This is a genomic window from Acidobacteriota bacterium, from assembly GCA_040754075.1.
Lineage (GTDB): Bacteria > Acidobacteriota > Blastocatellia > UBA7656 > UBA7656 > JBFMDH01.
Genome location: JBFMDH010000011.1, coordinates 173,014 through 215,184, shown reverse-complemented (window position 1 = coordinate 215,184; position 42,171 = coordinate 173,014). Strand labels below are relative to the sequence as shown.

Here is a 42,171-nt window from a genome sequence, read left to right as displayed (position 1 = left end):
GCAAGCGAATTGGCAAAAGTGTTATGATGCATCGAGACCTTCCTCCGGTTCTGTGTGGTTTTGCAACTAACAGAGTAACCGAGGGAGGTCCTTTTTTTAATTGTCAACCGACTTTGTTACAGCCCTGCTCTCCAAGCATCAATCGAACCATCGTGGAATTGAAACCAGCATCCTGAATTGCTCACGCTTGGCATAGCGTATGCATCAATCGAACCATCGTGGAATTGAAACTTATTTTTCGGCTGGACGGTGTAGATGGAAAAGCATGCATCAATCGAACCATCGTGGAATTGAAACAAATCCTCATCATAATTACCCTCTTCTTCGTCGAGGGGCATCAATCGAACCATCGTGGAATTGAAACGCACTTTGATTTACTGGGTCACGACCGCAATTGCCCGGGCATCAATCGAACCATCGTGGAATTGAAACCGGCGGCAAGCCGATGAAAGGTAATCTGGCAATCCTTGCATCAATCGAACCATCGTGGAATTGAAACGAGTGCGTTCACCACCTGAGTTTTGCGCTATCGCATGCATCAATCGAACCATCGTGGAATTGAAACCACCTTGCACCAGAGTAAGCGCCATCATTACGAAAAGCATCAATCGAACCATCGTGGAATTGAAACAGTTTAAGGCAGGGGTATACGAGAAATCCCTTGCCGGCATCAATCGAACCATCGTGGAATTGAAACTTAAAACACTGCCGTCCGAATCGAAAAAAATAGCCGTGCATCAATCGAACCATCGTGGAATTGAAACTGAAGTTCAGGCAGTTGTCGGGATTTGAGAAGTATAGCATCAATCGAACCATCGTGGAATTGAAACCGGTTTTTGTGTCGCCGTCGCCATTTTTTCTGCTCGCGCATCAATCGAACCATCGTGGAATTGAAACTTGCCCACGTTGCGTCACCGTAACCAGTGACGTTGTGCATCAATCGAACCATCGTGGAATTGAAACTGCGCTTTGGTGATGGAGTAATTGCGCCGAAGCCAAAGCATCAATCGAACCATCGTGGAATTGAAACTATGCCCGGCTCCTGGTCTTCGGAAGGCTGGGCGTCGCATCAATCGAACCATCGTGGAATTGAAACAATGAAGATGCGCGAAAGCGACCTTTCAATTTTGCGTGCATCAATCGAACCATCGTGGAATTGAAACATCACAGACCTCAACTCGCGAGTCATTGGGCAGTTCGCATCAATCGAACCATCGTGGAATTGAAACTTTCTTCGACGAATAAACTATCTTGTTGAAATAAGGCATCAATCGAACCATCGTGGAATTGAAACACACAACGACATGCATTGCTGGCAGAAATTCAAGCTGCATCAATCGAACCATCGTGGAATTGAAACGCTGGATATGTGGATTTTGTGGAATAAAAAAATGAAGCATCAATCGAACCATCGTGGAATTGAAACATTTAAATTCTCACTGATTGACCTGGAATTCTTCTTGCATCAATCGAACCATCGTGGAATTGAAACTAAGAAGAATAGATCGATTCAGCAATCGCAATCGCCGGCATCAATCGAACCATCGTGGAATTGAAACGTTGAAGGTATAGTATACGAATAATTTACTCCATCGGCATCAATCGAACCATCGTGGAATTGAAACTATTATCTTGATAAGGAAGATGAATTTCAAAGACTTGCATCAATCGAACCATCGTGGAATTGAAACATGCAGAGCAAAGGTACAAGCAGTCTTGTAGATTTTCGCATCAATCGAACCATCGTGGAATTGAAACGAGATAGATTTCTGACTCTTCTCCTCTTTTCCCGTTGCATCAATCGAACCATCGTGGAATTGAAACTTGCTCCAAAAGTGCGAGCAAGGTGGCGCTGAGGATGCATCAATCGAACCATCGTGGAATTGAAACTCAACGTCGCATCGCCCGCCAGCGTGGCGATTATCCAGCATCAATCGAACCATCGTGGAATTGAAACTTTACGGCTGCTGCCGGAGCAAAAGAGATTGCTGCGGGCATCAATCGAACCATCGTGGAATTGAAACTCGAAAGTGGTTGAAGAAATGTGCCGGGTTTGTTGTGCATCAATCGAACCATCGTGGAATTGAAACCTGTGGACGCTAATACGCCTTTTTCTTTTCCTAAATCGCATCAATCGAACCATCGTGGAATTGAAACCAGTTTGGTGTTTTGAAATGGTTGACTGGAAAAAGTGCATCAATCGAACCATCGTGGAATTGAAACATTATTCACGACTCGAACACGATTTCAGAGCACCGGGCATCAATCGAACCATCGTGGAATTGAAACGCAGCGATGGCAAGGCAAAGCGAAGCCGCAATCATGTGCATCAATCGAACCATCGTGGAATTGAAACCCCAACCGGCAATCGCTGAACACGCCTGGTGGTTAGCGCATCAATCGAACCATCGTGGAATTGAAACTTTGATATAGCGACAATCAGCGTGGTTAGCAAAACGGCATCAATCGAACCATCGTGGAATTGAAACTTTTTGAGGTCTTCTTTTGTGGGATGACCTTGTAGTGCATCAATCGAACCATCGTGGAATTGAAACCACAGGTTTCTAATTCAGCGATAGATAAATCTCTGGCATCAATCGAACCATCGTGGAATTGAAACTAACTTATTGAGCTTGTCGAGGTTTAAACGGTAGTAGCATCAATCGAACCATCGTGGAATTGAAACTCGGTTGTAGTTGGGTTTTCAGAAATTCCTTGTGTGGCATCAATCGAACCATCGTGGAATTGAAACTCATACAGTCCTCTCATAACTTGGTCATCAGTCCCATGCATCAATCGAACCATCGTGGAATTGAAACACACCTACAGCGAAAATCTGCGGCTCAAAATGAAAGGCATCAATCGAACCATCGTGGAATTGAAACCGTGCCGCATTTGGAGTGGGGTTTTGCAAACGCGAGCATCAATCGAACCATCGTGGAATTGAAACATAAACCTAAAAAAACATCGCTTCTATTATTGCTCTGCATCAATCGAACCATCGTGGAATTGAAACCGTCGGTATCGAGCAACTCATTTAAGGCTCGACTGAGCATCAATCGAACCATCGTGGAATTGAAACAGCGTCGAATCGTTTCCGGTAAAAATAGCGCGCAGGCATCAATCGAACCATCGTGGAATTGAAACTGTCCTAGTCGTATATAGCCTGCATGGGATAAGTGTGCATCAATCGAACCATCGTGGAATTGAAACTAGCCTTGCTATAAGCCTCCCATCGCCCTTTGATTTGCATCAATCGAACCATCGTGGAATTGAAACATTCGTGCGGTTGCAGCATCCGAAAGCGAATATCGAGCATCAATCGAACCATCGTGGAATTGAAACTTTATCTGATAGGAGAACTATGCAATTCTTTATCATGCATCAATCGAACCATCGTGGAATTGAAACCGCCCTAAAGAAGGGCTTCTGGTAAACCCACGGAGGGCATCAATCGAACCATCGTGGAATTGAAACGATTGCAAAGCCTCATCAATCGCGGCTTCGGTGAAGCATCAATCGAACTATCGTGGAATTGAAACCTGGTTTCGATGGCGCACAGGGCGACACTGGCGCGCGCATCAATCGAACCATCGTGGAATTGAAACACATTGAGCTTCGCAATTTCAATTTAACCGTGCTTGGCATCAATCGAACCATCGTGGAATTGAAACACACACCGGGGATGGGCAATTTTTACGGCGGCCCGGGCATCAATCGAACCATCGTGGAATTGAAACTAAAAATATCGAGCGTGGCTATTGCCCTTGTGTCCGCGCATCAATCGAACCATCGTGGAATTGAAACATGTCACTTTCAATCGATGTTGCAAAGTTGCTCCATGCATCAATCGAACCATCGTGGAATTGAAACGATTGCCTGAAAACGAAAGCAAATTGAAAAATAAATGCATCAATCGAACCATCGTGGAATTGAAACCATTCTCAAGGATCGTTCGCAGGCAACAGGGGAATTGCATCAATCGAACCATCGTGGGATTGGAAGGTTGGTCAGAAATTAGATAATCAATAAACCTTCCCACTCAGCTCAATTCACCTGAAGACGGGTTGATGCCGAATAACGACCAGCGCAGCCAGTTTAAATCGGTTCGTGATTTAATCAACGGGAGCAGTTGATGCCAAGTAAAGACTCGCGCCAGCCTGCAAATCAATACAAATCGCCTAAACCGGAAATCAAGACATTGGCACACTCGATGTTGAAAAAATGCCGATAAACCGGGCTTATTCTGAATGTGTCGTGTACCAGGCTGCTGCATTCCGGTTTAGGGAACTTTTGGCGGGCATCATCAGCGCACACACACCCGCGAATTACGCCTACTCTTTGTCGGCGAAGGTGCATCCCCATCACCCAACCCCATCGCCAGTCATAAAACTCGTTATCGAAACCATAAAAACATTTCGTGATACATATCGCTTTTAAGGCTTTATAACCGACTTGCAGAGGGTTACGATAAAAATGCATATGAACGCGGATGTGGGAAGTACCCCGATAACTTTAAGCGAAATTTACAATCAGGCAAACGCTTGTCAGAAAACCATCGCCCTTGCTCAGTCTCGATTTGCAGCGATTGCCTCACTCTTACCTTTAGAACAATACACCGACATTCTCATTACCGGTTGCGGTTCATCGCATCATCTGGCGATTTGCGCTTCGTTTGCCTGGAGTGAAATGCTCGGTCGTCCGGTCACTGCCATTGCCGCATCGGAATTGATGCATTTTCCCGAACATTACCTGCCACCTCATGCCCGACCGCTGGTGCTGGCGATTTCGCGTAGCGGCGGAACCACCGAAGTCAAACTCGCCGTCGAGCGATTGCAACGCCAATACGCGGCGCGCGCCATCGCTATGGTTGGCGAAACCGGCGGCAGCGTGGCAAGCGTCTGCGACGTCGAACTGGCGTTTACCGAATGTTACGAGCACTCAGTGGTGATGACACAGGCATTCACCTGTATGCTCACCGGGTTTTATCTGTTGGCGGATGCCATAGCCGGTGGCGCGCGCCGCGCCGAGATTGCCACCTTGCCCTCGCTGATTTCGGCGGCGCTTGAACTGAGTGAAGCGCGGCTCCGGCAAATTGCCGAAGATGAGCGGTTCACCCGCTTCATCTTTTTAGGGTCGGGCGCCATGAAAGGGCTTGCCGATGAATGCGCTTTGAAGGTCACCGAGATGGCGCTTGAAGCGGCGCTCAGCTATCGCACGCTGGAATTTCGTCACGGCCCGAAAGCGGCTCTAGATGCCGGTTGCCAGGTGATTATCTTTCCGGTCAAAGATGAACTGGCGCATCTCCGTACCTTGCTTGATGAGATTGAGGCGACCGGCGCAAAAGCCCTGGTGGTGACAGATGAACGCGCCTCTTTGGTTGCCACCGACAGAGATGCGGTTCTGGGAATAAAAAACAACTTGTCGGGAATTTTTCTGACAGCGTTGTATGCGCACGTAGGCCAGTTGATGGCTTACTGGCGCGCTAGTCTGCGCGAAGCCAACCCGGATGCGCCGCCGCATCTGGCGCGCACCGTTTTATTGAATGTTTGAATTTTTAAGCCCCTGAATTTCGTGACCCGGTCACGAAGTTTTTATAAGTCGTAAAGGAAGTTTTATGTCGACAGCCGTGACACATCATACGAGCATAAGCCAGCCGGTAGCCCCCCAGCCGCTGCGCGAAAGAGCGACGCGGGAGGTCTATTTTTTAGGCATTGATGGCGGCGGCACGAAAACCGATGCCATCATTACCGATGCCAACCTGCGGGTTATCGGTCAAGGCATCAGTGGCGGCGCCAATCCCCATCGCATAGGCTTTGATGAAGCCGTCAGTCACATCGAAGATGCGGTTGAAGCGGCGCTCAAAAAAGCCGGACTGCAAATCGAAAATATCACCGCCGCTTGTTTTGGCATCGCCGGCGTCTCTCATCCGCTCCACTACCACAAGATGAAAAAGAAACTCGAAAGCAAACTCGGAATTCAAAACCTTGAACTGGTCACTGATGCCAGAGTTGCGCTGACCGGCGCGCTTGATGGCAAACCCGGCGTCATTGTCATTGCCGGAACCGGGTCGATTGCTTTCGGCATCAATGAAGCCAGCGAAGAGGCGCGCTCAGGCGGTTGGGGGCCGACCTTCAGCGATGAAGGGTCAGGCTATGATATTGCCCGCCAGGCGTTGAAAGCGATTGCCGCATCCGAAGACGGACGTTCGGAGGCGACGCTTTTAAAAGACCTGGTTTTCCATAAACTCGGGGTTAAAAATCTCGCCGATTTGCCAAGCGTGATTTATACCGATGAAGCCAAGCCGGCGCGTATTGCCGAACTCGCGGAAGTGGTTGCCGAAGCCGCCGAGCGAGGCGACAGAGTGGCGCAGGAGATTTTAGAAGGCGCAGGTCGCGAGCTTGCGCAAATGGCAATTGCGGTGATTGAGAAACTCGGCATGCAGCAGCAGGCGTTTCGCGTGGCTTGCGTCGGAAGCGTTTTCAAGTCCGGCAAATTTTTGAGCGAACCTTTCCGTCGCGCCATTGTGGAATACGCGCCTCGGGTGGAAATCGGCGAGCCGCTCAATTCGCCGACCATCGGTGCCATCAAACTTGCAGAATCGTCAGTGGTGAAATACTAGATGTGAGATGTTGAGGTCAGATACTTTAATCGTTTGCGGTTGCTTTCCCGCACCTGAACGGTTATAAGGTGGCAGTCATTTGCCTGACATCTTTCATCTGACATCTTCATATGCAACTACATACACTCGACCTTATCGTTCTCATCGTTTATATGCTCGCGGTGACTGGCGTCGGTTGGTATTTCGGGCGCAAACAGGCAGACATCCGCGATTATTTTCTTTCGGATAAAAACGTTCCCTGGTGGGCGCTTGCGGGATCAATCGTTGCAACCGAAACCTCGACGGTAACGTTTATCAGCGTTCCGGCATTCGCCTTTGCCGCCAATGCAGCAGGCGAAGGCGGCAACCTGACCTTTTTACAACTGGTCACCGGCTACATGCTGGGTCGCCTGGTGATCGTGTTTCTTTTTATCCCGCTCTATTTTCGCGGCGAACTGTTTACGGTTTATCAGGTACTCGATAAACGTTTCGGCGGCACCGTCAAGCGCACGGCTGCAACGCTCTTTTTAATCACCCGCTCCTTTGCCGATGGCATACGCCTCTATTCGACGGCAATCGTTCTGGTCGCGCTGACGGGATGGAACTACCCGACATCGATTTTAATCATCGGGCTGGTGACCATCGTTTACACCTATCTTGGCGGGATGTCTGCGGTGATTTGGACAGACGTTGTGCAACTGGTGATTTATGTCGGCGGCGCGTTGGTTGCCGCAGTGATTTTGCTCAACCTTATCCCCGGCGGTTGGGGCGAAATCGTCGCGGTTGGCAATCAGTATCATAAATTTCAGCTCTTTGATTTTACGATGAGCCTCGGACGCAGTTACACCTTTTGGGCGGGAATCATTGGCGGCGCATTTTTAACCACCGCAACCCACGGCACAGACCAGTTGATGGTGCAACGTTACCTGTGCAGCAAAGGCGCCAAACAGGCGACCGTTGCCCTGTTGTCGAGCGGGGTGGTGGTTTTCCTGCAATTCATTCTGTTTTTGTTCATCGGCATTATGCTCTTTGTATTTTACAACCACGCGGGCATTGCCGCGCTGCCTGCGGAGGTCGCCGCGAAAGCCGATAGCGTGTTCCCCTATTTCATTGTCACACAACTGCCGCGCGGCTTGGTCGGACTGGTGATTGCGGCGATTTTTGCGGCAGCGATGAGCACGCTCTCATCATCGCTCAACTCATCCTCGGCAACCGCGGTGACCGATTTTTATCAATCGCTTTTTGCCAGGGGTAAAAGTGACGAGCATTACTTGAAAGTCTCGCGAATCCTCACCGCAGGGTGGGGGATTGTGCAAATCATCGTGGCGATTATTGCCATCACTATGAACCGGCGCGTAGTTGATGCAGTGCTTGCCATCGCGTCGTTTACCAACGGGCCGGTGCTCGGATTGTTCTTTTTAGGCTCGCTGACCAAATCTGTCGGGAAACGCGGCGCATTGGTTGGCGTCATCACCGGCATTCTGTTTATGGCGTTCGTATGGTTGCAGTTGAAGGTTTCATGGCAATGGTATGTGTTGATTGGTTCAACCGTGACCTTTGTGGTCGGTTACCTGGCAAGCCTCGCGCTTGACCGCGAAAAAATTTTAGAGCAAGCGGCGGATTAAGAATTTTCAATGGGAAAAAATAATTCACTACTGAGACAGAAAAGAAGAAGGGGAGAAAGGGAGAAGGGGAGAAAGGGAGAGAGCACATCTTTCACCTCTTCACCTCTTCACCTCTTCACCTCTTCACCTCTTCGTGCGTCTCGGTGTCTCGGTGGTTCAAACATTTTTAAAGCTTTGGCGTTGAATTCAGTTATTGCCTGTCTGGTTATTACGCTTCTGCCTTTGTCTCTATTGGCGCAACGGCGCGCCAATGCCAATCAATCGCTATCGAAACTCGCGGTTGCCGCGCCGGAATCCGTCGGCATGGATAGCAAACGCCTGGCGTTGATTGATGAAGCGGTAAACGATTCCATTAAACGCAAAGAGACGCCGGGCGCGGTCGTGTTGATCGGACGACAAGGCAAAATCGTTTATCGCAAAGCCTTCGGCAATCGCGCCGTTGAACCGCAGACCGAAGCCATGACCCTGGATACGATTTTCGATCTGGCGTCGCTTACGAAAGTCGTGGCGACCGCGACCGCGATGATGATTCTTGTCGAACAAGGCAAGGTAAGACTTGGCGACCCGGTCTGGAAATACATTCCCGAATTCAACAAAGCGGGCAAAGCCAATGTCACGGTTGAACAACTGCTTACGCATCGCGCAGGCTTTGTGCCTGATAATTCGATTCACGATTATGAACACGGCGCAGCGGAAGCGATGCAGCGCATCTACGAACTCAAACCCGATTACGAACCCGGCACCAAGTTCATCTATTCCGATGTCGGTTACATCGTCGCAGCGGAAATCATCAGGCGCGTTAGTGGAAAAACGGTTGGTCAATTTGCTAGAGAAAACGTCTTTGTGCCTCTTGGTATGTTATCTACCGGCTTTATACATCAAAAATATGGGTTGGACCCTTATGCGCTGCATAGGTCAGAGACAACTCCGATAGGGAAAATGACATTTCTTGCAACCTATGCTCCCCTAGCCCAGTTTGCACCAACTGAAAAACGAGTTGGTCGTGAAGGCAATGAGCGAGATTTTATGCGCGGCGAGGTTCACGACCCGCGTTCGTATCTACTTGGCGGCGTAGCCGGACACGCGGGACTGTTTTCAACTGCCGATGATTTGGCGGTCTTTTGCCAGATGATTTTAAATGGCGGCACCTATAACGGCAGGCGCATTCTCAGCCCTTACGGCGTCGAACGCATGACCCAGCCGCGCGGCACGCCGCTTGGTGAAATGCGCGGACTCGGTTGGGACGCGGGCACGACCTTTTCATCCAATCGCGGCGACCTCTTTCCGCTCGGCACCTTCGGGCACACAGGCTTTACCGGAACCAGTCTGTGGATTGACCCGACCAGTCAAACCTTCGTGGTCTTTTTATCGAATCGCGTGCATCCCAACGGCAAAGGCGATGTCACGCGCATTCGTTCATTCGTCGCCTCAATCGTTGCCAGTTCAATTATTGCGCCGCCCTTTGCGCCAATCTTTGAACACGTCGCCGCGAATGATTATTACGCCGAGCCGCGCACACAACCCGCGCGCGCGCCGGTTATCGAACAGGTGCACCCCGTACTGACCGGCATTGATGTTTTAGTGCGCGATAATTTCAAACAACTCGAAGGGCGCAACCTCGGACTCATCACCAATCACACGGGCAAAGACCGCGCCGGTCGCGCCACCATCGATGTATTTGCGGCGCAGAAAAATTTAAAACTCGTGGCGCTCTTTTCACCTGAACACGGGCTGCGCGGACTCGAAGACAATTTCGTCGGCAACACCAAAGACGAAAAGACCGGCTTGCCGGTTTATAGCCTCTACGATTCAAAGACCAAACGCCCGACCGATGAAATGCTCGCAGGCATTGATACGCTGGTCTTTGATATTCAAGACATTGGCTGTCGCTTTTATACCTACATCACGACCTGCGGCTATGCAATGGAAGAAGCGGCGCGCCGCAACATCAAATTCGTGGTTCTTGATCGTCCCAATCCGATTAACGGCAACGACGTCGAAGGCGCAGTAGCCGATGAGGACTTGACTAAAAATTCGTTTATCGCCTATCACCCTTTGCCTGTGCGTCACGGCATGACGGTTGGCGAATTGATGACCATGATTAATGCCGAAAGAAAAATCGGCGCGGATTTGACGGTGATTAAAATGGCTGGCTGGCGACGCGCAGACTTTTTCGATGCGACGACATTAACCTGGATTAATCCATCGCCGAATATGCGAAGCCTCACCGAAGCTTTGCTCTATCCGGGAATCGGCTTGCTTGAAACTACCAATGTATCTGTGGGGCGCGGCACTGATACACCGTTTGAAGTCGTCGGCGCGCCTTACATCGATGGGCAGAAACTCGCCGAACAACTCAATCAGGCGGGACTCGCGGGCGCGCGTTTCGTGCCGGTGCGCTTTACGCCGAAAGCGTCGAAATTTGCCAATGAAGAATGCGGCGGCATCAATATCATCATCACCGACCGGGCAACTTTTCGACCTGTGACAACCGGAATCGAAATCGCTTATTTGCTTTATCGGCTTTATCCAACTGTATGGAAGGTGGATGACTATTTGCGGTTGCTGGTCAATCGCCGGACGCTTGCGGCGCTCAAAGACGGCAGGTTGCCGCATGAGATACGGGGGCTTTGGCGCGAGGGTCTATCGGAGTTTAACAGTGTCAGGCAGAAGTATTTATTGTATTAGTTTGTAAAATCATCGGTGAGAGACCGATGCCGGAAAAGTTTGAGGAAATCCAGGTCACTCGACTTGGCGTCCGCAGCGAAAACAATTTGCTGCACGGCGCGGAGTATGATACTTAAATTCAAGCTTTTTCTAACGAATCGCTTTACTCTCTTTTCAATTCAATAAAAACCTGTGGTGAAAAAATATTATTGAATTGAGGAGTCCGCTCTTTAGGAATTGTCTTAAGACGGCATATTAAATCGCCGTCAGGGTCTTAGAAATTAACATACGGAGGAAATCTTATGCTGATGAGATACCATAAGCTCATATGTCTGGTGCTGGTGCCGATGCTGCTCGGCGTCTGCCTTGTACCGGTGAAAGCGCAAGACATCACGGGCAGCATTTCAGGAATCGTCAGAGATGCCAACGGCGCAGTGATTGCCGGAGCCACAGTTATTGTCAGAGATATTGGCAAAGGTATTGTGGTGCGCACGCTTACTACGGATTCCGATGGGGCATACTCTGCGCCTTTACTGCCCATCGGTCGTTATTCGGTGTCCGTCGAAGCCGCAGGCTTCAAACGCTATACCAAAACCGACATCGAACTCAACGTCAATGACCGGATTACGGTTGATATCAATCTCGAAGTCGGCGGCGCAACCGAAGAGGTGGTGATTCAAGCTGCGCCCACGCAGGTCGAATTGCAATCGGCTTCGGCAGCCGGACTGGTTTCAAATGTCGAAGTCCGCGAGTTGCCGCTCAATAATCGCAACTTCATTCAACTGGTTACTTTGCTTCCGGGCGTGAGCGGCGGCAACGTTGACCAGCCTTATATCGGCACCACCAACCCGTTCGGACAAACCAACGTCTTGCAAATTTCCATCAACGGGGCGCGCTCCAGCCAGAACAGTTGGACAGTCGATGGCGCGGATAACGTTGACCGGGGGTCAAACCTCACCTTGCTCAACTATCCCAGCGTTGATGCGATTGCCGAATTCAAAGTGCATCGCAATCATTACACCGCCGAATTTGGACGCAACGCCGCCGGCGCGGTCAACGTCGTCACCAAATCGGGCGGCAAGGAATTTCACGGCAATTTTTATGAGTTTTTCCGCAATGACAAACTCAATGCCAATACCTATTTCAATAATTTGACCGGTCGCTTCACTTCAAACCCCAACGCCAAAGCCCCGGATGTCATTGTTGCGGTGGGCGACCCGCGCGATGGCAAAGAGCGTACCCCGCGACCACGACTGCGCTATAACAATTTCGGTTACACCATCGGCGGTCCGGTGTTCATTCCGGGACTGTACGACCGCGACCAGAGCAAAACCTTTTTCTTCTTTTCGCAGGAATTTCGTCGGGTGATTAACTATGCCAATTTCAATGCGACGGTTCCGTCAGCCGCAGAACGACAAGGGGTTTTCTCGCAGCCCATCTGCATTGCCACTAATGCAGCGGGAACCACCTGCACGCAATCGGCAACGTCAATAGGCAATATCAATCCGGCGGCGCAAGCCTATATCACGGACATCTACAGTAAACTGCCATTGCCGAACTCCGGAACCAATACGCTCATCAGCAATGCAGGAAGCATTTTTAATCACCGGCAGGAATTGGTGCGCATAGACCATAACTTCAACACCAATCTCACCTTCGCCGTGCGCTATCTGCATGACACCATTCCGACGGAGGAGCCGGGCGGGTTATTCACGGGCAACGCTTTGCCGGGCGTAGCAACCACCAAGACCGATTCGCCGGGCTATAGCTGGGTGTTTCGCAGCGTTCAAACCCTGACGCCGAATCTATTGAATGAATCGGGCTATGCCTTTTCTTATGGCGCGATTATCAGCGACCCCACCGGAGCGGTTTTGAAAGACAATTCGCCGAATGTTGCATCGGCAATCAAACTGCCTTTCGCCGTAACCCTCAACCGCATACCGAGTGTTTCTCCCGGTTTCAGCGGCACCGCCGGGTTCGGTCCTTACGATGACTTCAATCGCAATCACAACATCTACGACAACCTGACCTGGCTTCGCGGTTCGCATACCTTGAAGTTCGGCACCAGCATTCATTTCTACCAGAAGACCGAAAATGCCGGTGGCAATAACGTCGGCAGTTTCACTTTTGCGACCTCGCCGAGACCTGCGGGAAGCACCGCCACTACGACACAACAGGCGTGGGCTAATTTCCTGCTCGGTAAGGTGGCAACCTTTACACAAGCCTCTCAGGATTTAACTCCTGACATTCGTTCACGCCAGTTTGAATTTTACGTACAGGATGATTTTCGCTGGCGTCCGAACCTGACCATCAATTACGGCTTGCGTTATTCATTTTTCCGTCAGCCTTATGACAAAGCCGGATTGCTCACCAACTTCGACCCGGCGGCTTACGACCCGGCGAAAGCCTTTCAGATTAACCCGACGACCGGCAATCGCGTGCCTGGTACGGGCGACCCGCTCAATGGCGTCATCGTTGCCGGTTCGACTTCGCCTTATGGCGACAAAATAACCCCGGAATTTAATAAAGGGTTAGCGCCGGTTTTCGGCTTTGCCTGGGACCCGTTCAAAGATGGCAAGACAGCGATTCGCGGCGGCTATGGCTTGAGCTATGACGTAGTGCTCGTCGGCATCCTTGAACAAAATATCTTTGCCAATCCGCCATATGTGCAGAACGTCACCATTAGCAACACCGTGTTGAATGACCCGGCATCGGTATTGCCGAGCATTTCGGCTGCGCCGCTCGCTTTGCGCGGTGTGCAGAATACCGAAGATGCTCCTTACATTCAGCAATGGAGTTTTGACATCCAGCGAGAAATTGCCAAAAACCTCATTGTTGATGTGGGTTATTATGGTTCAAGAGGTGTACATCTGATTGGTGTGGTTGACATCAATCAAGTCGCGCCGGGGGCTGCGGTTGCTGCCGGTATCATTCCTGCCGGTACGCAGGTCACCTCAGCCTTAACTCCAAGACTCAATGCCGTTCGTCCGTACAAAGGCTACACGGCAATCAACACCATTCAACCGTGGTTTAACTCGAATTATCATTCGATGCAGTTTTCAACCGAAAAACGCTTTGCGGACAGCTCGCTCGTGCGGCTCTCTTACACCTGGTCACATGCGTTGACCGATGCGCAGACCGACCGCAGCAGTTCACCGCAGAGCTTCTATCAACGTTCAGAGGATTACGGGCCGGCGCAGTTTGACCGTCGCCATGTGGTCTCGATTAACTATGTCTACGCCTTGCCGTTTTTCAAAAAACAGGAAGGCATCTTCGGACAAATTCTCGGCGGTTGGCAACTTTCCGGTATCATCAGCGCCGGTACAGGCTTGCCGCAAACCATCACCACCACCGGTACAGACCCCGGAGCGGTGGGCTTTTTGGGACCCAGTGCTTCGTCAGGACGTCCTGACCTGGTTGGCGACCCCAATCTGTTTTCCAAAGTTCGCACCCGCACCAAATGGTTTGAGACCAGCGCCTTCGCGTTGGTGCCGGCAGGCGTAACCCGCATCGGTGGCGCGCCGCGCGGCGCTTTCAGCGGTCCCGGCTATCAGCGTTGGGATATGACCCTGGGCAAGCGCTTCAGAATTACCGAAAACATGAGATTGCAATTCCGCGCGGAAGCCTACAATCTCTTCAACCATACCAACTTCAGCGGTCTCAGCACGGTGTTCGGCAGCACCACCTTCGGACAGGTGACGAGCACCCGCGACCCGCGCTTGATTCAATTCGGATTGAAACTCAATTACTGATTTTCAGTTGTTGAGTTTTGCCGCGAATGAAAAAAACAGCCGCTACAAATCAATGTAGCGGCTGTTTTGATTGATGAGAAAGACGAAGTTGAGCAAGCGGTCTTTGACCGCGTTTTCAATCAATGCCAGGTAAAGGCAATTATAAACCTTATAGTCGTTGCGCCATCTCGCGCGCGAAGTAAGTCAAAATCATATCGGCTCCGGCGCGCTTGATTGAGGTAAGCGATTCGCTAACCACCCGCGCTTCATCAATCCATCCGAGTTTCGCGGCGGCTTTGATCATGGCGTATTCGCCCGACACCTGATAGGCGGCAATCGGCACATCGAAGCGTTCCCGCGCGGCGCGAATAATATCCAGGTAAGGCAGCGCCGGTTTGACCATCAAAATATCTGCGCCTTGCTCGAAATCGAGTTCGGCTTCGCGCAACGCTTCACGGGCATTCGCCGGGTCCATTTGATAACCGCGCCGGTCGCCGAATTGCGGAGCCGATTGCGCCGCTTCTCTGAAAGGTCCGTAAAACCCCGAAGCATATTTCACCGCATAAGACATAATCGGAATTTGTTCAAACCCGTTGGCGTCCAATCCTGCGCGAATCGCTGCAACGAAGCCGTCCATCATATTCGAGGGCGCGATGATGTCTGCGCCGGCTTCGGCTTGCGTGATGGCGGTTTGCGTCAACAGATCAAGCGTCGGGTCGTTCAGCACTTCGCCATCTTTGATGACCCCGCAATGTCCGTGGTCGGTATATTCGCATAAACAATTATCGGCGATGACCAGCACCTCTTTGACTTCGCGTTTGATGGCGCGAATGGCGCGTTGCACGATGCCATCTTCGGCATAAGCATCGCTGCCGACATCGTCTTTTTCATTGGGCACGCCGAATAAAATCACTGAACGAATGCCGTCTGATTTTGCCGCCGCGCACTCTTTAACCAGTTCATCAATCGATAGATTGAAGACGCCGGGCATCGAACCGATTTCGCGTTTGACGCCTTCGCCTTCGCATACGAACAGCGGGTAGATGAAATCATCGGGCGTCAGCCGGGTTTCGCGAACCAGCGCGCGAAGGCTTTCGTTGCGGCGCAATCTTCTTGGACGTTGAATTAAATTCATGAATTAAGACTCCTGAAATGGTGGCGAATCAAAATAATTAGTCACCAGAATTATTTGACGAAACCTCAACGGAATTCAAGTGAGCGAATAAGATTTCGCGCGTTGCGCCACTGGCGGTTTTATTGGGCAGGAAAATTTGGATGCGCTATTAGCTGTCGCGCTTGCCATAAATGACGGCGTTCGTGCGCCGCAATCATGGCGAAGGCTTTGCCGAGGCGGAGCTTAATTAACCGGCTTCTGGGCGATTGAATTTTCAATCGTCGCAAATCCAAGCCGTTGGCTTGATAGAGGCGTTCAATCACCGCTTCCTGAGTTTGCATAAATTCCTCAGTGACCGCAGCAAACGATTTATCGGCAGTGGGGGCGAATGCTTTTGGCGTTTTGACCTTTAATTTCACCGGCGGTTCGAGCGTGCGCACGAACCAGTTGTTGAACCAGCCATAGCGAAAAGGTTCCTGTCCGAAAATTTTATTCGCGCGCCCCTGGTTAATTTTCGCGTCGAGCAAAGGGAAATAAAGTTTCGCTGCAACATTGAGATGTTCGATGCACTCGGCGATTGACCAGACGCCGGCTTGCGGACGCCAGTTGAATTGCTCGTGATTGAGCGAAGCAAATAAACTTTGCGCGTCAGCTTTGATGTCGAGAATCTGCCGGCGCAAATCTTCAATCTCGACAAAGAGTTTTTCTTGTTGTGGTGATGCCTGCATGGTGATCGCTCCAGAAAAGTAAAAAGGCAAAAGTTAAAAGGCAAAAGTTAAAAGTTAAGAGAATGAAAAAGTAAACCACAATAATTAAAGTGAACAGCGCAAGTATGTAACGCGCGCCATTTTTGCCTGTTCACTTTTTACTTTCACCTTTTTACTTTTTACTTCAATTTGCCGCGCCGACCTTCATCTCCTGTTCTTCGACCCTGACGTTGCTGACGGCGTCGGTGTTCGTCTGGCGGTTATGGTATTCATAAGCTGCGTGAATGAAAGAAACGAACAGGGGATGCGGCGCCAGCGGTTTGGATTTGAATTCGGGATGAAATTGACAACCCAGAAACCACGGGTGATTGTCGAGTTCGATGATTTCAATGAATTTGCCATCGGGTGATTTGCCCGAAAACACCAGACCATTTTTGCCGAGGATTTCTTCGTACTTGGGATTGAATTCGTAACGATGGCGATGGCGCTCGCTGATTTGGTTGGTGTTATAAATTTTTTCGGCAAGCGAGCCTTCTTTCAGTTTACAGGTGTAAGCGCCCAATCGCATGGTTCCGCCCATCTCTTCGACGCCAATCAAATCGCGCAACTTGAAAATAATCGGGTCTGGGGTGGTTTCTTCAAATTCGCTTGAATCGGCTGCGCTAATCCCGCAAACATCTCTCGCATATTCAATGCAGGCGCATTGCATGCCGAGGCAGATGCCGAAAAACGGAATTTTATTTTCTCTCGCATAGTGGATGGCTTTGAGTTTCCCTGCGACGCCGCGTTTGCCAAACCCTCCGGGAATGAGTATGGCGTCTAATCCCTGGAGTCGCGCTTGCCAGTTGCCGTCGTCAATTAAATCTTCCGATTCAATCCACTGGATGTTGACGCGCAGACGGTTGGCGACGCCGCCATGCACCAACGCTTCATTCAAACTCTTATAGGAATCTTCAAGACCGACATATTTACCGACCATACCGATAGTGACGCTGTCGTCCGGGTGTTTGATGGTTTGCACCAACTCTTTCCAGGGTTTCAGATTTCTTTCCGGCGCGTCGAGTTTCAATTTTCGCACAATCATGGCATCGAGTTTTTGTTCGGCAAACGTCAGTGGCACTTCGTAAATCGTCGGCACATCCTGAGCGGTAATGACTTCGTTTTGTTCGACGTTACAAAAGAGCGCAATTTTTGATTTCATCTCTTTCGGCAGCGGTCTTTCGCAACGACAGAGGAGAATGTCGGGTTGAATACCGATTTCGCGCAGTTCTTTCACGGAGTGTTGCGTCGGTTTGGTTTTGAGTTCGTGGGCAGCGGCAATGTAAGGCACAAGCGTCAGGTGAATGAACAGGGCATTTTTGCGCCCGACATCATTGCGCATCTGACGAATGGCTTCAAGGAATGGCAGGGATTCGATGTCGCCGACGGTGCCGCCGACTTCGACAATCGCCACGTCGTAATCTTTAGCGGCGGCGCGAATCACCTCTTTGATTTCGTTGGTGATGTGGGGAATGACCTGAATGGTTTTGCCCAGGTAATCGCCGCGTCGCTCTTTGTTGATAACCGAAAGATAAATGCTGCCGGTGGTCTTGCTGTTGGCGCGCGTCAGGTGCGCGTGCGAGAACCGTTCATAATGCCCCAAATCCAGATCGGTTTCCGCGCCATCGTCGGTGACAAATACTTCGCCGTGTTCAAAAGGTGACATTGTGCCGGGATCGACATTGATGTAAGGGTCGAGTTTTTGCAAAGTGACTTTCAAACCCCGGGCTTCAAGCAAAGCGGCAATCGAAGCCGCCGCCAGTCCTTTACCCAAGCCGGAAACCACGCCGCCAGTGACGAAAATATATTTAGCCATTTCAGTTATTCTCCTATCGTTTTAGTGACCATCTATCAACCTGCTGAGTTCGCAAAAGTGCGGGGCACACTTCTGATCTTTCATTTAAGAAGTCTGATTTCCAATTCAACTCTTTCGCGTTCTTGACGCAGTTCGCGTTGCAATGCTCAAAGCCAGGCGTTCATAGAGCAGCGAATTGATTTGTCGTTCAAGTTCGCGGGTGCTCCGATTGTTGTTGATGGATTCAAGCATATAAAAATTGCGCGCCTCCTGGCGTTCGACTTTGAGCAGCAAACGATAATGCGTCCAGGTCAATTCGGCACGCACTGCGTTCCGAATTGGAAAAGTAAGATAAAAGCGACGAATATCAGAGATTTCTTTCATCGAATCCCTTGCCGTGCTCGCCGGTTGCAGACTTGACTTACCAGCGGATGACGTTTGGGTTTTCGTCGCCAGATTACTTTTGCGCGCCATCTCGTTCCCCTTCAAATAACCGTTTCACTCGTTCATAATCCTGCTCGGTGTCAACGCCGACGGAGCGATGGGCGACTCTGACGACGCGGATTTTATAACCATTCTCCAGAGCGCGAAGTTGTTCAAGGCTTTCGAGGCGTTCAAGCCCTGAAGGCTGCATTCGCGCAAACCTTTGTAAAAATTCGTTGCGATAAACGTACAGTCCCGAATGCTTGCGAAAATTTACGAGCCGCGTCGGGTCTTGTTGTAAAAACGCTTCAAGCGTCAGTCCGCCGTCCGGTCGAATGTAGGGAATCGGCGAACGCGAAAAATAGAGCGCAAAGCCCAAGCTATCGGTTACGACTTTGACGACGTTGGGATTGAAAACGTCTGCAATTTCGGTGATGGGTTCCGATGTGGTGCTGATATGAATATGCCCGTCTTCCAGCATTGGCGCAATCGCTGCATCAATGGTTGTGGGGTCAATGAGCGGTTCATCGCCTTGCACATTGACAATGATTTCGGCGTCAAGACGCGCTGCAACTTCAGCGATGCGGTCGGTTCCCGAAGCCGCCTCAGTCGAGGTCATTTGTGCTTCGCCGCCGTGCTCAATTACCGCATTCAAGATGCGTTCGTCATCGGTTGCGACAATGACGCGCGCAATCAAATTCGCCTGTTTGGCGCGATTGACCACGTGAATGATGAGCGGGATGTTCTTCAGAGGAAGGATTGGCTTACCCGGCAATCGAGTTGAAGCGAACCGCGCTGGGATGATTGCAACCGCTTTTCCCATCACGGGTCTTCACACTAAGTCATGCGAAAGCGGTTTGTCAAATGAAGCGGTACGAAGAAAAAAATATATCCGCTCAAGCGCCAGAGCCAACTCAGGAAAAGCCAAAGCAGCAGAAGACCCGACAAGGAGCGAAAAGAGCCTCGCCTTTCTGAATTTCGCCCGGCAGGATTTCTCAAGGCTCGCCTTCGCTCAATCAGGGCGTGATGATTGGTAACTCAACTTCCAATGCGGAAACCGCTGGCTATTTTTCTTTAATTGCCGGGTCGATAAACTTGTAATCGTTATTTCACTTCTTCAAAATTTTCAATCGGCTTTTTCGCAAACAGATGTGGCGCGCCCGCGAGCAATCCGAGCAACGCAATCGCCAGCACGATAAGCGATGCGCTTGAACCCTGCACGGTTCCCAGAGTGAAAACCCGCGCCAGAGAAAAGAGTTGCGAAAGTAAGGTGGCAAGCAACAGGGCAACCCACGCCCATTTTTCGCCGCGACGATACGGGAATAAAACGACAAAGAGCGCCAGCAACGCATAACCGAACGCGAAGGTCGCAGCGGTGGCGCGTCGCGCTTTGAAAGCTTTGACCGCCGCATCGCCGCCGATTTCTCTGATTTGCTCAAGCCCGATGGCTTTTTCTTTGCCGTCAATGGTCACGGTTGCCAGTAGGTCGTTTTGACCGGAATAAGCGACTCTCAAAGAGTTCAGCGAAAGAAAACCGACGCTGGCAAACAACATCAACAGCAGAACCCAGCTTGCTAAGAACAACCATTTTTGACCTTTCATAAATCTCCTTTCAAATAGTCCGTAGTCCGTAGCCTGTAGTCGGACAAAAAACGTTAGGGTAAATGCAAATGCTAAAAACGATTTTAATAACCAAGCGCCTGCTATGGACTACAAACTGCCGGCGAGCGCGACTTCGAGCAGGATGAGCTTTTTAATGCCTTTGTAAAATGGTTCAATAGCGCACCATTCCGCGAGCGAATGATCGCCACCGCAAGGCGCGCAGCCCGTGGAAAATGCCTGCACACCGCCCAGCAAAGCGATGTTGGCGTTATTCGATGCCGTCGGTGTGACCTGCACATTTTCAAAACCGATGGCGCGATGCGCCGCCTCAGCCATGCGCACCGTGAACGATTCGCGATTGCCGGGAATCTGCGCCGCCGGAAGTTTTTCCGTAACCAGTTCGGTTTTTAATTTCATGCCTTCGCGCGCCGCTTCTTCGTTGACGATGACTGCAATCTTCGTTTCGTATTCGTCAATCAATTTCTGATCGGTTGAACGCAGGTCTACGGTAAACCAGGCGTCAGCGGCTTTGGCATTGACGACCTCTGCGCCGCCCAGCATGCCGATGTTTAAATTGACGGTCGGCTCTTTCGGCAGTTCAAGCGCATAGATGCGCGAAATGGCGCGCGCCATCGGCAAGGTCGCCGAATAAGGCGGGGTTTTTGAGCGTGTATGCCCGCCTGCGCCGAGAAAATGGTGTTTGTACCAGTTGATGCCGATGCCTGCGTAGGTCATATTTTCATAGCCGCCATCGAGCGCAACGTAAGAAGCGATGCGCGATTTGTTTTCGTCTACGAAAGCTTTCGCGCCAAGCATACTGGTCTCTTCTTCGACGGAAAAAAGAAAAATCAAATCGAGTTTGGTTTTGATATTGGCATCATTGAGGGCGCGAATGGTTGCAAGCATGGCTTCGACATTGCGCGTGTCATCGCCGACGCCCGGCGCATACAATTTGCCATCTTTGATTTGCGCTTTAATTTTCAAGCCTTCCTGAAAAACCGTGTCGAGATGGGCATCAATGACAACCGCTTTACCGTTTGCGGCGGTGCCTTTGCGAAGGGCGATGAGATTGCCTTTGGCATCATAATAAATTTTGTCGAGTTTGAGGCTTTCAAGAATTTTTTTAACCGCTTCGGCGCGTTCACGTTCTTTGCCCGAAGGCGCATTGATTTCCGTGAGTTGAATCCATTCCTGAAGTATCGGGTCTTGGTGCGCGTCAACGTGCGCAAAAGCCCGTTGCACATCAGCGCGATTCATGATTTGTTTGGCTTCGGCGTTGTAATCCTGCTCGGCAAGGGCAAGGTTGAAGGTGAACAGTGTGGCGCACAACCCTGCGATGAACAATTTTTTCATGCAACTAACTCCCATTGAGATTGATTAAGAAACGGCATTCTAAACACCCACGCAAACATGCGCAACGCACAACCGGAAAAGCCGATGAGCGTTTCTGTGAGCGCAAATAGGGTTTTGTAGCAGCGTGCCAGGGTGGATAGTTTTCCGGTCAGGGTATCAAGTGGCTGATGATTGTTTATGCGTAAGGTTCATCTTCGCGCATGGCGACCAGTTCGATTCGACTGTCTATGCCAAACAGACCGACGCGATAGAGGTTATGGCAGAGGATTTGCGGCGCGGCAACCAGTTTCAATTTTTTGGTGCGGGTTAAAATTTGGCGAATCGCATTAATGGTGGTGACGATAGCAATGCCATCGCTGACATCAAATTCCAACATATCCAGCGCCACGGCGTCGGGATTGATTTCACACTCTGCCAGCCGCTTCTCAAAGGCTGCGGCATTGGCTTGATGCAAATCGCCTTCGATGGCGATGGCATAGTCTTGTTGAAAATTTATTTTTACTTCTGAATACATTGGAACCTAAGATAAGTTGATACTTTTCAGCGTTCAGAGTTACGCCTTCAGTCGTGAGAGAAGAGCGATTCACGCATCAATGCGTAACTCTGAACCTCCAGAAATTTAAGTTCCACTGTACTCAGTCTCATCGCTCAACGATATAGTTGTTCAAGTTTGGTGAGCACTTGAACTGTTGCGGCTTTCTTGGCATCGGTCACTTTTGCAAGCGTGGCGCGCAACGCGGCAAATTCCGGCGCAGCCTCTTTGCGCTCCTCAGCCGTCGGTTTCTCTGTACTATCTTTTGCATATTCAATCAGGCTTTGCGCCTCTTCGCTGATTTGCGTGAGCGCCTCAGCGGCGTGTGCGCCTTGCGGATAGAGTTTCAGATAACGCCCGATTGTTATATTGATTCGCGCAACATGACAGGGCACATAGCCTTCGCATTCGCCGCCCACGGGATTTTGCGCCGCCGCCCAGGCGATGCGTTCGGCAACCGGCAAGGTGGCATATTTTTTGTGCAGATTCCACAGCGCATCGGTATTCAGAAACCACGAACCGGCGGGTTCGCTGTAAATCAAACTCGCTTCATTGGTCTTTAAAAATGTTTTGTAAGGTTCCTGCTCCTGCTGATCGCTTTGAATCGTTAGCGCAGTTTTGTGCAGAGCCAGAAGTTTTGCCAGTTCAATCGTCGCCGCATCCGCAGGCGTTTTCATCTCTTTGACCGCCGATGAGAGAAAGCGGAATAAATCCGTTGCATCGGCATAACTCATCTCTTCAAGTTTCAACCGCTCGTCGGCAATCTGTTTGTAAATCGCGGCGCGTTTGTTTTCATCGAACGGTTGGGTAAAACCGCCAAATACCCAGCCGTCTTTGCCATCGGGAAGCCCCACGCGATACCAGTAATCTTCTTTGCCGGCAATTTTGGCTTTTTCAAGTGAAGGCTCGCCTTCGCTGACAATCGTGCCGATGCCGAGTTTCATCACCTCTTCGCCGTTGACGTTTGGCGCTGAACGCGCCTTGACGTTTGAGGCAATGATGATGCGTGATTTGCCGGTCGGGGTCTGTACTGCATGAATATCCGTGACGTTTGCGAATACGCCAGCCATTAAAAGAACAAGTAAATACAATTTTTTATTCATCATTCCTTTTCCACTATCAAAATTCTTCGCGTTTGACCCCTTTGAATTCGCCGGTTTCGGAAACCTGATAAAACCAGTATTTGAAATTTCTATCATTCGGGTCTTCACTGAGCCAGATGCGATTTTGCATCTCTTCATCACTTAAAATTTTTGCGTCAAGCGCAAGCACGGCGTAATAAGAACCGTCGGAGTTTCCCTGTCGCCAGGTCTTGCCATACATATTTTCAAGCATCGCTTCCTGTTTTTCAGGCGTCACCTTGCCGTCGCTAAGCCAATCTTCAGGCACCGTGTAATAGAGTACGCAATCATAGGTGGCAGGCGAAATAAATCCCGAAGGCAATCCCAATCCGTCTTTAATCTGCAAACGAACCGTTTTGACCATCGAACCTCCAGTGTTTAGTTATAACCTGAGCGCTCACAGCCTTGATAAAATAAACCACCGAGACACTGAGACACCGAGAAGGATGAAGAGGTGAAGGGGAGAAGAGGTGAAGAGGTGAAGGGGAGAAGAGGTGAAACGCGCAAACTTTTCCCCTTCTCCCTTTCTCCCCTTCTCCCTTTCTCCCCTTCTCCCTTTCTTCTTCATCTCTGTGTCCCGGTGTCTCTGTGGTGAAAAATTTTTATGCTGCTTCAATCGCCTCAACGGTGTCAGCGCGCCTGTCCTTAAAGAACAGGAAAAAAGCAATGGCGCAAATCACCGTCACGGCGCAGGGCACTAAAAATATCTTTGTCCAATCGGCACCCTCGGCTGTGGTGAAATAATCTTTGATGAACCCCGTGAGTTTTGAACTGAGCGCCATACCGACGCCGAGCACGATGAAGGTAATCAACGCCTGTGCCGAGGCGCGAATGTCGGGCGGCGCAACCGAATCGACATAGACATAACAGACCACAAAGAAACAGACATAACAGATACCGTGAAGTGATAGCGCCGCAATGACTAAAAATTTCGGTTGCCCGTAAGCGAATATGGCGTAGCGAATGGGCCAGAAAAGAATGCCTACAGCCATAGTTTTTCGCACCCCCCACCTGCCGAGCATCCACGGCAAAGCCAGCATCGTGCCGATTTCGGCAACCTGCGCGATGGTCATCACGCCTGAGACGTTGGCTTTGGCGACGCCGACTGATTCCAGAAAGGGCGCGGTCAGAATGTAATAAAACTGCAATTCAGTAGATACGATGAAGGCGATAACCATAAACAACAGAAATGCTGGGTCGCGCAGCATCTTGAGCGCCGCAAGAAACGCCAGCGGACTATCCCCGCGTTTTTGCGGCGGTGTGTGCGGCAGGGCAAAACAGAAGAGTCCAAGCAGGATAGAAAAGAAACCGCCAATCCATAAACTGTCATCGCCCGCAAGTCCCGGCAATCCCTGATTATCGAAAGCCCGGCGCACGAGTGTGAGCAACAAACCGGCGGCAATCCAGCCAATGGTTCCCCAAACTCTCACCAAGCCGAATTTCTTTTGCGCGTCGGGCAGGTGCTGAAATGCCAGTGAATTGGTAAGCGCCAAGGTCGGACCATAAACCAACGACCATAAGCCCATAAACAACAGATAACTGCTGTAAGAGGTTCGCGTCGCCAGAATACAAAGAAAGACGCCGCCTGCAAGATGCAAAATGCCGAGCAATTTTTCCGAAGCCATCACGCGGTCAGCGAGTTGCCCGGCAAACAGCGGCGCAATCATGCAGCCAATCGGCAACAACGCGAAAATCCACCCCAGTTGATTGCCGTCAAATCCTAAGCCGCCTTCGGCTGTCGAACGTTGCAGATAAGCCGATAAGACCGGAGCCCACATCCCCCAGACGACATATTCCAAAAACATCATTACCGATAAACGCCAGCGCACCCCTTGATTCATAGGTTTCCTTTCAGATTTTTTAGTTGGCAGAGAGACATCATTAACCCGCTGCCGCTTTGGATAATTTCTTCAATAAAGCAGAGGCGATTTTATATGCGAACCGCTGAAAAGTGAAAACCGGATTGCGAAAAGTTCAACGATTTGCCGGAACAACTGTCAGGGCAAGCGATGCGGTTTGCGAATCTCAGGCTGATGAATGATTCAATGAGTTGATGGAAGACCTTGCAGGCTTGCCATTGACCGTTGATGATGGCTCTCGATTCGCCGTATGCGCCGGGAAATTCAACTTGACTTCATCAATAGCGGTTTGCCGTATCAATCTTAAATCCCCGGTTAATCGAATAAGCTTTGTGACCCCGCAACCTATAAGAACCGCGAAAGAGGACTGCCGTGCTTTAGCTGGCGGAGATGTTACTTATGTTGAAACTCCGCCGTGCCCATCAGCAAAGCAATCATCTGCGCGAGACGACGATTCAAAGGCGGCGCATTTTGCAAATTGGCTGGCAGAGGTTGTGGTCGGTTCATATCATTCACGCCCACAGGTCGCGGTGCATTAGGCATGGGAGGTTTTTCTTCAAGCCCTGTGCGCACGGCTTCGCGGCTTTTCGTTGACAGCGGCGTGTGAGTGATGAGCGCGGCGAGTTGATTCATCAAGGTTTCGGTATCGGTTAAGGCTTCAGTCGCGACCAGTCGTGTCGCATCATAGCGCGTGCCGGGAATTTGATTATTGGCAAGCGCCACGCCGAAGTTGATGCGATTTAAAAATACGCCGGTGTTTTGCCATTCGCTGGAATCCTCTTTATAACCGGTCGGCGCTTGCTGTTGATAGAGCGGTTCGCCCATGCGGCGCAGCCAGTCATTTAAAGCCGGAGCGCCGTTGGTGTCTGCGTCAATGGCGCGAATCGCTGAGGCGACGAGTTCCAGCGGCGATTTCAATTTCACCCGAAAGACTGTCGGCGAATAAAATTCCGGCGACGTGAAAATGGCTCTCAGAGCCGATTTGATGTCGCCATCGCTTTTTAAAAAGGCTTCAGCGACACGTTCAACCAGTGGCGCTGAAGGGGTGTCGCTGACGAATCGCTGGCAAAGTTTTTTCGCAATGAAGCGCGCCGTCGAAGGGTGGCGCGCAAGCCTATCGATGACCTGCAAACCGTCGCTCATTCCGCCGCCTGCGGCAATCGGGGTTCCCAAAACGGTTTTGCTGCCGCTGTCGTGCATCCAGTGACGATAGATGAAACCGCCGCCCTGGTACGGGCGGTCAAGCGTCCAGCCGGTAAAGCAACGGGCGATTTCCTGCACATCTTTTTGCGTGTAGCCGCCATCAACCCCCAGGGTGTGCAACTCCATCAACTCGCGCGCATAGTTTTCATTGATACCGGGTTTGCGCGGCGCTTGCGGTGGCGGTGGCGCTGGAGATTGCGGACGCTCTAGTTGCGGAGCAGGCATTAGCCTTTCGCGGATTGCGGACGGTTGGGAATCAGTTGGCTTTGCGGTTTTTGGCTCATCGGCTTTCATCATCTCTTGCGGTTGCGACGTGGAACCGGCTACAGGAGCCGGATTCGCGGCTTGCGGCGGACGTTGTTGCTGGTTGGGGCGCGGCGGGCGCGGTTGTTTGGAATCGGGCGCAGCCGAAAGCCAGTTGTCGAGATAAAACATCATCGCCGGACTCTGGGCAATGGCTCTCAGCAAGTCGCGGAATTTGCCCAGCGCGTTCGGACGAATGGCATCGCGTTCGTAACTGGTGACCATCCATTGCACCGCATCTTTTTGCGCGAAGACATTGAAATGGTTGAACCAGAAATCGGTCATCACTTCCTGCAACTGGCGATTGCTCGAAACGGCGCGCACCAGTTTCTGTTGCACGAGTTCTGCGTAAATCTGTTGCGGACGACCGAATATCGCCGGAGGATTCGCTTGTTTATAACGTTCATCGGCAACCGGCGGCGGCGGATAAAATTGAAAGAGGTCGGCTTGTCCCATCTGTATGGTCGGCAACACCGCGAGCCGCTTTTCCACATCGCTGTCATCAATGGTTTCGGGATGCAGTTGGGTTTCGATAAATTTATCAATGCCGGTTTTTTTGAGAGTTTCAATGTCGCCGGGACGCGCGCCAAAAGTTGCGCGATTCAGGATATGCAGGATTTTTTGCTCTTCGCTGAGGCGTACGCTTTTAGCTGATGTCGCGCCGGTTGCAATCAACGATTCGCCGGTTGCCAGCGCGGCGGTCGAGGTTGATGAACGCAGACGCGGCGCGATGTCGATGAGCACGACCGGCGGCGGCAAGGGAATCGGCAATTGCAGATTGGCGCGTGGCAGTTTGGCTTTTTGCTCTTCGGTTAAAAGCGCCGCCAGTTCTTCGCGAAATTCGCTCTGCTCTTTTTGCGCATCATTAAAGAGTTGCTGCGAATATGGCGTTTTGCGGGCGCGTTGTTGCAATTCCGTAATTTTCGGAAGGTGCTTCATAAACGCTTCGCGCACTTGCAGAGCTTGTTCGCTACTGAGTGATAATCCATCGCCGAGGCGTTTGAGGAAGGGTTCAAATACCGGGTCAATCTGTTGCGCAAACGAATGAATGGGGGAGACCAGAATTGCCAGTATGAGCGTGCAGCTAAACAGCCGAACAGTTGATTTCATAACAACTCCTTAAATCCGCTTCAAGGGGAGAGGTTGTCAAACAGACACGAAAAAATTCATATACACAAATGACCGGATAAGCCTGGTCGTTTGTGTGAAAACTTTCTGTCCGAGAGTAAACGAGACCCGGTCATGTTCGCACGCCTGCTGCAAATTGTCATCTGTTAGTTATGCGTTCAGAGTAATCTTGATCAGAGGGTAGCCGGCGCTCCAGGTTTACTCGAAAAATCAATCGCTCACCGGCGAAAGCTAAAATTTATCCTCGGACTGGGCGAATCAATTCGGATTAGACGGATAAGGATTAAAATAAACATCCGCCCAATCCGCCTGCTCCTGAGATGAATCGTTCCCTTGCAAAAGGGCGCTTGATTTCAACGACAGGGGATAACGGGTGAGGTAATTTTTTATTTTTCAGTTGTGCAACTTTTTTTTTACTCACCGGTTTTCCAGGCGTAGAGAGTTTTATGACACAGGCAAACGATGAGTTCGTTTCGATTTTTAACGAGGTCTATCCAAACCTCTGTCGTTTTCTTGAGTCAATGTTAGGCGGTGACGGCGCGGCTCAGGATATTGCTCAGGAAAGTTTTCTGCGCCTTCATCGGTTGGGACTATCGCGCATTGCGGCGGGCGAAGCGCGTTTCTGGCTCTTTCGCGTGGCGCGAAATCTGGCTTTGAATGAAATGGCAAAAAAGCAGACGCGAATGCGATTCATCGACAAAATCGTTGAACTGTTTCATAAACCGCTGCCAACCCCCGAAGACATCGCCGGACAAGCGGAGCGCCGCGAGAAATTATTTGAACTGCTGGGGGAACTCGCGGAACCGCAACGCGCGGCGCTGTTGTTGCGCGAACAGCAGGAGATGAGTTACAGCGAAATCGCCGTAGTGCTCAACGTGTCGCCAGGTAAAGTTAAATCGGACATCTTTCGCGCCCGCTCGCTGTTGCGCGAGAAATGGAATGATTTGCATAAACCGCTTTCCCCGACCCTGCCTGAGCGCATCGGTTCATGATGAAGATTGTTTTTAAGTGACACGAGTTGAAACGTATGGAGTGCCAATTTATTGAACAGATTTCTCTATTGATTGACGGCGAGTTGAACGAAGCGGACGCCCGTCAAATCCGCGCCCACCTGGCAACCTGCGCAGTTTGTCAGCAGGCGCAGGCAGATTTTCTAAGTTTGCGACAAGCGGTTCAAGCGGCTCCGCACGCGCCTGACGCCATCGCTCAACAACGAACGCTGACGCGCATTCTTACAAATGAGCGGACGCCGTTGTGGCGCAGGAAAATCGCGATGCCTGCTCCGGCTTTCGCGCTGTTGATGCTGGCGTTTGTGGCGCTGAGTTTCTGGATGGTCGCTTCGCGCATAAACCCTGCGCCGCAAACAGGGGTTCAAATTTCACCGCCGAGTCGTCGCGAAGTAACTCAAAATGCCGCCAGCGCTTTTGATTTATCGAAATTTGACCGTGGCGAACGCGCTGTGATTTACACCTCGCCGCGTCCCACGCAGTAACGGAGTCTTTGAGAGATGAATGTCCGTATAAAAATTTCTCTGATGTTTATGGCATTGGTCGTGTTGTTGATGAATGATGCGACTCAACGTCCGGCAAAATCCAGCCCGCTGGCAAATGTTGCAAAACGCATTCGCTTTGCAATTAACACCATTGAAGAAAGTCGCGAGCAACAAAAAATCATCTCATCGGCTTTGATTGAAGGCGCGCCGGGAACCGATTTCGATATTGATTTGAATGGCGAACGCTTCAAAATAAGCGCGAAATTTTTGACCGATGTAGCTGACCATGAGCGTTTGCATATTCGCGCCGATTTGAAAACCCGCAGATTGTATGGGATTTCCGAACGCCACCTGCCGCTTTATGAAGAGGATGAACAACGGCAAACCTTGCAACTGGGGTTTGATGAACAGGTCATCCTGTTGCCCTTCGGGCGAAGTGGCGGCGATGAGCGGTTGCGCATTGAAATCACTCCGATGATGACCGACGAAGCGGTTTATCTGCCAAACGGGAAGATGCGTCCGCTGGAAATTAAACTGCCGATTGTAAGTCCCGGCGGCGTCATCAGCATTCAAGCGCGCAAAATCCCGCACCATTTCGATGTCGAAGTTTCATTGCTCGAAAACGGCGAGGAAATCGCCCGCGCCAATGGACAAGTTTTGCTGAAAGAAAAACAGGAGCTGTTACTGCAACCAGCAGGCGCAAAAAATTTGCGTGAAGCCATCGCTATCAATTTCAGCGTTGAAGATTGCCTACAGGCGCGTCCCGTAGATGATGCGGTCATCAATTTCGATGTTTATCGCCAAGACCCGCAAAATGCGGCGAAGCGCACAACCATCGGCTTGAACTGGTCTGGGGTGATGCAGGTTGGCAAACCGGTCAGTTACCCATTGCCCGATGATTTATCGCCTTCAGGGAAAGGTTACGAACTGAGGTTCAATGTGAAAATCGCTCAAGGTGAAATCGTTGAATAGACCGCAAAATTTCTACCGCGTTCAAATCGAATTGCACAATCTTTTGCGGTGTTGAGCAGCGGTCAAAGCCCGGCTCTCAGCGGAAAATATCCTCAACATTTTAAACACCGGCTATCGCTCAACCTCGGTTGAGCGCACAGGCAGCGTGTGGACGATTGGAGAATTTATGGACAAACGAATTTTCAGCTTTCTATTTTTACTCGGTTTAATATTGCCGCAATCAATCGCTGCGCAAACGCAGGGCATCGACCTTGCGCTTGCCGAACAATATTTTGACGAAGCGCAGGCGATTTGCGCGAAAGATAATGGCGCGCTGTGGGGCATTTCGCTTGCTGGACCTATGATGTTTGTTGACCGCGAGACGCGAATGATTGCGGCAAACCATAGCGACAGCGAAGGGCGGTTGACTAAAAGAGGCAAAATTTTTATCGGCAAATTGCCCGACGAAATCAACATCTCGAACACCGCGCTCAAATGGGCTGGCGTCAAATGGACGATGGTGAGCTATCCGTTGCCGGTCGATAAACAGGTGCGCGCCCAACTCATGCTTCACGAATTGTTTCATCGCGTGCAGGAAGATTTGGGATTTGCGGCGGCTAATCCCGCGAATAATCATCTGGATTCATTTACCGGGCGGTTGTGGTTGCAATATGAGTGGCGAGCTTTGCAAAGGGCGCTCACGGCGCAGGGCAGCGAACGGCAAAAAGCGATTGCCGACGCGCTGATGTTTCGCGCTTATCGCCGCAACCTTTTTCCGCAAGCGGCGCGCAGTGAAAATGAGTTGGAAATCAATGAAGGACTCGCCGAGTACACCGGCGTGAAATTGTGCGGCACAAGCGATGCGGTATCGGCGCGATTTTTTGCCGGGGAGTTGCGACGCTTTGAATCAAGACCAACCTTTGTGCGGTCGTTCGCCTATGCGTCGGGTCCGGCTTACGGTCTGTTGCTTGATGCGATACATCCGCATTGGCGAAAAGCCATAAAACAACTGGGTGATATGGGATTGATATTGGCTAAAGCGCACAGAGTTAAATTGCCCGTCAATTTTAAACAAGCAGCCGAACGCCGCGCTAAACCGTATGATTGCACATCGCTTCTGGCACTTGAGTCGGAGCGCGAGTCGCGCCGCGAAAAGCGGGTGGCGGGGTATCGCGCGCAATTCATCGAAGGCGCGGTTTTATCCATTCCACTCACGAACGAGGTGCAATACAGTTTCAATCCGAATAATGTGGAAGTTCTGGATGATGCCAACACGGTGTTTCCAAATCTGCGCATCAGTGACGCCTGGGGAATTTTGAATGTCACGGGTGGCGCGGTGCTCACGCGCCTTGATGGTCGTGTAGTTAAGGTTACGGTTGCCGCGCCAACGAATTTACCAACCACGTCGTTGCAAGGCGATGGCTGGACACTTGAATTAAAAGACGGTTGGCAGGTGGTACGCGGCGCAAGACCGGGAGATTTCACGCTCAAGCGTCAATAGCAGGCGGTTGTAGAAATAGATGGGCAAGGTTCATTCTTGCCCGGATTTTGCCGGTGTTTTGCATCGCACTTGATGATAACATTCAGAGCTTTATTGACGCGGCAATTGACCATGAGGTTAAATGGGGTTTGCGAAATTACCTGATGAGAGCGCCATTGAGACAGCGAACGAACATCATCCGCGAGACCAACCGGCATTTGCGCCTTGCAGCCTTTCTGTTGCTGGCTCTCATCAGTCATGCGCTTTTTACAAGCTGTACGCATCACCATACCAATCAACCGCATGAGTTTATTTCCTCAACGGCGAGCGTTTCTCAAGACGGGCATACGCCGGAAGAACATCACCCGCAATCCGGTCACGATACGCATTGCGTGACCTGTCAACTGCAACGCGATTTCGCTTCGCAGGTTTCACCGTCGGTAAACGTTGGCGCGCTCAACCCTGAACTTGCCAGTTGGGAAGAATTTCTTTGCGGTTATCATTCAACTGAACCCTTCACCATCCCTGCGGGTCGCGCCCCGCCGCTTGTTTAATTCTCCAATCCATCCCGGTTGTAACGGCAGCGCGTGAGTGGGCGTTCGCTGACTGAACGTGTATTCACCGATTGCGCCGTTGCCATTTCCAATCACTGCAATTGAACGAACAGAAATCATCAAGGAGAATTTTTCATGCGAAGAAGCAAATGGCTAAATGGCTTTTTAATTGCGCTTTTATTTTTAAGCAGCGCGCCGCTGAATTTTGCGCAAAGCGGCGCGAAACTCAGCGGCACCGTCACCATCGGCAATAACACGCCGGTGCACAATGTGACGGTAACTATTCTGCAACTCAAACGCTCGGTAGAAACCGATGAAGATGGTCGGTATGTGTTTAATGACCTGCCGCCCGGAACCTATGACGTAGTGGCGCACCTGCACCGCTTCCCCGATGTGGTGAAAAATGTGCAGGTGGGCGCGGGCGCAACGGCTACGGCTGATTTTCAACTGACCTTGACCGTAAAAGAAGAGGTGACAGTGACGGCAACCGGCAGCGACGAAACCTCATTCAATTCGATTCAATCGGTTGCCTCGCTTGGGGCGCTGGAAATCGCCCAGAAAAATCCTGTGTCGCTTGGCGAAGCGTTGGACAATCAACTCGGCGTTGCCAAACGCAGTTTCGGTCCGGGCAATGCGCGCCCGGTGATTCGCGGCTTTGATGGTGACCGCGTATTGGTTTTGCAGGACGGCGAGCGCATCGGCTCGCTCGGTTCACAATCGGGCGACCACGGCGAACCGATTGATGTGTTATCAGTCGAAAAATTGGAAGTCGTCAAAGGTCCCGCGACTTTGCTTTACGGCAGCAGCGCCATTGGCGGCGTGGTCAATGCGGTGACCGGACACGAAGAGGCGCATCAAGGCGTGCACGGTTATTTGACCGGCATAGCGGGCACCAATCGCTCGCAATTCGGCGGAAGCGGCGGCATTGAATTCGGCACACTGCACTGGCTCTTCTGGGCAAATGGTGGCGGGCAGCGAAGCGATGATTACGAAAGTCCGCGTGGCGTCGTAGCGAATTCCTTCACCCGCTCAACGCACGGGTCGGGTGGCTTCGGCTATTACAAAGACCGAGGCTTTTTCAGTTTGAATTATGACTACAACAAAAGTCGTTATGGCATTCCGTTCGATAGTCGTGAAGAAGACCCTGAAATTGTCGGACTCAACCCGCGCAAACAGAGCGCGCGACTGAATTTCGGGTTGCGCGATTTGCCGTCGCTGGTGACTTCGGCAAAATTCACTTTGCAATACAACGATTATAAACACAGCGAATTCGATATTCCGACAGGCGACATCAACACCACGTTTAAAAACAAAACCTTTGTGTATGATGGACTGTTCGACCAGAAAAAAATCGGCAGATATTCCGGCACCTTCGGATTCTGGGGCTTGCATAGAGATTTCGATACCATCGGCGCAGAAGCCTTAGCGCCGCCCACCACGCAAAATGCTTTTGCGGGATTCGCTTTGCAGAAATTCGATTTCGAGCGGTTCAGCGTACAACTCGGCGGGCGCGTCGAACACAATGGTTATGACCCTGACGGGTTGTCCGCTCGTTCATTTACAGGTTTTTCAGGCGCGGCAGGAGTTCGCGTGCCGACCTGGACAGGGGGCGCTCTGGTGGTCAACTATTCGCACAGCTACCGCGCGCCATCGCTTGAAGAGTTGTATAACAATGGCCCGCATCCGGGTAACGGAGTGTTTGAAATCGGCGATGAAAATTTAAAACGCGAACGTGGCGATGGCATCGAACTCGGCGTCCGCCATTCAACTGGTCGCGTGAAAGGGGAATTCAATTTCTTCTACTACAATTTTAAGGATTTCGTTTTTCTTGCGCCGACCGGAGACGTGGACGAAGAAGAAGCGTTGCCGATTGCCGAATACCGCCAGGCAAACAGCCGGTTTGTCGGCGCGGAGGCGCAGCTATCCGTGGCTTTGCATAACAATATCTGGCTGAACAGTGGGCTTGATTATGTGAATGCCGAACTGACGGATAGCAATACGCCTTTGCCGCGCATTCCGCCGCTTCGCGGACGTGTCGGGTTTGATTTCAATTACAAAGGTTTGACGGTATCGCCGGAAGCGGTGATGGCAAAAGACCAGAATCGTATTTTTCCGTTGGAGACGCGCACCGGCGGCTATACGGTCTTCAATTTGAAGGGCACCTATACTTTAACCAGTCAACACATCGCCCATGTGTTTTCGTTGAGCGGGTTCAATCTGGGCAATCGCTTTTATCTGAATCATCTGTCATTTATTAAAGACATCGCGCCGGAAATCGGGCGCGGCGTCCGACTGACCTACACCATGCGGTTCTTCTAAACTGTTCGGTGCCGTGAGTCTTTGCGTGTCAGTAATTTTGAAATTGCGAGATTCACGGCGCTCGATAAATCTGCGTAAACTTTAGCAACTGGTTGCTTTGTTCAATATTTACGCTTGAACGAGGCGGCGTTTGCTTGTAGTATAAGGCTGCTTTGCTTGTAGCGTTGTATCTCAAATTGCCAGATGCAAGTGGATAATCGTAGCCTCCCCGATTCGTTACAAGTAAAAACCTCGCACAACTCAGGAAATTTTTAGAACAAGATCGCTTCAGCATTAGAAAAATTAGAGGGAACGCCATGCACGACAACAAAGGAAAAACCATCATTCAGGCGCGTAAAGAAAATCTCGTAGTCAAAGAAGTCGCCGATGAAGTGTTGATTTACGATTTGGATGCCAACAAAGCGCACTGTTTAAATAAGACTGCGGCGCTGGTGTGGAATTATTGCGACGGGAAGAACTCGGTGACAGATGTCGCCCGGCGTATGGCGAGCGATTTACAGACGCCTGTGGATGAAACGGTCGTGTGGTTTGCCATCAATCAACTGGAAAAATTCGATTTGATGCAGGAGCAAAAAGCCAAAGAACTGGGCATGGGAATGACGCGCCGCGATTTAATCAAACGCGCCGGCATTGCCGCCGTCCTGACGATTCCTGTAGTGATGACGATTACCGCGCCTAACGCGCTGGCTGCGGTAAGCTGTGTTGATATCGGTGGAGCGTGTACTACGACAGGAGAGTGTTGCCAAACTCCGTTGGCTCTAACCTGTTGCACAGCACCATCGCCTTCGGCTGGCACTTGTCAAGCATCTTGCTGATGGCTCAGGTCTGAGTAGAATCTGAAAAATATAATTTGGTTAAGCCCACACCTCACTGAAAATTTAAAGATGTGTGGGCTTTTCTGCTTTCATCTGTCTTCCATTCTCTAACCACACGAATTGCTCAAACAGTCAGCATTCTGAAAATGCTGAAAAATGCGGTGATTGAATCTGCTGGGCAAAGGCAACCGTTTTTGGAGTGCGGTAACTGGTTACCGCTTTGGCATAAGCTGAAGGGCGAATGAGCTTTGGTTAAAAAATAAATCGTCCGCTTCAACCCGCGCAACCTTGAAATTCTACGGAAATCCGTGGTTCTATTTTGAAATAAAAGCGGTGACCAGTCACCGCACTCCAAAATTGCGCTTCGCCTTCGGGATTTTTCACCTTGCACGTTATGATTCCTCCGTATGCCCGTAACTTTCGGTCGTTCAAATGTTGATTTGCTCAAAGCCATACATTTTCTAGCGTGGCGAAATCCGCCGCCACCGCTTGCCATCACCGCCGAAGAATTAATCGCCATCACCCCGCAACTCCTGCACCTCGGGGCAGGGGCGCTTGCCTGGCGGCGCATTGCTGATAGCGATTTACAAGACCTGCCTGCGGCTTTGGAACTCAAACGCGCTTATCAATTTCACACACTGCAAACCGCTGTTGATGAACTCAATCTCACACGGGTGTTCAGCGATTTTCGCGCCGCAGGTATTGAACCGTTGCTGGTCAAAGGTTGGGCAATCGCCCGTTTGTATCGAGACCCGGCAATTCGTCCGTTTTCCGATATTGATTTAATCGTCCAGCCGCAGCACACCGGCAAAGCCCGCGAGTTTTTACAAAACGCCTGGCGTTACCCCATCAACATTGATTTGCACGAAGAGTTGAAAGATAGCGACGGACAAAATGTTGAAGCAATGTTTGCCCGTTCACAGTTAATTAATCTCAACGGCACGAAAATCCGCGTGCCTTGCGAAGAAGACCATTTGCGTTTTTTATGCCTGCACGCGCTCAGGCACGGCATCTGGCGACCGCTGTGGCTTTGCGATGTGGCGGTCGCTTTGGAAAATCGTCGAGCCGATTTCGATTGGCAAAGCTGTCTCGGCGACAATCAAATCCAAGCCAACTGGATTCTCTCGACCATCAAACTCGCAAACCAATTGCTCGGCGCGGAAATCAACGACACACCGGTTGCCGAAATCAAAAAACCGTTGCCGCGCTGGTTCGTCAATGCCGTTTTGCAAAACTGGCAAGCAGCAAAAGGCATGAAACAAATCAGCCTGAACGCCATTGTACTCAGCAACCAGTTTTCTTTCAGAGAAAAACTTGCCGAACTCAGCTATCGCTGGCATCGCCCCATCGAAGCCTCTTTAGACCTGCAAATCCCCTTTAATCGGTTGCCGCGTTTGCCTATTCAACTTGCCGCTTCGCTGTTACGGGTGCCGGATTTTCTCGACGCCTTAGCGCAACGACTAAAAAATCGGTAGTATCATTCTTTTCAAATTTCAAAATCGTTTTGATTAAATTGCAAAAAGGAAAAAAATACCGTGATGCAAATCAAACTCTATAAACCGCTGGTCATCATTGTAAGCCTGCTGATATTACCCACAGTCGCTTGTCAGAACGAACAAAAAGGTAAAGATAAAAAAGATAAGAAGTCGAAAGAATTATTCGCTTATGCGCGTGACTGGTCGCGCTTCCCGGCGATTATCGAACGCGACACCAAAAATGAAATCGTCGCCATTGGCGATATTCACGGCGGCTTTGACCGGTTGGTTGCTTTGCTTACAAAAGCCGGTCTCATCAAAGCTGACCCGCAAGCGAAAAGCGGTTATGCGTGGACGGGCGGCAATCGGCTGCTGGTCTGCACCGGCGATATGATTAACAAAGGCAACGGGTCAATCGCGGTTTTGGATTTACTCATGGCGCTCGAAGACCAGGCGCGCGCCGCGGGCGGTGAATTGATCGTCACGCTCGGCAATCACGAAGTCACTTTCCTAGCCAACCCCGGCGCGAAAAAAGCCGAAGAGTTTGAAGACGAACTCGAAGCCAAAGGCATAGACCCTGACTCGTTGCCGCGCGGCGAGTCGCCTTACGGCGTGTGGCTCATGAATCGCGCATACGCGGCGCGCGTCAATGATTGGTTCTTTTCGCATAGCGGCAACACCTCAGATAAAACTCTCGACCAACTGTCGCAGGAATTTCGCGCCGCAGTGGAAAAAGGCGATTGGAAATCCCTGCTTGGCGAAACCTCGCTGCTGGAATCCGAAAAGTGGTGGAAAGGGCAGGGCGGCGCAAAGGAATTGCTCGATAAAAATCTCGCCAGTGTCAAAGCCCGCCATTTCGTTTTCGGTCACGACCCCGGCGCGTTTGAAGGCTTCGGCGCGATTCAACAGGATAAAGACGGTCGGTTGGTTTTAATTGATGTCGGCATGTCACCGGCGGTTGATTACAGCAAAGGCGCATTGCTTTTCATCGAAACCAAAGATAACGAAAGCCTCGCCACAAGCGTGGATGCCGACGGCAATAAAAAACAGATTTGGCGCGGCGACCTTGTAAAAGCGAAAGCGCTGAAGCTGCCATAGATTTAGGAGTTACGCCGATGAGTTCAGAGTAACGCCTTTAGGCGTGAGAAAATTATGGACTCATCACGGCTAAAGCCGTAACTCTAAACCTGGGATTCAAATGCGTAACTCCTGAAATTTTAATAACCTTGATTTTGCTTCGTTATGTTGAATACGATTTCCGAAACTATTGAAGAATATCGCGACCGCGCCTGGCGGCGAACGCCGGAACTGCGCATTGAATCGGCGATTGCTGCCGAAGGGTTTATCGAAGAAATCGGTTTTTGCGGGGCGCTTACCGATGCCAAACAAAATTACCCGTCGCTGTATATTGCGGTTTGTGGCAGGCGCGATGCCTTTATGCCGCGCAATGTGCAGAAAGACCCCGAAGCCAGTTTCGCCTGGGTGACCAAAGATGAAGTGATGCGCCGCGGCAAGGTCTACTATGCCAAACTGCTCAAAGGCAAATCGACGTTTGTTGCGCCGCGACTGGTTCCGCATTTCAACGCCTTATTCGGCATTCCACGCAAACAAGAAAAAGAAAAACTGTCCGATGATGCGCGCGCGATTTTAAAAGTGCTGCGCAAAGAATGGGAGATGGCGACCGCAGATTTGCGCGAAGAATCGGGCGTCAAAGACCGCAAACGCTTTACCAAAGCTCTGGATGAATTGCAGCGCGCCATGAAAGTCATACCGGGCGAAGTTCTGTACGAACCGTTTTTTACCTACATCTGGAGCCTCGCGGAAGGGCGTTGGGCAAAAGAGCTGGCAACCAAAGTCAAACGCGACGATGCCTTGAAAGCGGCTGCCAGAGCCTATTTGAAGGGAGCGGGACTGACCGCGCGCGGCGAACTGGCGCGACTCACGGGACTTTCGCGGGTTGATGCGGGCAGAGGCAATCACCTGCTGGTCAACGAAGGTTTTGCCGAGCGTCTGGAAACCGGCGTCTATCGTTTGCGTGATTTTTAATTGCTGCCGTCACTCTGCATTAGTCCCGAACGGGACAACCTGGTTGGCAGCGGCAATGGTGTTTATCAAGGTTTGGCTTCCCAGCGGATGCGGCGGATCGAGCGGATTCACGCGGATTTTTTTTAACCTGATAACCCCGTGTCATCGTTGATAAACCACGGAAGCAATTTATCCGTCCTTATCTGCCGCATCCGCCGCATCCGCTGGGAAATTCACCCTGGAAATCTGCCCGGTCTTTTTCCGTAAGCGGATTGACTGTTCAACCGTTGGCTTTTTTTAGTCATTGAAACGAACCATAAGTCAGCACAAAATCAGAGAGCCTTTAGCCGATTTGAAAAAGTTAAAAATCGAATTCTGACAACCCGGAATGGTTCATTTAAATTTGCCCGAATACTTAATATCAATTTTTCGACATTGACAATTCACGCCGATTCATTCAAAAAAACAGGCGACAACTTTTTGCAATACTCAAAAGGCTTTGCACAAATTCTATAACTTATCGAGGGGATTTATGACCATCCATCGTTTAACTCGTTCATCTTTTCTCAGTCTAGGTGTGGTTTTGCTGACGGTTTGTTTTGGGCTGGCGCAGACCAACACCACGTTGAAACCGGGACGTGACCCGAAACAACCGATTGATGAGGAATACACCAAAAAAATTGCTGAATATACCACCGAAAAATTTTTCAACTCGCCGCTCACCGATTACCTGCCGGCGTCGAAAACTGTGCCGACGCCGAAAGCTGTGCTTGGGGATGTCGCGGGCGCGCCCGGCAAACTCCCGTATTCGGCAGAGGTCTATCGCTATATGCGACTGCTTGAAAAAGCCAGCCCGCGCGTCAAAGTCTATTCCATCGGCACCACCGAAGAAGGGCGCGAGATGATTGCCGTCGCGGTTTCTTCGGAAGCCAACATCGCGCAGATCGAAGCCAACCGCGCGCGACTTGCCAAACTCGCTGACCCGCGCGCCATTCAGATGAACGATGATGAAGCCGAAAAACTCATCACCGCATCGGTTCCGGTTTACTATCTGACCGGCACGATTCATTCGCCGGAAACCGGTTCACCGACGGCGCTCATGGAACTTGTCTATCGTCTGGCAGTCGATGAAAGCCCTTACTATAAAAATATTCGCGACAATGTCATCACCTTGATTACCCCTGTGGTTGAAGTTGACGGGCGCGACCGACAGGTTGATGTCTATAACTGGCATCTGGCGAACCCCGATAAACAGTGGCCGTCGCTCATCTATTGGGGACATTATGTGGCGCACGATAACAATCGCGATTCGATGGCGCTATCGCTCAAGCTGACGCAAAACGTGTTGAAAACCTATACCGGCTGGCGCGCCCAGGTGCTTCACGATTTGCACGAATCGGTGCCTTACCTGTATGACAACACGGTTGGCGACCAACCCTACAACGCCTGGGTTGACCCGATTCTTACGGACGAGTGGCAATTGATTGGCTGGCACAATGTATCGGAGATGACCAAATTCGGCATGCCCGGCGTCTTCACCCACGGCACCTTCGATACCTGGTCGCCAAGTTATTTGATGTTCATCGCGGCATCGCACAACGGCATCAGCCGTCTGTATGAAACCTTTGGCAATGCGGGCGCGGATACGGTTGAGCGGACGCTGTCGCCGGGAGAGTATTCGCGGCAATGGTATAAACAAAATCCGCCTTTGCCGAAAGCCCGCTGGTCACAGCGCAACAATAACAATTATCAACAAACCGGCATACTGGTTTCGCTGGCGCATTTTGCCACCAACAATAAATATTTTCTGCGCAATTTTTATTTGAAGAGCAAGAACTCAATCCTCAAACCCAAACAGGCAGGTCCCGCCGCTTATGTCTTTCCCGCCAATGACCCGCGACCGGGCGGACAGGCAGAGTTACTCAGACTTTTGCAAATGCAAGGTTGCGAAGTGCATCGCGCCACCGCGCCATTTACCGTGACCATGCCTGCGAAGAAACGACCGGCAAGACCGACGAACGCAACGCCAACCGCTGGAACCAACGGGCAAGGGGAAGCGAAGCCCGCAAACGATACCCGGCAATTTCCCGCCGGCAGTTACATCGTGCGCATGGATCAACCCTACAGCCGCATCGCCGACATGATGCTCGATTATCAATACTGGGCACCGAATGACCCGCAACGAAATATTTATGATGACACCGCCTGGACGTTTGGCGAACTCGGCAATGTGCAAGTCGTGCGCGTCACCGATGTAAAAGCCCTTGATGCGGCGATGGAAAAGGTCGCAGGCGAAGTGCGCGCGACGGGCGGCGTCAAAGGCAGCGGACAGATTTTCGTCGTCAATCACAATGCCGATAACGCGCTTGCGACTTTGCGCTATCGTTTCAAAGACGCGCAGTTTGAAGCGGCGGAAGAGCCGTTTGAAGTCGCCGGTCAAACATTCAATCGCGGTTCATTCATCATTCGCAATGTTTCGCAAAACGATTTGAACGCGGCAACCACTGAACTCGGTTTGCAGGTGGTGGCGACAACCGCTGCGCCGACTGTGAAAACCCACGCCATCAAAGCGCCGCGCATCGCCATCATGCACACCTGGCTCAGCACACAGGACGAAGGCTGGTGGCGTTTGGAATTTGACCGTTTGAAAATTCCCTTCGATTACATCAGCACGCAGGACGCGGCGAAAGACGCCAACCTCAATGCGAAATACGATGTAATTATTTTTGCGCCGGTTGGTCGCAGCAACCCGCAACAAATCATTGCGGGACTGCCGATGTTCGGAAACCCCTTGCCGTGGAAGACGACGGATTTGACGCCGAACCTCGGCAAGGTTGATGCGACCGATGATATGCGTCCCGGTCTTGGTTGGACAGGGGTTGAGAATTTACAAAATTTCGTGCGCCGCGGCGGACTGCTGATTACCGCAAGTGATACGGCAAGCTTCGCCGTGACCTTGGGGTTCGGACAAGGCGTTTCGATTACATCGCCGCAACGTCTGCGCGTCACCGGAAGCGTGTTGCGTTCAAAAATCGTTGACTCGGTGAGTCCGATTCTTTACGGCTACAACGATAATTTATCTATCTTCTGCGCCAATGGTCCGATTTTCGGCGTGAGCAATTCAGTTGGTGGGCGGGGCGGACGCCGGTTCAGCGGCGATGGCAGTGACCGTTTGACCGGGCGCGGCACACCCGATGACCCCGATACGGTGCAGAACCGTCCGCCTGATGTGATACCCGAAGAGACGCGGTCGGAAA

General features: G+C 51.0%; 30 protein-coding genes and 1 CRISPR repeat array (1 of these 31 only partly in view). Of the genes, 16 read left to right on the top strand and 14 right to left on the bottom strand.

Translation table 11 applies throughout. The annotated features are described in order from the left end of the window. Window positions 1-135: 135 nt before the first annotated feature. Window positions 136-4,005: direct repeats of the CRISPR family, unit length 30 nt; unit sequence GCATCAATCGAACCATCGTGGAATTGAAAC. A gap of 162 nt (window positions 4,006-4,167) precedes the next feature. Beyond that, a complete protein-coding gene (locus AB1757_14260) occupies window positions 4,168-4,482 on the bottom strand; it encodes a hypothetical protein (GenBank protein ID MEW6128201.1) in 315 nt (104 codons plus the stop codon). Between AB1757_14260 and AB1757_14255 the strand changes: the two genes are divergently transcribed. From AB1757_14255 to AB1757_14235, 5 genes are all read left to right on the top strand, one after another. Next, complete coding sequence (locus tag AB1757_14255) at window positions 4,477-5,553, top strand: SIS domain-containing protein (protein MEW6128200.1); 1,077 nt, start codon at window positions 4,477-4,479, stop codon at window positions 5,551-5,553. The two genes, AB1757_14260 and AB1757_14255, sit on opposite strands and share 6 nt — an antisense overlap. Window positions 5,554-5,617: 64 nt before the next feature. After that, the gene (locus AB1757_14250; protein ID MEW6128199.1) at window positions 5,618-6,622 is read left to right on the top strand and encodes a BadF/BadG/BcrA/BcrD ATPase family protein; all 1,005 of its coding nucleotides are present in this window, start codon (window positions 5,618-5,620) and stop codon (window positions 6,620-6,622) included. A gap of 110 nt (window positions 6,623-6,732) precedes the next feature. Continuing rightward, window positions 6,733-8,226 (top strand): sodium:solute symporter, encoded by a 1,494-nt coding sequence (locus AB1757_14245; protein MEW6128198.1) that lies wholly within the window; start codon window positions 6,733-6,735, stop codon window positions 8,224-8,226. A gap of 180 nt (window positions 8,227-8,406) precedes the next feature. After that, complete coding sequence (locus tag AB1757_14240) at window positions 8,407-10,914, top strand: exo-beta-N-acetylmuramidase NamZ domain-containing protein (protein ID MEW6128197.1); 2,508 nt, start codon at window positions 8,407-8,409, stop codon at window positions 10,912-10,914. Window positions 10,915-11,195: 281 nt separating this feature from the next. Then, window positions 11,196-14,645, top strand: coding sequence for a carboxypeptidase regulatory-like domain-containing protein (locus AB1757_14235; protein ID MEW6128196.1), 3,450 nt, complete (start codon window positions 11,196-11,198; stop codon window positions 14,643-14,645). A gap of 148 nt (window positions 14,646-14,793) precedes the next feature. On the opposite strand, the gene hemB is transcribed toward AB1757_14235, so the two are convergent. From hemB to AB1757_14170, 13 genes are all read right to left on the bottom strand, one after another. After that, a complete protein-coding gene (hemB, locus tag AB1757_14230; GenBank protein ID MEW6128195.1) occupies window positions 14,794-15,759 on the bottom strand; it encodes a porphobilinogen synthase in 966 nt (321 codons plus the stop codon). 119 nt (window positions 15,760-15,878) lie between these two features. Beyond that, window positions 15,879-16,466, bottom strand: a complete 588-nt coding sequence (locus AB1757_14225; protein ID MEW6128194.1) for a DinB family protein — start codon at window positions 16,464-16,466, stop codon at window positions 15,879-15,881. Between the two features lie 163 nt (window positions 16,467-16,629). Further along, complete coding sequence (locus AB1757_14220; GenBank protein ID MEW6128193.1) at window positions 16,630-18,300, bottom strand: CTP synthase; 1,671 nt, start codon at window positions 18,298-18,300, stop codon at window positions 16,630-16,632. A 105-nt stretch (window positions 18,301-18,405) separates the two neighbouring features. Beyond that, window positions 18,406-18,753, bottom strand: a complete 348-nt coding sequence (locus tag AB1757_14215; protein ID MEW6128192.1) for a DUF1016 N-terminal domain-containing protein — start codon at window positions 18,751-18,753, stop codon at window positions 18,406-18,408. Continuing rightward, entirely contained in the window at window positions 18,737-19,525 is a 789-nt protein-coding gene (kdsB, locus tag AB1757_14210) for a 3-deoxy-manno-octulosonate cytidylyltransferase (protein MEW6128191.1), read from the bottom strand. Before kdsB ends, AB1757_14215 begins: the two co-directional genes overlap by 17 nt. A gap of 281 nt (window positions 19,526-19,806) precedes the next feature. Beyond that, window positions 19,807-20,304 (bottom strand): hypothetical protein, encoded by a 498-nt coding sequence (locus tag AB1757_14205; GenBank protein MEW6128190.1) that lies wholly within the window; start codon window positions 20,302-20,304, stop codon window positions 19,807-19,809. A 108-nt stretch (window positions 20,305-20,412) separates the two neighbouring features. Next, on the bottom strand, window positions 20,413-21,657 hold the full coding sequence (locus AB1757_14200) for a M20/M25/M40 family metallo-hydrolase (GenBank protein MEW6128189.1): 1,245 nt from the start codon (window positions 21,655-21,657) through the stop codon (window positions 20,413-20,415). Between the two features lie 175 nt (window positions 21,658-21,832). After that, on the bottom strand, window positions 21,833-22,171 hold the full coding sequence (locus AB1757_14195; GenBank protein MEW6128188.1) for a hypothetical protein: 339 nt from the start codon (window positions 22,169-22,171) through the stop codon (window positions 21,833-21,835). 134 nt (window positions 22,172-22,305) lie between these two features. After that, entirely contained in the window at window positions 22,306-23,295 is a 990-nt protein-coding gene (locus AB1757_14190) for an SH3 domain-containing protein (protein ID MEW6128187.1), read from the bottom strand. 13 nt (window positions 23,296-23,308) lie between these two features. Next, on the bottom strand, window positions 23,309-23,674 hold the full coding sequence (locus AB1757_14185; protein MEW6128186.1) for a hypothetical protein: 366 nt from the start codon (window positions 23,672-23,674) through the stop codon (window positions 23,309-23,311). 238 nt (window positions 23,675-23,912) lie between these two features. Continuing rightward, window positions 23,913-25,151: an MFS transporter gene (locus AB1757_14180; protein ID MEW6128185.1), complete on the bottom strand. Its 1,239-nt coding sequence runs from the start codon at window positions 25,149-25,151 to the stop codon at window positions 23,913-23,915. A gap of 411 nt (window positions 25,152-25,562) precedes the next feature. Continuing rightward, a complete protein-coding gene (locus AB1757_14175; GenBank protein MEW6128184.1) occupies window positions 25,563-27,785 on the bottom strand; it encodes a DUF1800 domain-containing protein in 2,223 nt (740 codons plus the stop codon). A 301-nt stretch (window positions 27,786-28,086) separates the two neighbouring features. Next, window positions 28,087-28,224 carry a hypothetical protein gene (locus tag AB1757_14170; GenBank protein MEW6128183.1) on the bottom strand — a complete coding sequence of 46 codons (138 nt, stop codon included), beginning with the start codon at window positions 28,222-28,224 and terminating at the stop codon, window positions 28,087-28,089. A 25-nt stretch (window positions 28,225-28,249) separates the two neighbouring features. Between AB1757_14170 and AB1757_14165 the strand changes: the two genes are divergently transcribed. The 11 genes from AB1757_14165 to AB1757_14115 all read left to right on the top strand — a co-directional run. Beyond that, window positions 28,250-28,795 carry an RNA polymerase sigma factor gene (locus AB1757_14165; protein MEW6128182.1) on the top strand — a complete coding sequence of 182 codons (546 nt, stop codon included), beginning with the start codon at window positions 28,250-28,252 and terminating at the stop codon, window positions 28,793-28,795. 35 nt (window positions 28,796-28,830) lie between these two features. Next, on the top strand, window positions 28,831-29,295 hold the full coding sequence (locus AB1757_14160; protein MEW6128181.1) for a zf-HC2 domain-containing protein: 465 nt from the start codon (window positions 28,831-28,833) through the stop codon (window positions 29,293-29,295). A gap of 15 nt (window positions 29,296-29,310) precedes the next feature. Continuing rightward, window positions 29,311-30,267, top strand: coding sequence for a hypothetical protein (locus tag AB1757_14155; protein MEW6128180.1), 957 nt, complete (start codon window positions 29,311-29,313; stop codon window positions 30,265-30,267). 166 nt (window positions 30,268-30,433) lie between these two features. Further along, complete coding sequence (locus tag AB1757_14150; protein ID MEW6128179.1) at window positions 30,434-31,747, top strand: hypothetical protein; 1,314 nt, start codon at window positions 30,434-30,436, stop codon at window positions 31,745-31,747. Window positions 31,748-31,902: 155 nt separating this feature from the next. Continuing rightward, window positions 31,903-32,280, top strand: a complete 378-nt coding sequence (locus tag AB1757_14145) for a DUF2946 family protein (protein MEW6128178.1) — start codon at window positions 31,903-31,905, stop codon at window positions 32,278-32,280. Window positions 32,281-32,415: 135 nt separating this feature from the next. Further along, window positions 32,416-34,599 (top strand): TonB-dependent receptor, encoded by a 2,184-nt coding sequence (locus AB1757_14140; protein MEW6128177.1) that lies wholly within the window; start codon window positions 32,416-32,418, stop codon window positions 34,597-34,599. A 296-nt stretch (window positions 34,600-34,895) separates the two neighbouring features. Beyond that, window positions 34,896-35,414, top strand: a complete 519-nt coding sequence (locus AB1757_14135) for a PqqD family protein (GenBank protein ID MEW6128176.1) — start codon at window positions 34,896-34,898, stop codon at window positions 35,412-35,414. A gap of 407 nt (window positions 35,415-35,821) precedes the next feature. Further along, window positions 35,822-36,889, top strand: a complete 1,068-nt coding sequence (locus AB1757_14130; protein ID MEW6128175.1) for a nucleotidyltransferase family protein — start codon at window positions 35,822-35,824, stop codon at window positions 36,887-36,889. Window positions 36,890-36,952: 63 nt separating this feature from the next. Next, the gene (locus tag AB1757_14125) at window positions 36,953-37,987 is read left to right on the top strand and encodes a metallophosphoesterase (GenBank protein ID MEW6128174.1); all 1,035 of its coding nucleotides are present in this window, start codon (window positions 36,953-36,955) and stop codon (window positions 37,985-37,987) included. A 144-nt stretch (window positions 37,988-38,131) separates the two neighbouring features. Beyond that, window positions 38,132-38,935 carry a crosslink repair DNA glycosylase YcaQ family protein gene (locus tag AB1757_14120; protein ID MEW6128173.1) on the top strand — a complete coding sequence of 268 codons (804 nt, stop codon included), beginning with the start codon at window positions 38,132-38,134 and terminating at the stop codon, window positions 38,933-38,935. 511 nt (window positions 38,936-39,446) lie between these two features. Then, window positions 39,447-42,171, top strand: partial view of a M14 family zinc carboxypeptidase gene (locus tag AB1757_14115; GenBank protein ID MEW6128172.1) — the 5' portion only. Its footprint extends 314 nt past the window's final position; only the first 2,725 of its 3,039 coding nucleotides appear in the window; it begins with the start codon at window positions 39,447-39,449; its stop codon lies beyond the right edge, outside the window.

Coding starts and splice junctions, on each gene's coding strand:
- AB1757_14255 (MEW6128200.1), top strand. CDS start 4,477: ATGCATATGAACGCGGATGTGGGAAGTACCCCGATAACTTTAAGCGAA.
- AB1757_14260 (MEW6128201.1), bottom strand. CDS start 4,482: ATGCATTTTTATCGTAACCCTCTGCAAGTCGGTTATAAAGCCTTAAAA.
- AB1757_14250 (MEW6128199.1), top strand. CDS start 5,618: ATGTCGACAGCCGTGACACATCATACGAGCATAAGCCAGCCGGTAGCC.
- AB1757_14245 (MEW6128198.1), top strand. CDS start 6,733: ATGCAACTACATACACTCGACCTTATCGTTCTCATCGTTTATATGCTC.
- AB1757_14235 (MEW6128196.1), top strand. CDS start 11,196: ATGCTGATGAGATACCATAAGCTCATATGTCTGGTGCTGGTGCCGATG.
- hemB (MEW6128195.1), bottom strand. CDS start 15,759: ATGAATTTAATTCAACGTCCAAGAAGATTGCGCCGCAACGAAAGCCTT.
- AB1757_14225 (MEW6128194.1), bottom strand. CDS start 16,466: ATGCAGGCATCACCACAACAAGAAAAACTCTTTGTCGAGATTGAAGAT.
- AB1757_14220 (MEW6128193.1), bottom strand. CDS start 18,300: ATGGCTAAATATATTTTCGTCACTGGCGGCGTGGTTTCCGGCTTGGGT.
- AB1757_14215 (MEW6128192.1), bottom strand. CDS start 18,753: ATGGCGCGCAAAAGTAATCTGGCGACGAAAACCCAAACGTCATCCGCT.
- kdsB (MEW6128191.1), bottom strand. CDS start 19,525: ATGGGAAAAGCGGTTGCAATCATCCCAGCGCGGTTCGCTTCAACTCGA.
- AB1757_14205 (MEW6128190.1), bottom strand. CDS start 20,304: ATGAAAGGTCAAAAATGGTTGTTCTTAGCAAGCTGGGTTCTGCTGTTG.
- AB1757_14200 (MEW6128189.1), bottom strand. CDS start 21,657: ATGAAAAAATTGTTCATCGCAGGGTTGTGCGCCACACTGTTCACCTTC.
- AB1757_14195 (MEW6128188.1), bottom strand. CDS start 22,171: ATGTATTCAGAAGTAAAAATAAATTTTCAACAAGACTATGCCATCGCC.
- AB1757_14190 (MEW6128187.1), bottom strand. CDS start 23,295: ATGATGAATAAAAAATTGTATTTACTTGTTCTTTTAATGGCTGGCGTA.
- AB1757_14185 (MEW6128186.1), bottom strand. CDS start 23,674: ATGGTCAAAACGGTTCGTTTGCAGATTAAAGACGGATTGGGATTGCCT.
- AB1757_14180 (MEW6128185.1), bottom strand. CDS start 25,151: ATGAATCAAGGGGTGCGCTGGCGTTTATCGGTAATGATGTTTTTGGAA.
- AB1757_14175 (MEW6128184.1), bottom strand. CDS start 27,785: ATGAAATCAACTGTTCGGCTGTTTAGCTGCACGCTCATACTGGCAATT.
- AB1757_14165 (MEW6128182.1), top strand. CDS start 28,250: ATGACACAGGCAAACGATGAGTTCGTTTCGATTTTTAACGAGGTCTAT.
- AB1757_14160 (MEW6128181.1), top strand. CDS start 28,831: ATGGAGTGCCAATTTATTGAACAGATTTCTCTATTGATTGACGGCGAG.
- AB1757_14155 (MEW6128180.1), top strand. CDS start 29,311: ATGAATGTCCGTATAAAAATTTCTCTGATGTTTATGGCATTGGTCGTG.
- AB1757_14150 (MEW6128179.1), top strand. CDS start 30,434: ATGGACAAACGAATTTTCAGCTTTCTATTTTTACTCGGTTTAATATTG.
- AB1757_14140 (MEW6128177.1), top strand. CDS start 32,416: ATGCGAAGAAGCAAATGGCTAAATGGCTTTTTAATTGCGCTTTTATTT.
- AB1757_14135 (MEW6128176.1), top strand. CDS start 34,896: ATGCACGACAACAAAGGAAAAACCATCATTCAGGCGCGTAAAGAAAAT.
- AB1757_14130 (MEW6128175.1), top strand. CDS start 35,822: ATGCCCGTAACTTTCGGTCGTTCAAATGTTGATTTGCTCAAAGCCATA.
- AB1757_14125 (MEW6128174.1), top strand. CDS start 36,953: ATGCAAATCAAACTCTATAAACCGCTGGTCATCATTGTAAGCCTGCTG.
- AB1757_14120 (MEW6128173.1), top strand. CDS start 38,132: ATGTTGAATACGATTTCCGAAACTATTGAAGAATATCGCGACCGCGCC.